Annotated in this window: 43 protein-coding genes and 1 riboswitch (1 of these 44 running past the window's edge); of the genes, 29 read left to right on the top strand and 14 right to left on the bottom strand. The window is 34.3% G+C overall.

The features are described from left to right. Positions 1 to 334: 334 nt before the first annotated feature. Entirely contained in the window at positions 335 to 1,339 is a 1,005-nt protein-coding gene (gene bioB, locus GJV76_RS05445) for a biotin synthase BioB (protein WP_155091628.1), read from the top strand. 796 nt (positions 1,340 to 2,135) lie between these two features. Next, positions 2,136 to 2,570: a lipocalin family protein gene (locus tag GJV76_RS05450; RefSeq protein ID WP_155091629.1), complete on the top strand. Its 435-nt coding sequence runs from the start codon at positions 2,136 to 2,138 to the stop codon at positions 2,568 to 2,570. A gap of 174 nt (positions 2,571 to 2,744) precedes the next feature. On the opposite strand, the gene GJV76_RS05455 is transcribed toward GJV76_RS05450, so the two are convergent. Then, positions 2,745 to 3,956 (bottom strand): MFS transporter, encoded by a 1,212-nt coding sequence (locus GJV76_RS05455; RefSeq protein WP_155091630.1) that lies wholly within the window; start codon positions 3,954 to 3,956, stop codon positions 2,745 to 2,747. Between the two features lie 90 nt (positions 3,957 to 4,046). Between GJV76_RS05455 and GJV76_RS05460 the strand changes: the two genes are divergently transcribed. The 5 genes from GJV76_RS05460 to GJV76_RS05480 all read left to right on the top strand — a co-directional run bounded on the left by GJV76_RS05460 (position 4,047) and on the right by GJV76_RS05480 (position 8,825). Continuing rightward, on the top strand, positions 4,047 to 4,940 hold the full coding sequence (locus tag GJV76_RS05460; RefSeq protein ID WP_155091631.1) for a LysR substrate-binding domain-containing protein: 894 nt from the start codon (positions 4,047 to 4,049) through the stop codon (positions 4,938 to 4,940). Between the two features lie 279 nt (positions 4,941 to 5,219). After that, on the top strand, positions 5,220 to 6,170 hold the full coding sequence (locus GJV76_RS05465; protein WP_155091632.1) for an ABC transporter permease: 951 nt from the start codon (positions 5,220 to 5,222) through the stop codon (positions 6,168 to 6,170). Then, a complete protein-coding gene (locus GJV76_RS05470; protein WP_155091633.1) occupies positions 6,163 to 7,110 on the top strand; it encodes an iron chelate uptake ABC transporter family permease subunit in 948 nt (315 codons plus the stop codon). Before GJV76_RS05465 ends, GJV76_RS05470 begins: the two co-directional genes overlap by 8 nt. Then, complete coding sequence (locus GJV76_RS05475) at positions 7,107 to 7,865, top strand: iron ABC transporter ATP-binding protein (RefSeq protein WP_155091634.1); 759 nt, start codon at positions 7,107 to 7,109, stop codon at positions 7,863 to 7,865. The genes GJV76_RS05470 and GJV76_RS05475 overlap by 4 nt, the downstream gene beginning before the upstream one ends. Positions 7,866 to 7,889: 24 nt before the next feature. Beyond that, on the top strand, positions 7,890 to 8,825 hold the full coding sequence (locus GJV76_RS05480) for a siderophore ABC transporter substrate-binding protein (protein ID WP_155091635.1): 936 nt from the start codon (positions 7,890 to 7,892) through the stop codon (positions 8,823 to 8,825). 370 nt (positions 8,826 to 9,195) lie between these two features. Here GJV76_RS05480 and GJV76_RS05485 read toward each other — a convergent pair whose 3' ends face one another. Continuing rightward, the gene (locus tag GJV76_RS05485) at positions 9,196 to 9,621 is read right to left on the bottom strand and encodes an acyl-CoA thioesterase (protein ID WP_155091636.1); all 426 of its coding nucleotides are present in this window, start codon (positions 9,619 to 9,621) and stop codon (positions 9,196 to 9,198) included. Between the two features lie 168 nt (positions 9,622 to 9,789). After that, a riboswitch (adenosylcobalamin-variant (AdoCbl-variant) riboswitch) is annotated at positions 9,790 to 9,885 on the bottom strand. Positions 9,886 to 10,281: 396 nt separating this feature from the next. Between GJV76_RS05485 and GJV76_RS05490 the strand changes: the two genes are divergently transcribed. The 3 genes from GJV76_RS05490 (at position 10,282) to GJV76_RS05500 (ending at position 13,618) form a co-directional block, all read left to right on the top strand. Then, a complete protein-coding gene (locus tag GJV76_RS05490) occupies positions 10,282 to 10,644 on the top strand; it encodes a BlaI/MecI/CopY family transcriptional regulator (RefSeq protein ID WP_155091637.1) in 363 nt (120 codons plus the stop codon). A gap of 18 nt (positions 10,645 to 10,662) precedes the next feature. Next, on the top strand, positions 10,663 to 12,681 hold the full coding sequence (locus GJV76_RS05495; protein ID WP_155091638.1) for a M56 family metallopeptidase: 2,019 nt from the start codon (positions 10,663 to 10,665) through the stop codon (positions 12,679 to 12,681). A gap of 691 nt (positions 12,682 to 13,372) precedes the next feature. Then, entirely contained in the window at positions 13,373 to 13,618 is a 246-nt protein-coding gene (locus GJV76_RS05500; protein ID WP_155091639.1) for a hypothetical protein, read from the top strand. A gap of 405 nt (positions 13,619 to 14,023) precedes the next feature. Here the strand turns inward: GJV76_RS05500 and GJV76_RS05505 are convergent, their stop codons facing one another. Both GJV76_RS05505 and GJV76_RS05510 read right to left on the bottom strand, forming a co-directional pair. Continuing rightward, positions 14,024 to 15,013, bottom strand: a complete 990-nt coding sequence (locus tag GJV76_RS05505) for an ornithine cyclodeaminase family protein (protein ID WP_155091640.1) — start codon at positions 15,011 to 15,013, stop codon at positions 14,024 to 14,026. A gap of 432 nt (positions 15,014 to 15,445) precedes the next feature. After that, on the bottom strand, positions 15,446 to 16,462 hold the full coding sequence (locus tag GJV76_RS05510; protein ID WP_155091641.1) for a PTS transporter subunit IIC: 1,017 nt from the start codon (positions 16,460 to 16,462) through the stop codon (positions 15,446 to 15,448). 281 nt (positions 16,463 to 16,743) lie between these two features. On the opposite strand from GJV76_RS05510, the gene GJV76_RS05515 reads away from it, so the two are divergent. From GJV76_RS05515 to GJV76_RS05535, 5 genes are all read left to right on the top strand, one after another. Next, on the top strand, positions 16,744 to 18,729 hold the full coding sequence (locus GJV76_RS05515) for an alpha-ketoacid dehydrogenase subunit alpha/beta (protein ID WP_155091642.1): 1,986 nt from the start codon (positions 16,744 to 16,746) through the stop codon (positions 18,727 to 18,729). A 27-nt stretch (positions 18,730 to 18,756) separates the two neighbouring features. Continuing rightward, a complete protein-coding gene (locus GJV76_RS05520; RefSeq protein WP_155091643.1) occupies positions 18,757 to 19,707 on the top strand; it encodes a phosphoribosylaminoimidazolesuccinocarboxamide synthase in 951 nt (316 codons plus the stop codon). Positions 19,708 to 19,724: 17 nt separating this feature from the next. Further along, positions 19,725 to 20,357, top strand: coding sequence for a nitroreductase family protein (locus GJV76_RS05525; RefSeq protein WP_155091644.1), 633 nt, complete (start codon positions 19,725 to 19,727; stop codon positions 20,355 to 20,357). 227 nt (positions 20,358 to 20,584) lie between these two features. Then, positions 20,585 to 22,990: an alpha-ketoacid dehydrogenase subunit alpha/beta gene (locus tag GJV76_RS05530; protein WP_155091645.1), complete on the top strand. Its 2,406-nt coding sequence runs from the start codon at positions 20,585 to 20,587 to the stop codon at positions 22,988 to 22,990. Between the two features lie 236 nt (positions 22,991 to 23,226). Then, positions 23,227 to 24,486: an aminotransferase class I/II-fold pyridoxal phosphate-dependent enzyme gene (locus tag GJV76_RS05535; RefSeq protein ID WP_155091646.1), complete on the top strand. Its 1,260-nt coding sequence runs from the start codon at positions 23,227 to 23,229 to the stop codon at positions 24,484 to 24,486. Between the two features lie 160 nt (positions 24,487 to 24,646). On the opposite strand, the gene punC is transcribed toward GJV76_RS05535, so the two are convergent. The 4 genes from punC to GJV76_RS05555 form a co-directional block, all read right to left on the bottom strand. Beyond that, positions 24,647 to 25,822, bottom strand: a complete 1,176-nt coding sequence (gene punC / locus GJV76_RS05540; protein ID WP_155091647.1) for a purine nucleoside transporter PunC — start codon at positions 25,820 to 25,822, stop codon at positions 24,647 to 24,649. A gap of 161 nt (positions 25,823 to 25,983) precedes the next feature. Then, positions 25,984 to 26,208, bottom strand: a complete 225-nt coding sequence (locus GJV76_RS05545) for a Sec-independent protein translocase subunit TatA/TatB (RefSeq protein WP_155091648.1) — start codon at positions 26,206 to 26,208, stop codon at positions 25,984 to 25,986. A gap of 247 nt (positions 26,209 to 26,455) precedes the next feature. Then, the gene (locus tag GJV76_RS05550) at positions 26,456 to 27,526 is read right to left on the bottom strand and encodes an alanine racemase (RefSeq protein WP_155091649.1); all 1,071 of its coding nucleotides are present in this window, start codon (positions 27,524 to 27,526) and stop codon (positions 26,456 to 26,458) included. Positions 27,527 to 27,528: 2 nt separating this feature from the next. Continuing rightward, a complete protein-coding gene (locus tag GJV76_RS05555; RefSeq protein ID WP_155091650.1) occupies positions 27,529 to 27,972 on the bottom strand; it encodes a GNAT family N-acetyltransferase in 444 nt (147 codons plus the stop codon). Between the two features lie 380 nt (positions 27,973 to 28,352). Here GJV76_RS05555 and GJV76_RS05560 point away from each other — a divergent pair, with 380 nt between their 5' ends. The 7 genes from GJV76_RS05560 to GJV76_RS05590 all read left to right on the top strand — a co-directional run bounded on the left by GJV76_RS05560 (position 28,353) and on the right by GJV76_RS05590 (position 39,734). Continuing rightward, on the top strand, positions 28,353 to 28,823 hold the full coding sequence (locus GJV76_RS05560; RefSeq protein WP_155091651.1) for an META domain-containing protein: 471 nt from the start codon (positions 28,353 to 28,355) through the stop codon (positions 28,821 to 28,823). 819 nt (positions 28,824 to 29,642) lie between these two features. Beyond that, positions 29,643 to 30,827, top strand: a complete 1,185-nt coding sequence (locus GJV76_RS05565) for a DUF4876 domain-containing protein (protein WP_155091652.1) — start codon at positions 29,643 to 29,645, stop codon at positions 30,825 to 30,827. Between the two features lie 118 nt (positions 30,828 to 30,945). Next, positions 30,946 to 33,669: a TonB-dependent receptor gene (locus tag GJV76_RS05570; protein WP_196216216.1), complete on the top strand. Its 2,724-nt coding sequence runs from the start codon at positions 30,946 to 30,948 to the stop codon at positions 33,667 to 33,669. A gap of 9 nt (positions 33,670 to 33,678) precedes the next feature. Further along, positions 33,679 to 35,349: a DUF6850 family outer membrane beta-barrel protein gene (locus tag GJV76_RS05575; RefSeq protein ID WP_155091654.1), complete on the top strand. Its 1,671-nt coding sequence runs from the start codon at positions 33,679 to 33,681 to the stop codon at positions 35,347 to 35,349. Between the two features lie 24 nt (positions 35,350 to 35,373). Beyond that, positions 35,374 to 38,208, top strand: a complete 2,835-nt coding sequence (locus GJV76_RS05580) for a S8 family serine peptidase (protein WP_155091655.1) — start codon at positions 35,374 to 35,376, stop codon at positions 38,206 to 38,208. Positions 38,209 to 38,219: 11 nt separating this feature from the next. Beyond that, on the top strand, positions 38,220 to 39,158 hold the full coding sequence (locus tag GJV76_RS05585; RefSeq protein ID WP_155091656.1) for a PorV/PorQ family protein: 939 nt from the start codon (positions 38,220 to 38,222) through the stop codon (positions 39,156 to 39,158). 51 nt (positions 39,159 to 39,209) lie between these two features. After that, positions 39,210 to 39,734, top strand: a complete 525-nt coding sequence (locus GJV76_RS05590) for a DUF4920 domain-containing protein (RefSeq protein ID WP_155091657.1) — start codon at positions 39,210 to 39,212, stop codon at positions 39,732 to 39,734. Between the two features lie 79 nt (positions 39,735 to 39,813). Here the strand turns inward: GJV76_RS05590 and GJV76_RS05595 are convergent, their stop codons facing one another. The 4 genes from GJV76_RS05595 to tsaD are packed head-to-tail and all read right to left on the bottom strand — an operon-like array spanning position 39,814 to position 43,851. Beyond that, positions 39,814 to 41,010, bottom strand: coding sequence for a THUMP-like domain-containing protein (locus tag GJV76_RS05595; protein WP_155091658.1), 1,197 nt, complete (start codon positions 41,008 to 41,010; stop codon positions 39,814 to 39,816). Further along, positions 41,011 to 42,102, bottom strand: coding sequence for an AI-2E family transporter (locus GJV76_RS05600; RefSeq protein WP_155091659.1), 1,092 nt, complete (start codon positions 42,100 to 42,102; stop codon positions 41,011 to 41,013). Positions 42,103 to 42,109: 7 nt separating this feature from the next. After that, positions 42,110 to 42,817 (bottom strand): 16S rRNA (uracil(1498)-N(3))-methyltransferase, encoded by a 708-nt coding sequence (locus tag GJV76_RS05605; protein WP_155091660.1) that lies wholly within the window; start codon positions 42,815 to 42,817, stop codon positions 42,110 to 42,112. Between the two features lie 11 nt (positions 42,818 to 42,828). Beyond that, positions 42,829 to 43,851: a tRNA (adenosine(37)-N6)-threonylcarbamoyltransferase complex transferase subunit TsaD gene (gene tsaD / locus GJV76_RS05610; protein ID WP_155091661.1), complete on the bottom strand. Its 1,023-nt coding sequence runs from the start codon at positions 43,849 to 43,851 to the stop codon at positions 42,829 to 42,831. 234 nt (positions 43,852 to 44,085) lie between these two features. On the opposite strand from tsaD, the gene GJV76_RS05615 reads away from it, so the two are divergent. The 6 genes from GJV76_RS05615 to GJV76_RS05640 all read left to right on the top strand — a co-directional run bounded on the left by GJV76_RS05615 (position 44,086) and on the right by GJV76_RS05640 (position 53,943). After that, positions 44,086 to 48,474 (top strand): translocation/assembly module TamB domain-containing protein, encoded by a 4,389-nt coding sequence (locus GJV76_RS05615; RefSeq protein ID WP_317162597.1) that lies wholly within the window; start codon positions 44,086 to 44,088, stop codon positions 48,472 to 48,474. A gap of 110 nt (positions 48,475 to 48,584) precedes the next feature. Further along, positions 48,585 to 49,571: a 6-phosphofructokinase gene (gene pfkA, locus GJV76_RS05620; protein WP_155091663.1), complete on the top strand. Its 987-nt coding sequence runs from the start codon at positions 48,585 to 48,587 to the stop codon at positions 49,569 to 49,571. 27 nt (positions 49,572 to 49,598) lie between these two features. Then, the gene (gap, locus tag GJV76_RS05625) at positions 49,599 to 50,600 is read left to right on the top strand and encodes a type I glyceraldehyde-3-phosphate dehydrogenase (protein ID WP_155091664.1); all 1,002 of its coding nucleotides are present in this window, start codon (positions 49,599 to 49,601) and stop codon (positions 50,598 to 50,600) included. Positions 50,601 to 50,609: 9 nt separating this feature from the next. Further along, complete coding sequence (locus GJV76_RS05630; protein ID WP_155091665.1) at positions 50,610 to 51,455, top strand: BadF/BadG/BcrA/BcrD ATPase family protein; 846 nt, start codon at positions 50,610 to 50,612, stop codon at positions 51,453 to 51,455. Positions 51,456 to 51,462: 7 nt separating this feature from the next. After that, a complete protein-coding gene (locus GJV76_RS05635) occupies positions 51,463 to 51,840 on the top strand; it encodes a methylglyoxal synthase (protein WP_155091666.1) in 378 nt (125 codons plus the stop codon). A gap of 159 nt (positions 51,841 to 51,999) precedes the next feature. Then, positions 52,000 to 53,943, top strand: coding sequence for a DUF3857 domain-containing protein (locus GJV76_RS05640; RefSeq protein WP_155091667.1), 1,944 nt, complete (start codon positions 52,000 to 52,002; stop codon positions 53,941 to 53,943). An 86-nt stretch (positions 53,944 to 54,029) separates the two neighbouring features. On the opposite strand, the gene GJV76_RS05645 is transcribed toward GJV76_RS05640, so the two are convergent. Continuing rightward, positions 54,030 to 54,410, bottom strand: a complete 381-nt coding sequence (locus GJV76_RS05645; RefSeq protein WP_155091668.1) for a Rid family detoxifying hydrolase — start codon at positions 54,408 to 54,410, stop codon at positions 54,030 to 54,032. Positions 54,411 to 54,434: 24 nt separating this feature from the next. After that, entirely contained in the window at positions 54,435 to 57,161 is a 2,727-nt protein-coding gene (locus GJV76_RS05650) for a putative LPS assembly protein LptD (protein WP_155091669.1), read from the bottom strand. 124 nt (positions 57,162 to 57,285) lie between these two features. Between GJV76_RS05650 and GJV76_RS05655 the strand changes: the two genes are divergently transcribed. Beyond that, positions 57,286 to 57,671, top strand: partial view of an N-acetylmuramoyl-L-alanine amidase family protein gene (locus tag GJV76_RS05655; RefSeq protein WP_155091670.1) — the beginning only. The gene runs 742 nt beyond the window's last position; 386 of the gene's 1,128 nt are visible here — the first part of the coding sequence; it begins with the start codon at positions 57,286 to 57,288; its stop codon lies off the right edge, out of view.

Here is a 57,671-nt window from a genome sequence, read left to right on the forward strand (position 1 = left end):
GTAGTTTTTAATTCACACACAACTTTTGAGATTGATCCGATTTAGTGGCTGTTACTGTGTTTTCTTTTTTGTAATCAGCTTTATTCAATAAGTTGTAATAACTGTCTTTTTTTGGCAGCTTGTTGTATCTGTATAGTGTTTTCCAAATTTTTAAAAATGTTAGAGTGCTTATAAAAATGGGATAGAGGTCTTGTTATAGATGCTATCCCATTTTGTTTATATATCTATTATTCAAAGCCCACAGGCTTACCCGGACTATGTGTTTTTTTGAAAGTGGACTATTTGTTGTTGTGCTGCTATCTTTAGTTTTGACCCATAACGAAATAAACTTATTATGAATGCTATATTAGAAACGGTAAAGGTGCGCCATGATTGGACAAAACAACAAATTGAACAGATATACAATATGCCGCTACTTGAACTTGTTTATACTGCGGCAAGTGTACACCGAGCGTACCATCCCAAAAATGAAGTACAGATAAGTACACTTTTGTCAATTAAAACAGGAGGGTGTCCTGAGGATTGTTCTTATTGTGGTCAAGCGGCTCGTTACCATACTGATATTAAAGTTCAAAGACTCTTGCCTACTGAAACTGTTTTAGCCCATGCTAAAAAAGCAAAACAAGCAGGATCTTCTCGTTTTTGTATGGCGGCAGCTTGGAGAGAAGTAAGGGATAACAAAGATTTTGATAGGGTAATTGATATGGTTAAAGGGGTAAACGAATTAGGCTTGGAGGTTTGCTGTACTTTAGGGATGTTGACAGAATCACAAGCTTTGCGACTTCAACAAGCTGGGTTGTATGCATATAATCACAACCTTGATACTTCAGAGGAATTCTACGACGAGATTATTTCTACAAGGAAGTTTGACAACCGTATCAATACAATTAATAATGTGCGAAAAGCCGGAATTACTGTTTGTTCGGGGGGAATTATTGGCCTTGGAGAATCAACAAGTGACAGAGTCTCGATGTTACTTACATTGGCAACGATGGACAAGCATCCAGAATCTGTGCCAATTAATGCTTTGGCTCGTATAAAGGGAACTCCTCTTGAGGATTTACCTAAAGTAGAGGTATGGGATATGGTGCGTATGATTGCCACAGCGCGTATTGTTTTGCCAGAGACAATGGTACGCTTAAGTGCAGGAAGAATTGAGATGAGCGAAGTAGAACAAGCTTGGTGTTTTATGGCAGGGGCAAACTCTATTTTTGCAGGTGAGAACCAAACGCTTTTAGTAACTGCTAACCCAGCGTTGAATAAAGATATGGTCATGTTGGAGAACTTAGGTTTAAAACCTATGATTAAACAAAACCAAGAATCATTTTGTCAATCTTAGATAGAGGTTTAGTTAAATTGTAATTATATATTATTCACTTTGCAATTGATTAGTTGTAAGTATTTCATTAAAACTAAATAGAGCCAATTTCTATTTAGTTTTTTTTATATGAACCTCTTTAAGACTGTGCGCTTTAAGGAAGTTTTTAAAGGCTATTTGATTATAATTAAGGGATTTGAAATGATTTATCTAATTTTTTACAAAGTCTGTGGTCCATGCTTAGTTGTATGACTATTGTTTTGATAATTAGTTATATAGGTTGATGTCTTGTTATTGGTGATATTCACTGGAGTTAGTGTGTTTTTAAAAATAGTATTTTATGAAAAAGCATGATGTTTTTTAAGGTTATATTTTTAACTTTTTTTTAACCTTTAACAACTTATTTTAAATTAGTCAAAAAAAATGTAGCAAAGGGATTGATAGTCAAATTATTGGTTAGTTGTTAAATATTCAAAGGTGTGTTAAGTAGTGTTGTGAGGCTAAAATCACTGATAAATATCAGTTGTGAGATAACTTTCTTGGTGTAATTTCGTCTTGTCAAAGGAAATAAAAAGTAATAATGACAAGATTATACAGTTTTTGATAATATATTTATGTATTAACTGTTTTGTTTTTGAATATATGTTAATTCTTTCTGTGTTTCAGAAAATACTTTAAAAAATTAACCTAATATTTAAGTATTCAAATATTTTTTGTTAACTTTAGAATAACAAAGTAAGTACTTAGATTGTTAGAATAAATCCCTTAATGTTTTGTTAAGAAGGGTAGTTGTGGAAATTTTTTAAATTTTATTAGTATGGGACGTTTTATAAATATATTCGCAAGTGTTTGTTTGGTTTTAGTAGGAATGACTCTTCAAAGTTGTTCAGCAGAGGATAACAATATGGTAGATACAAACCCTGCCAAGGAAGTTAAAAGTGTAAATATTGAGAAGAAATGGATTGCAGCACACTTTAATTTTACACCAGAGTGTGATAGAGTATCAAAAGAAGCATATCAAAAATCATCTATTGAAATTAGTTTGAAAAATGGTACTTTTACTGCAGTGGATCAATATAGTTTAAAGCAATCAAAAGGGGTATATGTCTTAGAAGGAAATAGATTGACTATGAAATCTGATAGAGGAAATACATTCATATATAAAATAGTGGAATTAAATCAAAGAGATGCCGTTGTAGAGGCAATCGACGATAAAAATATTCTCTCGATAGAGCTTGTATCTTTTGAGTAGGTGGTCGAAATATATAGAGTTAGGGTAAAAAAGGATGTCTGGCTTAAGATATCCTTTTTTCATTTATATTTATTTGTGTTGGGTCAGTTTATTAATCTGCTCTTATTTGTTCTACAGTCTTGTAGATACTTGGAGAATCATTGTCTATATTACGGGGTGTTCGCAATTCTGCCTTTAAGCTCTTTTGGTTGTGAAATAGGTTGTTAGAAGTGCAAATATTCCTAAGATTGTCAAACATCCAAAAAAGCCAATCCAATTGTTTTGATTGACAAATACGCCCGTTGAACTTCCAATAATACTCGAACCTAAGTAATAGAAAAACCAGTATAATGCTGTAGCTGAAGTTTTTGCATCTTTAGCTAAGGTTGTTACTACTCGACTTGCTATGGTGTGGCCACTGAAGAAGGCCATGGTGAATATAACCAAACCTATTAGTATTAAAAAAAGACTATTTAGATACATCATTATTGTTCCTAGTATAAGTAAGATTAATGCCGTGAGTAGAATCTTACGAGGAGAGAATCGATCAGAGAGTGCTCCTGAGATCATATTACTGAATATGCCAAAGGCGTACATTAGGAATATCATGGCTATGATGTAATGCGGAAGATTATAAGGAGCAGCTTCAAGTTTGAAGCCAAGGAAGTTATACACACTGACAAAGCTCCCCATCAAGCAGATAGCCACTACATACATCGCCAGTATTTTCTTGTTTTTGAAAATACTTTTCATTTGCAGTAGTTTGTCATGTAAATTTAGTTTTTCAGGCTGAAAAAAGTTTGAGGCGGGAAAGTAAAAGTAAACAATGATGCTAATAATTAATGCGATAATACCTATTGATAATACTGCTGTTTGCCATCCGAACCAACCGCTAATTAAAGCAGCTACAATTCTTCCAAACATACCACCAAATGTGTTTCCTGCCAAGTAAAAGCTTATCGCTAATCCAATATTTTTGTGGTCAATTTCTTCTGCTAAATAAGCCAGGGTAACTGCTGATACTCCTGAAATACACATTCCTTTGATGAAGTTTATATTGATGAGCACCGCAAAATTATTCAGCCATACAGAAGCGAGTGTTAGTACACTTGAGGTAATAAGGGCAAATAACATAACATCCTTCCTGTGAAAGCGGTCGGCAATAAAGGCAAATAGCAAAAGTCCTACAGCCATACCAAAAGTAGAAGCCGATACCAAATAGCTACTCTCGGCAGGTGTGATGTGAAAATATGAGGTAATTTCCGATAGCAGTGGTTGGTAATTATACAACTGTGCAAATACAGATACTCCTACTAAAAAGATTCCCCATTTTATCTTCTTGTAACGGGAACTACCCCTGATTGCTTTTTCACTTTCTCTTATTTCTGTATAGGTAGTTGTAGCCATTGCCTTCTTTTTTTGGTAAAGTTAAAGCTATGTTCTAAATTAGTAAAACGTTATTTTTCTATCATATCAATCGATAAAACCGATTTACAAATGGAGTTAAGACAATTAAAGTATTTTTTAAAGGCAAAGGAGTTACTCAACTTTACAGAAGCAGCCAAGCATTTATATATTACTCAAAGTACCTTGTCACAGCAGATTAAGCAATTGGAAGAAGAACTCGGGCAGCCCTTGTTTGATCGAATAGGCAAGCGAATCAGTCTAACAGAAGCCGGGGAGCGCTTTGCTGTTTATGCAAGAAAAAGTCTGGACGCAGCTTTAGATGGGGAGTTAATGCTCAAGGATCTTAATGAACTTAAGACGGGAGTTCTAAAAATAGGGTTAACCTGGGGATTAAAGTCACTTGTCTTAACTTCTTTAAAAGAGTTTACCACTGCGTATCCCAATGTAAAGATTGAGATTACCTTTGGGACAACCAATGAGCTTATTGATGCTTTAAATTATCAATTGATTGACTTTGCTTTGACTTTTTTTGAAGGAGAACACCAAGAGAACTTATTGTACCAACCGCTATTGACTTCTGAAATGGCGTTAATAGTATCTACTGATTCCTCTTTGTCTAATCGCAAGGCCATAAGCTTTGCCGAAATCGCAAGTTTAAAGTTAGCCTTACCTGTTAAGGGATTTAGTACTCGCAATTTCCTGGATAGGCAATTTGAAATGCACAATATTTCTGCTAATATTGCTGTAGAGGTCAACCATACTTCTACAGTTATTGACCTGGTGAGAGTCAATGCCTTTAAGACTATTTTGACTTTTGCTACCGTGCATGGTGAAACCAACATCTGCGCAATCCCCATTACGGATTGTGATATGAGTAGAGAGGCTGTTATTATCACACTCAAGGAGAGTTATCAAAAGCGGTCTGTCAAACTTTTTGTCGATTTACTTTTAACAGAGGATAAGCAACCTTACAAGCAGTTGTAATCTTGTATTTTCTTGTAAAAAAATAGTCATTTCTTGCTTTTTAACGTTTTAGAGTCGAATTATTATTCCTTTATATTATCCGTTATTATTTTTAAATAAATTAAATAATCAAATAATTGTATTGGTTAAGTCTAAATAAAGTGCCCTTGATTTTAGGTTTATAATAATTGTAATCCTTGCTAATTCTAAGATTGCTTGAATTTTTGTTTTTCTTAGCGGGCTTACTTTTATATATTTGCTTTTATTTAAACGGATTCTAAATAAATATTAAGTAAATATATGATAAGAATTATTTTAGTTCTTATACTCATAATAGTATCATTTATTTCCCTTTTTATAGGAGTAAAAGATATTTCAATATTGGATTTACATCGCTTAGACAATGATGAATTACTAGTTATGGTCGTAAGTAGATTACCAAGAATGATATCGGTGTTGATTGCTGGAATTGGTATGAGTATTTCGGGACTTATTGTGCAACAGATTTCTTTAAACAAGTTTGTATCTCCTACAACAATGGGGACATTAGACGCTTGTAAGATGGGAATTTTATTTAGTATGATTTTGTTCCCAAGTGGAGGGATGATGTACAAGATGGTATTATCGTTTACCATTGCATTATTAGCGAGTGTGATTTTCTTGAAAATATCAAGTAAGATAAAAATGCGTAGCATTATTTTCATACCGTTAGTAGGGATTGTTTTTGGAAATATATTAAATGCGATATCTACGTTCTTTGCTTACAAGTATAATTTAGTGCAGAATATGGAAGGTTGGCTAATTGGAGATTTTTCTTCTATTATCCAAGGGAATTACGAAGTACTGTATTTGGGTATACCTGTTGTGATTCTTTCTTATTTATATGCAAATAAATTCACTATAGTTGGACTTGGAGAGGAAACTGCCACAAGTCTTGGGTTAGATCACAAAAAGATCACCTACCTTGGACTTACTTTTGTAGCTATAACCTCTACTGTTGTTGTGCTTACAGCAGGAGTAATTCCTTTTTTAGGGCTTATTATCCCGAATATAGTGAGTTTAATGTTTGGAGATAATTTAAAGAAGACTATCAGCTATACGGCTTTAATAGGTGCGATATTCTTGTTGATTTGCGATATTATTAGTCGAATGCTTATTGCGCCATATGAAATTCCGATTGGCCTTACAGTGAGTATTATTGGAGGAGTGATCTTTTTAGTATTAATTTTAAAGAGAGCTAAGAATGTTTAAAAATAAAGTTATTTCTATCTTGTTAGTAGCTTTGTTGTTATGCATCGCTATCTATATGTTCACCTTCACAGGTACTAAACTCGATTATGTATTGCCACGTAGAGGCTATAAGATTATAGCAATGGTTCTTGTTTCCTTTGCTATTGCCTACTCGTCGATTGTTTTTCAAACGATATCTGCCAATCGTATTTTAACGCCGTCTATCATGGGGTTTGATTCTTTCTTTTTATTGATTCAATCCACTTTGGTGTTTATCTATGGAGACAAGACTTTTCAAGTTTTGAATGCAGAATCAAATTTTGCAATATCAGTAGGACTGATGCTTTTGTTTTCTATCGCGATGTACTATTTGGTATTTAGACGAGAGAGTAAGAGTATGTATTTATTATTGCTTGTAGGGCTTTTGATGGGGACGCTTTTTAGGAGTTTTTCATCTTTTATAGTCATGCTTATTGATCCCAATGAGTTTATGATTGTTCAAGCGGCAATGTTTGCCTCTTTTGACAAGATAAATCTGAATCTCTTAGGTATTTCTTCTATCATATTAATTGTTAGTATGATTTGGGGAGCAAGATATTTTAGACAGTTAGATGTAATGAGTTTGGGTAGAGAGAATGCAATAAGCTTAGGGGTTGATTATCACAAGGTGATTAAAGTGAACTTGATGATTATCTCAGTGATGGTTGCTATATCAACAGCTCTTGTAGGGCCTATTACCTTTTTGGGAATATTGGTAGCAAACCTAACTTATGAGTTGGTTAAATCAAGCAAACATATCTATATGGTAACAGCTTGTTGTTTATTGACAGCTGTAACAGTAATTGGCGGACAATACCTTGTTGAACATTTATTTAATATGTCAACAACAATAAGTATTATCATTAATTTTGTAGGAGGTATATATTTCATTTATTTATTATTAAGAAGTAACAGAGGATGATTGAGGTAAAAAATGTAACCAAGAAATATGGGGAAAAGAGCATACTTGACAACGTTTCAGTTAGTTTCCCAAAAGGTAAAATTACTTGTTTAGTTGGAGGTAATGGGACTGGAAAGAGTACGCTATTGTCTATCATCAGTAGACTTGTGGCGCGCGATTCAGGAGAGATTAACTTAGTTAATCAAGAAATTGTCAATTTTACCAATAGAGATTTTGCTAAGCGTTTATCTATTTTAAAACAGGCAAATCATCCTAATGTACGATTAACTGTGAAGGAATTAGTGTCTTTCGGGCGCTTTCCACATTCGCAAGGAAGATTAAATCACCTTGACCATGAGAAGATAGATGAGAGTCTTGATTTTATGGGCTTGATTGATATTCAAGATCAATATATTGATGAACTTAGTGGAGGACAGAGACAGCGCACATTCTTAGCGATGGTTCTGGCACAAGATACAGATTATATTTTGCTGGACGAACCACTAAATAATTTAGATATGAAACACTCTGTTGAGATTATGAAGATTCTTCGTGTCTTAGCAGATGATTACGGGAAGACAATCATTATTGTAGTGCACGACATTAATTATGCGTCTTCTTATGCAGATTATATTGCCGCGGTTAAAGATCACAAGATTATCCATTTTGGACCAACAGATGATATTATTCGCGAAGATATCATGAAGGAAGTGTTCGACATAGATATGACTATAGTCGATAACTGTAACAATAAAGTCTGTATTTATTTTAAGTAGATTATTAAATTGTTAACTAAAATTATGAGTAAATTATTTATAAGCTGTTTAGCTGCTTCAGCTATGCTTTTTGTTTCGTGCAAGGACACGAAAAAACAAGAGGAGAATACAGAAAGAGAAAAAGTAACTGTAGAGCATATCTCTGGAACAACTGAGGTTTTAAAGAACCCTAAAAATGTTGTTGTGATTGCATATGGTGCTTTAGATTCTTTTGATGAGCTTGGTATTCCTGTAAAAGGAGCGCCTAAAACAAATCTTCCATCTTACTTAGACAAGTATGCAAAAGACGAGTCTATTGTTGATATTGGGGGTATTAAGGAGCCAAACTTAGAAAAAGTGAATGCTGCTGATCCTGAATTAATTGTGATTGGAGCGCGTACTGCTGCTATGGTAGACGAGTTTAACAAAATTGCACCTGCTGTAAATTTAGATGTAGATGCAAAAGATTATATGACTTCTTTTAAAAACAATCAAATCGCTATCGGTAAGATGTTTGGCAAAGAGGAGCAAGTAGAAAAAGAGTTAAAAGATATTGATGCACGTATCGCTAAGATTAACGAAGCTGCAGCGAAGTCCGACAAGAAAGCTTTAATTGTATTGACAAATGAAGGTCGTATGAGTGCTTATGGACCAGGTTCTCGTTTTGGTATCATTCACGATGTGTTTGGTGTAAAACCAGCAGATAACAAGATTGAAGTTGCTACCCATGGACAATCTATTTCTAATGAGTTTATCAAGGAAATGAACCCTGACTATATCTTTGTTATTGACCGTGGTGCTGCTATTAAAAGAGCGACAATGACTAAAGAGGCATTTGCTAATGCTTTAATTCAACAGACAAATGCTTATAAAAACGATAAAATTGTATTCTTAAACCCTGAAGTATGGTATTTATCAGGAGGTGGATTAAAATCTATCAAAATGATGATCACAGAGGTCGAAAATGCAATCGCTGAGTAAATTTAATTTTAAATGAATAAAAGGGTTATACGCAAGTATAGCCCTTTTGTTTTTATATAGTACTCGGTTTTTAAGTTTGGATTGACCAAATATTATCCTAAGTGTTAGTAGAGTAGGGGAAAACTACAAGATGAAGATGTAGAATATTTTATCTTTTAGCCATGACACTTATGCGTTTTTTAGTAGCTCTTAGCTAATTGTGATTAGATTGGCATAATGCGTATAGAAAAAATAAAGATATAGGCCAAAACACGGATGTATTAAACTTTTATATTAAGTGCTAAAACACTTGAGCTTAATTCCTATTTCGTGTATGGATAACAAAAAAAAGCTCTCTATTACAGAGAGCTTTTGTTATTTAAGGTGAATCTTATTCATCTATTTCATCCAGAACAGGTACTGGTCTTTTGCTTTCGTTAATAGCAACAAGGGTAAAAGATCCTGTGATTGCCTTTTCACGTCCATCTCTATACATGCTCTCTACAAATACATCTACACGTACATCCAAACTTGTGCGTCCTACACGAGTAACAGTTCCAATTAGTTCTACTAATGTTCCAGCGGGAATTGGGTGATTAAAGTCAACTTTATCACTCGATACAGTTACAATAGGTTTACGACAAAAACGCGTAGCTGTCATAAAGGCAATTTCATCCATAATGTATAATACTGCCCCACCAAACATTGTATTGTGGTGATTTGTTTGCCCAGGGAATACTGTTCTGAATACGTGAGTTTCGGAATCTTTAATTTTCTTTTGGATACGTAATTCTCTGTTTGTTAATTGACCTTCCATATTGATGTAATGATTGTTATTACTTAGTTTACTTTTTACCTTTTAAATTGGTATAGCTTATGGTTTGGTTTAATCATTGTAGAGCATTTCAAAATGTCATAAGGGAAATAGCTCTAATTTCGACTAAGCTTCAAATCGCGAAAGCATGGTTTATGGTTCGTATAGCTGAGTAAGTGTGGTAATCTGACTTATAATCAGCTCGGCTGATTATTTACAGTTGCGCGACAGCTCGTGAATTTCACACGATTCCCCACTTGTCTTAGTACTAAGAACAAACTTACACTTTTGTGTTCTATACAAGGGCAAATATACGAAGTATAAATGGTTTATAAGTGGCCTTTGTGAAATAATAGTCTATGACTCTTAGCTTCTCATAGTGTTTTAGATTGATAGTAGGAGCAATTGATTTGTCTTGTCAATTGGTGTTTCTATATGTTATTATTGACAAAGTATTTTATAAACTCTTTGTTTTCTCAAGTTTTACTTTTTGCTATGAAATCATATAATAATATAAGAGTTTATTAATTGTTAGCGAGAGAAAAAAGTTTTTTTATTATAGTGTATTTCATTGTTAATTAAGTTTTTATGTCGATAACTAAAGAATTAGTTGTATAACTAAAAAGTTAGTTGTATGTTTGATTAACTAATAAAAATTAGACAATGGAGAAGCTTACAAACAAAGAGGAGGAGATCATGCGCATTTTGTGGAAAATTGAAAAGGGATTTATAAATGATATTTTGCAACAGATGGATGAACCAAAACCACATTACAATACACTTTCGACTTTGGTGCGAATATTAGAGGACAAAGGAGTGGTAGCACATCATACTTTTGGGAAGTCGCATCAATATTATCCCTTAGTTGATATTTCATCTTATAAGAAACAGTTTATGGAAGATACCATGCAGAAGTACTTTGATAATTCTTTTGCAAATCTGGTAAACTTCTTTGTCAAGGACAAGAATATAAGCAAAGAAGAACTCGATGAAATTAGCGCATTAATTGAGAAGAATAGAAAGTAAGAACCAATCGACTGACTTATGACGACCATTTTTATTTATTTTCTAAAAGTCAACTTGTTGTTGAGTTTTACCTTTGCATTTTACTACGTGTTTTTGCGAAGAGAAACTTTTGTACGCACAATAAGGTGGTACTTTCTATTGGCTATCGCAGGTAGTTTTATTCTGCCAAGTGTTTTTTGGACAAGGGAAATAATTCTTGAGGACACTCCTATTTTACTTGATCAGTGGTTAGTTGATAGTAAGCAAGTAGATCTACCAACAGATCATACAATGCAAGTAATAGAAACTACCGTGAATTGGCAGGACTATGCAATATCCCTTTATGCGGGAATAGGCGCTTTGTTTTTACTTTCACTCTTAGTGCAATATCTGCGTGTCTTGTATCGTATCGGCTCATTGCACAGTTGTGAGATTGCAGGTAATGTCCTTGTAGATCATCGTACTAAAGATGCTTATTCTTTCTGGAACAGTATTGTTCTACCTGCAAATTATAAGCAGATAGAGCGAATAGATCTTGTTTTATTACACGAGAGTATTCACATCAAGCAAAAACACTCTGTTGACCTATTGATTATAGGAGTGACAAAAGCAGTATGTTGGATAAATCCCTTTGTGTACTTACTGCAACGAGCGATTAATTTGAATTTAGAATTCCTTGTAGATCAGCAAGTAAGTCGCGATATTAATACGTTTGATTATCAAAAAGCTTTATTGGAGTACCAATATGCAAGATTAGAACATACATCTATTGTTAATTCTTTCAAGTCTTCGGATTTCAAACGCAGAATCATAATGCTTAACACTCAAAAATCACCAATCATGAAAAAAATGAAATTGTTGTTACTTATGCCATTTTTACTGGCTTTTTTTGGCTTTTTTCAAGTACAAGTAAAAGCGAAGATAAACAATAGTAAGCCAGATAGTGAAAGTTTATCAAACTTTGTAGATCAATTGCAAAGTCAGTCATTACCTGTGATATTATCCGATTTTGATCAGAAGCAACTTGCTCCCATACTCGCGCAAGATACTCTTGGCCTAGTGAGTGAAATTAGTAAAGACCAATCAGTTAAATCTACTGACTCTACTGTGCAAGTATATAGGGTGGAGCGTGGTAAAAAGCAGACAAAGAAGTCAGAACAACTGAAAGGTCGTGGATTGGACAAATTGGCGGAAATAGGTAAACATTCTCCTATGTATATCGTGGATGGAGAGAATGCTGATTCACAACAAGTCAAAGCTATTTTACCAGAAGATATTGAGTCTGTCTATGTCTTTGAAACTAAGCAAGGAATTGAAAAATATGGAGAGGAAGGTAAAAATGGTGTGGTCTTTATTTTGACAATAGACAATAATGACCAAGAGAAAAACTTGCGAAAAATTGAATTGCGAAAGGAACTACAAAAAAGAAAAGTAGAACTTAAAAAGGAACGTCAGGCAAGGAAATTAGAAGTGGCAGTAAGTAAAGAGATGCGTGATGATGCTGTTAAAGAGCGAATCGAAAAACGAAAAGCTGAAATAGCTGCCCGCCAAGAACTTCACCAAATGAATAAAACGCAAGTACAAGACCAGAAAAATAAGACCAGTAGAATCCGAGATACCAAAAAGTTGAACGAAACAACAGTTCACGTTGTAGATGGAAAATTTTATACCTTCGATGAGGTTGTTGCTTTTCTTGAAACAACTAATGGGACAAAAAACATGAAGATTTACAATGCAGAAGATGCAAAAAAAGTATTTAATTATACCGGAAATAAAAAAGTATTTGAGTATTCCTTGAAAACTGATGAGGATGTTGAAAATGAAAAACAGATACGTCAAATCACAAGAGAGTACAAAGAGAAGATGCGCAAAAACAAACTTCGTGAGTCCTCTTTTGTAGGTCTTTATGTTTTAGATGGAACTCCTGTTAGTTATGAGCAAATGATGCAAGTAAAACCAGTTGATATTAAATCTGTTTCGATATTGAAAAAACAAGAGGCAGTAGAGAAGTATGGGGTAGAAGGAGAAAATGGCGCAATGGAGATTAAAGTAAAATAATTGCTGCTTTACCATTAGGTGTACTTCCAGAGAAAAAAAGGGGGGAGATTGATGTGAACAAAGTGTCAATCTATCTTCTAAAAAGGCTATTTATAGACCTATGAGGATGAAGTAAATAAAAAAGAGGATTAGGTAGTTTTTAGATTATCTAATCTTTTTTTTGTTTGATTAATCTCATTGTTTATCATAAATAGCTTAAATACTTCATTTTACAATGAAAGTAGATTGATGTATTGACAAGAGTTTATACCTAAACATAGGTGATTAAATATGTGAAGTCTTTCTACTTAATCCTAATAGGATAGTTTTCTACATCATTCTCTTGCATTTGGTAGGAGGATTTTTGGGGTATGCTTGCATCTTTGTTCGAGAAAAGGCCTCTCTAGGGCAGTAAACTGTGAGAATACCCCTAAGAATCAGCAAAGGAAACTAGCAAACAGAGTGGACCAAGCGTTAAGAAAATGTATGGTGGACATTTTTAGCCAAGGGGCTAGCGAGGGAGAACCGAAAACCGAAAACAGAAGGTGTGCTGGCAAATACTGTTTAGCTTATCAAGACTTGTTGTCGATGAGCATTTTTGTAATTATCTTTATCAAGGTCGGAAGTTAGGTGAGCAAATACTTGCATCATTAAAAATTTTAAGAATCAGTATAATAAGTGACTAGAAATAAACAATATAAGTTGGCATAACATGAGATTAACACAGGAAGAAGCCATTCAAATAGCAAAACAGTATCAACAGCGATATCCTTCGCTTATAAATACCATTGTTCGGGCACAATTTAATCCAAAGTTTAATGTCGTTGGAGAAAAAGCATGGATTGCAATTGGTGTATTTGAACTATTTGGGGATATGCATGAGTTTTTTTATGTGATTTCAGATGAAACCGGGGAGGTTGAATATACCTTTAATGAACATGGCTGTATAAATCCATAGCAATAAGCTTCTTATTTTGGGCTTACCATACACATATTCATTGTCTATTTGTTATTAGCAGGGGATGTATATGCGATCCTAAGCTCACTGAATTTATCAATAATCTTTGTAGATTGTATTTTTCCATTTCTATACACGATAATTTCCTACTAATGGCCATTCAACACTTTATCAACAGTGCCTTCCCAAGATTGGGATTGTTCGTTATAGCGCAAAAAATCCAAGAAAATTTTCATGAAAAACATAGAAAGGTTATTAAACTAATGTAAAAGAGAAAAAGTAATGAAACTAGTAAAAAAAAGACGTCAATATTGAGAGACGTCTTTTAATTTAAGCACGGGTTGATAATCTATTAAAGTATAAAAACGAAGTGCTTTTGTGATTATATAATCCAAACGCTATTTTTTACATTCTTATCGAAGTACCTAAGTTTTCTCTACAAGCCTTGTCATAGGCATATTTAGCAGTAATTAGATCTTGGATTGCGATACCAACATTTTTAAAGACCGTTATCTCAGTGTCATTTGTTCTTCCCTTAATTTTACCCAGGATAAGATCTCCAATTTCTCCTTTATAATTCTCCTGAGGTAACAATTCTTTTTCAAGGGGAACAAGAATATCTGCAGTTGATGAAAAACAAGAGTCTTTGTGATCTACAAACAAAGAACTATTCATAAAAATATCTTCAGGCAGCTCATGCATAGTTGGGCTATAGGACCCAGCTGCGTTGATATGTACTCCTTTTTTGAGATGGGACGTTTTAAATAAAGGCGTTGCAGAAGGAGTAACTGTACAAATAATATCTACATGAGCAAGTACCTCTGGGTCATCTGCAGCTATAATCTCTACATCAGATTTGTCTTTGTAGTATTCAATGAATGTTTCAACGGACTTACTTGTCTTAGAGCTACCAAATAGATAGGCTTTTTTAATAGGTCTTTCTGCACATACAGCTTCAAATTGTGTGTAAGCTTGTGCTCCAGCTCCAAATAGAGCCATTATAGATGAGTCTTTTCTGGCTAAATAACGCGTTGCTACCCCAGAGGCGCCCCCTGTTCTTAAGGCAGTAAGATGGGAACCATCAATTATCGCTTGAGTAAGATTATTTTCTGAGTCTATTAGTATCACCAGCCCTTGTATAGCAGGATGGCCGTTCACACCACCTTGTTTGCGTATACTTAAGAGTTTAACACCTGCGGTATTAATATTAGCAATTAATGACGGCTTAAAAAAGATATCAAGATAGTCTTTACCAAGACCAGTTATTACTCGATCAGGCATTTCAGCTGTATTATTGGATAGTTCAACATAGGCATCTACAACAGTTTCTATTGCTTCTTCAATAGAAACTAATTGCTTTATGTCTTCAGAGTTTAAGACTTTTATGGTATTCATACTTTATGTTTTATGTATTAAAAAAATAGGTTATAAAGATTCTGCTCTTATTAAAAAGCACTTTATAAGTGAGTTTGTATTTTATACAATACAGAAGATTTTCTGTGTTTGATTGAGGTTTCAATTTAGAAAAACAATAAAGCATAACCAAATTTATTTTCTCGACTACTTTCTGTAAGGTTTATCAAATCAAGCATTCCCTATTTTTTTACACCTGTTTACAGCTTACTATTATATTATTAAACTGAATTTAAAAGAGATTTTATTTTACTCCGATTTATCTGCTATGAATCAAAGTGTGTACTATATAAGTTGATTAGTATTTGTATGTAGTAAAAAAGCTACTGCTGTAGAATTGTTTTTTATATTAACTGATTGCTTGAATAATAGTTTGTGTCTTTGATAAAGCGAGAGTTACTTGTCATTGTACTGTTAGAACAGTTTCATATCTCCTTCTTTAATCCACTGTTTCTTTTTCATGATAAAGTAAATTAAGTAAGACAATATCATAGGTAAAAGTACCTGTAAGCACAGAATACTCAAAAGTATATAAGAGGTAGTATGCGTGCCTTTCATGGCGTTAAAGGTTCCTATTTGACCAACTAAACCACAACTACCCATTCCAGATTCTAAAGCGGTATTTTGCATATCAAAAAACAAAATGGCTATCGGCCCTATAATAGCAGCAGAAAGAGTAGGTGGGATCCATATCTTCCAGTTTTTATAAATGTTTGGTACTTGTAACATACTTGTGCCGATTCCCTGAGCCAACACTCCTTTAAAGCCATTATCTTTAAAGCTAATTGTAGCAAAGCCAATCATCTGTGCACAGCATCCGATTGTAGCTGCACCTGCGGCTAAACCATCTAATTGCAACATTAAGCACAAAGCTGCTGAAGAAATAGGCAGTGTTAAAACCATTCCTACTACCACAGCTATAACCATTCCCATGATTAAAGGATTAGATTCTGTCGAGAGTATAATGATTTGTCCGATCCACTGCATGAGTTGGTTGACAGTAGGACCTGTGAATTGGGCAAAACCAACACCTGTTAAAACGGTAACAATTGGAGTGATAACTATATCAATTCTTGTTTCACCAGCAATTGCCTTCCCAATTTCCACAGCAATGATAGTAGCTATAAAAACCCCGAGTGGGCCACCAAGTTGATAAGCAGCTACTCCAACTACTGCAGAGGAGAATAAAACTAATTGTGGAGCTCTTAAGCTATAAGCAATAGCCAATGCAATTACAGGACCTGTAGCTTGATTGGCAAAAGGCCAAACCACTTGCTTTAAGAAGCTAATGTGAAGTTCCTCACCAATGGTTTTTAGTATTGTCCCTACAAGTAAAGTTGCAAATAACCCGTAAGCCATTGCTCCCATGGCATCTACAAAGTAGCGTTTGCCTGAAATTTGGATATCTTTTTTGTGTAGAAACTGTTTCATTGTGTGCTGGGGAATTAAAGACAAAGGGCGTATTGCCTGGGTTGATTAAACTCCAGCGAAAGTATTAATAATTATGCAACTATTGAAGTAGAATTATGTGTTATTCTACTTCGTTATTCTAAGGGTTAATCTTCCCAAGTAGTACTTTAGCTATTGTTACAGGCCGAAATAGCAACACCAAGGGAAACGCAAAAGTAGGATGTTTTTTTCTTTGATAGATGCGAATAATAAATTTGTTTACTAAAGGCAATTGCTTATTTTTAGAGTCTATTAAACCAATTATGAAACAATTACATTACGACCGTAAAAACTTATCAGATCAAGTGTTACTTGAACTTTATAAAAGACTGCTCAAACCAAGAATGGTAGAGGAAAAAATGCTGATTTTAATCCGACAAGGCAAAGTGTCTAAATGGTTCTCTGGTATTGGGCAAGAAGCTATTTCTGTGGGAATTGTCTCTGCTTTACAACCCGATGAATACGTTTTACCGATGCATCGCAATTTAGCAGTGTTTACCTCCAGAGATATTCCACTACATCGCTTATTTTCTCAGTGGCAAGGTAAAGCAAATGGTTTTACCAAAGGGCGTGAGCGCTCTTTTCACTTTGGAACTCAAGAATATCATATTGTGGGCATGATTTCTCATTTAGGACCACAAATGGGAGTGGCTGATGGAATAGCTTTGGCACATAAACTGCGTCAGGAAAAGAAAATCACTGCTGTATTTACAGGTGAGGGAGGAACTTCAGAGGGCGATTTTCACGAAGCATTAAATATTGCTTCAGTATGGGAGCTTCCCGTTTTATTTGTGATAGAGAATAACGGATATGGGTTATCTACACCTACCAATGAACAATATCGCTGTGAGCATTTAGCCGATAGAGCTAAGGGATATGGTATGGAAAGTCACATTATCGATGGAAATAATATCTTGGATGTTTACACGCAAGTTCAGGCTATTGCTCAATCAATGCGTGAGAATCCAAGACCAGTATTGATAGAGTTTTTAACTTTCAGAATGCGAGGACATGAAGAAGCCAGTGGGACCAAGTATGTACCACAAGAGCTCATGGATATGTGGGAAAAGAAAGATCCATTGGAGAATTACAGATTGTATCTAAAACAAATAGGGGTCTTATCAGAAGCAATGGACCAGCAGTTGAGAGAGGAGTTTAAAAAAGAGATTGATAAAGATTGGCAAGTAGTACAGCAAGAGCCTGAAATTGTGGCAGATTTAACCACAGAGTTAGCTGATATGTATGCGCCTTACCAGTATGAAGAAGTAAAACCAGGGGGAGAGGTAGCTAATATTCGATTAATAGATGCTATTTCGCAGGGATTGATGCAATCATTTGAGCGTCATGATAATTTAATTATCATGGGCCAAGATATAGCAGAGTATGGAGGGGCTTTTAAAGTAACTGACGGATTTGTCGATAAGTTTGGCAAAGCGCGTATTCGAAACACTCCAATTTGCGAGAGTGCTGTAGTGTCAGCGGCGATGGGATATTCTATCAATGGAGGTAAAGCAATTATGGAGATGCAATTTGGAGATTTTGTGTCAACAGGCTTTAATCCGATTGTCAATTATTTGGCTAAAATACACTATAGATGGAATGAGAAGGCAGATGTGGTAGTGCGTATGCCTTGTGGTGGTGGAACACAAGCAGGACCATTTCACTCTCAGACCAATGAGGCTTGGTTTACCAAAACACCAGGGCTAAAGGTTGTATATCCCGCTTTTCCTTTTGATGCGAAAGGATTGATGAATACAGCTATTAACGATCCGAATCCCGTTATATTCTTTGAACACAAGCTCTTGTATAGAAGTATATATCAAGATGTACCAAAAGATTATTATACCCTTGCTTTTGGAAAGGCATCATTATTGCGAGAAGGAGAGCAGGTGAGCATTGTTACTTTCGGGGCAGGTGTTCATTGGGCTTTAGAAATATTAGATGCAAATCCGCAAATAAAAGCAGATTTAATAGATTTGCGTACTTTGCAGCCTTTGGATACAGAAACTGTATTTAATTCTGTCAAGAAAACGAATAAAGTTATAATTTTGCAAGAAGATTCCATGTTTGGAGGTATTGCAAGTGATCTATCGGCAATGATAATGGAAAACTGTTTTGAGTACTTAGATGCTCCAGTTAAACGAGTAGCCAGTATTGAAACAGCCATTCCATTTGTGAAAGCTTTAGAAGAACAATATCTGCCTAAAGGTAGATTTGAACAAGCGCTAAAAGATTTATTGGCGTACTAAACAAAAGAACTACACAACTAAATTTATATGAATAATACAATCACAAAAACAAACTTTGAGTTTCCAAATCAAAAGTCTGTTTATCGCGGAAAAGTAAGAGAGGTTTACAATATCAATGATGACCTATTGGTTATGATAGCTACAGATAGACTTTCTGCTTTTGATGTGATTATGCCTAAGGGTATTCCTTACAAAGGACAAATTTTGAATCAAATTGCCACTAAATTTATGCAGATGACAAGGGATATCGTTCCCAATTGGTTGGTGGCTACCCCAGATCCCAATGTTGCGGTGGGGCATGTGTGTGAACCTTTTAAAGTAGAAATGGTTATCCGCGGATACTTAGCAGGACATGCAGCTCGTGAGTACAAGCAAGGAAAAAGAGTTTTATGTGGTGTAACTTTACCAGAAGGCTTAAAGGAAAACGACAAATTGCCACAGCCAATTATTACACCTTCAACAAAAGAGGAGTTAGGGTTGCACGATGTGGATATCTCCAGAGAAGATATCATCTCAAAGGGAATTGTGTCGGAACAAGATTATTTAGTTTTAGAACAATATACCCGTGCTTTGTATGCAAGAGGAAGTGAAATAGCTGAGCAACGAGGGTTAATCTTAGTAGATACAAAATATGAATTTGGCAAGACAAAGCAAGGTGAGATTGTATTAATTGATGAGATTCACACACCAGATTCTTCGCGTTATTTTTATGCTGAGGGCTATGAAGAGCGCCAAGAAAAACAAGAGCCTCAAAAACAACTTTCTAAGGAGTTTGTAAGACAGTGGTTGATAGCTAATGACTTTCAAGGTAAACAAGGGCAGGTAGTTCCTGATATGACTCAGGAATATGTCAATTCAGTTTCTGAGCGTTATATTGAGCTCTATGAGCAAATTATCGGTGAGCCTTTTGTAAAAGCAGATGTCACTGATATCCACACGCGAATTGAAAAAAATGTATTAGCTTTTTTAGCTAAGTAGTAGTTAATAGTTAGATTATGAATTTATTAGAAAACTTAAAGTGGCGTTATGCTACTAAGCGTTACAATAATCAAGTCAAATTGGCTGATGAGAAAGTGATGCAAATTGTAGAAGCAGCTCGATTAGCTCCTACTTCAAGCGGTTTACAGCCAGTTGAAATGATTTTAATTAAAAATCAAGAGTTAAAAGAAAAGTTAGTGCCTATTGCTATGAATCAACCACAAGTAAAGGAGTGTTCTCATTTATTGGTTTTTGCAGCATGGGATTCTTATACTGATCAGCGCATGGATAATGTGTTTAAAAATATGGAGCTTGTTCGCGAGATGAAGTCAGGGGAGATGAACCAGTATAGAGATGGGCTAAAGGCTCACTTTGGAAGTTTGACAAAGCAACAGCAATTCGAGCATGCGGCAAGACAAGCTTATATTGCATTGGGTATAGCTATTGCGGCAGCTGCGGAGTTAAAGATTGATTCTTCGCCTATGGAAGGTTTTTTCAACGATCAATTAGATGAGATTTTGGGACTTGACAAGCGAGGTCTAAAGAGTGTTACTATATTAGCATTAGGCGAGCGAGATCATCAAAATGATTGGTTAGCTCCAATGAAAAAAGTAAGATTTGATTTAGAATCAGTATTGACTATAATTTAATAGTAAAAGCACCCTACTCAGGGTGCTTTTTTGTTTTAAGGTATTGTTAAATATTTAATGAGATGCTTTAATTTAAGACAGATTTTTGGTATGTATAATTTTTTGTGCTTTTTTTTGTCAATAGTTTAATGTATGTGCGTATTAATTTGTGATAAAGAGGTATTCTAAATTAGCTTTTTTCTTGATAAAATTTTATATTCGTAACCAGTAAATTAGTGTTTTTTACAATGAGTCAAAACGGAAAAAATAAAGCTCTTTCTTTTGAAGATTTCAAGAAAGAGGTAATTCAAGATTATACAATTGCCAAAATCAGTAGAGAATGTAGTTTGCTTGGTAGACGTGAAGTGCTAACAGGTAAAGCGAAGTTCGGAATCTTTGGTGATGGAAAAGAAGTGCCACAATTAGCGCTAGCTAAAGCATTTCAAAATGGAGACTTTAGATCTGGATACTACCGCGATCAGACTTTTATGATGGCAATAGGTCAGTTGACGATAGAACAGTTTTTCGCAGGATTGTTTGGTCATGCAGATATAGAGCACGATCCTATGTCAGGAGGTCGTCAAATGGGGGGGCACTTTGCAACTCACAGTATTGATGAGAATGGCAACTGGAATAAATTGACACAACAAAAGAATTCAAGTGCTGACATATCTCCTACAGCCGGGCAGATGCCTCGTTTATTAGGATTAGCACAGGCTTCAAAATACTATAGAGAATTTCCACAAGCAGATGAGTCAAATACTTTTTCAGTAAATGGAAATGAAGTGGCGTGGGGTACTATTGGAAATGCATCAAGTTCGGAAGGGTTGTTCTTTGAAACAATTAACGCCGCTGGGGTATTACAAGTACCAATGGTGATGAGTGTGTGGGATGATCAATATGGTATTTCAGTTCACGCAAAGTATCAAACTACAAAAGAGAACATATCAGAAATCTTAAAAGGATTTCAAAGAGATGAGAAAGCAAACGGGTATGAGATTATTCGCGTATTGGGGTGGGATTATCCTGCACTGATTGAAGCTTATGCCAAGGCGTCTAAGATTGCGCGTGAGGAACACGTTCCTGTGCTTATTCACGTTCAAGAATTGACTCAGCCACAAGGGCACTCTACTTCTGGTTCGCATGAGCGTTACAAAAGTAAAGAACGCCTTGCTTGGGAAGCAGAAAAAGACTGTGTGTTGCAAATGAGAAATTGGATGATTGAATCTAATATTGCAACAACAGAAGAATTAGATCTATTGGATAAAGACTTGAAGAAACAAGTATTGGATGGTAAGAAAGCAGCGTGGAAAGCTTATTTGGATCCAATTGTAGCTGAGCGAAATGAGTTAGTGGCTGTTTTGAATACAGTTGCCGAATCAAGTTCAAATAAAGTTTTCTTGCAAAAGTATGCCAATGATCTGGCAGGTATAAAAGAGCCGATTCGCAAAGATATTATCACAGTTGCTCGAAAAGCAATGCGCATGGTGATTTCAGAGCCAATCAAAGCAACTTTGATTGCGTTTATTGAAAATTATTATGCAAAGATACAGCCCAAGTACAGCTCACATTTGATGAGTGAATCTGGATTGAAGGCAGATGCTATTGCTGAGGTAAAACCAACTTATGATGAGACAGCTGAGGAGGTAGATGCTCGTATTATTGTTAGAGATAATTTTGATCAGTTGTTAACCCGTTATAAAAACGTCATGGTTTTTGGTGAGGATTCTGGTAATATTGGTGATGTTAACCAAGGGTTAGAAGGACTTCAGGAAAAACATGGCATCAACAGAGTTTCGGATACGGGGATTCGCGAGGCAACTATCTTAGGTCAAGGAATCGGTATGGCTATGAGAGGACTTAGGCCAATTGCTGAAATTCAATACCTGGATTATTTGCTATATGCTATTCAAATCATGAGTGATGATTTAGCAACGTTGCAATACCGAACAGTGGGCCGTCAAAAAGCGCCATTGATTGTTAGAACACGTGGACATCGCTTAGAGGGTATTTGGCATTCTGGCTCACCTATGGGGATGATTATAAACGCAATTCGCGGGATGCACGTGTTGGTACCGAGAAACATGACTAAAGCAGCTGGATTCTACAATACTTTAATGCAGTCAGATGAGCCAGCTTTGCTTATTGAGTGTCTTAACGGATACCGCCTGAAAGAGAAAATGCCGACAAACTTAGCTGATATACGCACTCCTATTGGAGTAGTGGAGACAATAGCTAAGGGTAAAGATATTACTATTGTATCCTATGGTTCTACTTTGCGTATTGTAGAACAAGCAGCAAAAGAGTTGTTAGAAGTAGGGATAGAAGTTGAGATTATCGATGCGCAGTCATTGTTGCCATTCGATATCCAGCACGATATCGTTAAGAGTCTTGCTAAGACAAATAGATTGTTGGTAGTAGATGAAGATGTACCAGGTGGAGCATCAGCTTATATATTGCAAAAAGTATTAGAAGAACAAGGAGGATATCGCCACTTAGATAGTGAGCCACAAACTTTGACTTCTCATGCACATCGTCCAGCTTATGGTACTGATGGGGACTACTTTAGTAAACCTCAAGTGGAAGATGTATTTGAAAAAGTTTATCAAATCATGCATGAAGCAAATCCAGGTTTATATCCAAGTTTGTATTAAAATAGTATATTAAAACCTTTCTTACGCGAAAGGTTTTATTTTTTTATTTAGATTTGTTGCATTAAAGAGATAGAAAGTATGCTTTAAGTCGCAAAACACGATTGTGTTAATATACTTAAAAAGAATTTATTAACAGCGATTTGCCTATTGAATTGAATTAATTTGTCGGCAATTTATTATGAAAGCATACAAAATATCATTAATTTTGCATTTGTTTTTTAAAACATAGTTATATTATGGTAAACGATTTATTTGACAGAATACAGAAAAATAAGGGACCTTTAGGAAAATGGGCATCACAAGCAGAAGGATATTATGTTTTTCCTAAATTAGAAGGACCTTTGTCAAATCGTATGATGTTTCATGGAAAAGAGGTTATTAACTGGAGTATAAATGACTATTTAGGGTTATCAAATCATCCAGAAGTAAGAAAAGTTGACGCTGAAGCAGCAGCAGAATATGGAGCAGCTTACCCTATGGGGGCACGTATGATGTCAGGACATACTTCAGTACACGAGCAATTACAAAATGAGTTAGCTTCATTTGTGAAGAAAGAGGCAGCTTATTTATTGAATTTTGGTTACCAAGGAATGGTGTCTATCATTGACGCATTAGTAACTAAAAATGACGTAATTGTTTATGATGTTGATTCTCATGCTTGTATTATCGATGGTGTACGTCTTCACATGGGAAAACGTTTTACTTACCAACATAATGATATTGATAGCTTAGTTAAAAACTTAGAGCGCGCTACTAAAATGGCTGAAACAACAGGTGGAGGTATTTTAGTGATCACTGAAGGTGTTTTCGGTATGCGTGGTCAACAAGGTAAATTGAAAGAAATCGTTGCTTTGAAAGAGCAATTTAATTTCCGTTTATTAGTAGATGATGCTCACGGATTTGGTACTTTAGGAGAAACTGGAGCTGGAGCTGGAGAAGAGCAAGGATGTCAAGATGGAATTGATGTTTACTTCTCTACATTTGCAAAGTCAATGGCTTCAATAGGTGCTTTCGTTGCAGCTGATCAAGATGTAATTGATTATTTAAAATATAACTTGCGTTCTCAAATGTTTGCAAAATCACTTCCAATGATTTTCACTAAAGGAGCATTGAAACGTTTAGAGCTTTTAAGAACTAACCCTTCATTAAAAGCTAAATTGTGGGAGAATGTAAACCTGCTTCAAAATGGACTGAAAGAAAGAGGATTTAACATTGGTGATACTAACACTTGTGTAACTCCTGTTTACTTAGAAGGAAGTATTCCTGAGGCAATGGTAATGGTAAATGACTTAAGAGAAAATTACAGTATTTTCTTGTCAATTGTAGTTTACCCAGTGATTCCAAAAGGTATCATTTTATTGAGAATGATTCCTACTGCTACTCATACACAAGAAGATATTGATGAGACATTAGCAGCTTATGAAGCAATCCGTGAGAAATTAGAAAACGGAACTTATAAGAAAATTGCTGAAGCTACAACAGTAGATGTATCTTAACTGGAGTATAGATAAAATGGGTAAAAAGGATGGCTTTTAAAGCTGTCCTTTTTTTTTGAGTATATTGGTGTGATATTAGAATTTTGCTCTGTAGCTTAATAATTAAAAAACAAAAAAGGCTTCCTAGAGGAAGCCTTTTTAATTGATATAATGTAGGATGTTATTTGCTTTTTAAAGATAGCTTATACCCAATAAATACGAATACAATGGTACTGGCCATTACAATTGTGGTTGCTAATAATGCTTTGTGAGAGAATAGTGATACAGCTGCGCTGGTAAGAAAACATACCCCCAGTTGAAGCGTGTTTTGTAAAGCTGCAGCCTTACCTGAATTAGCAGCAAATGGTTTTAAAGCTTCGGCAACTACTATGGGATAGCACGCTCCATTAACTAAAGCCATTAAGCAAAATGGGATCAATAATATAACTAAGGTTGGTGTGGTGAATACTGCTAATAACAGTAGAGCAACAACACAAAGTGTAAAGGTGATCATTAATCCTGGTATTAGTTTTCTTCCGTCCATTTTGCTGGATAATACTCTGTAACCATAACCTCCAATTAAAAAGGCAATAGTCTGAGGAACGAAACTAAAGCCAATTTGACTTTCATTATATCCTAATTCTTTTAAAAAGAAAGGAGATCCAGTTAGCCATGCAAAGAAAGCACCTGAACAGAAAGCATAAATCATGACATTACCCAAGTATTTCTGTGATTTTAATATACTAAGGTAACTCACGGGCTCTTGTTCTGTAGCGTCGTCTGTATTGGCTTGTTTTTTGGGTGATTTTAGCCTTAAGGTGTATAGCATTAACAGCGCTGCTATAATGGCCAAAGAAATGAATATTGATCTCCAACCAAAGTGTTGTAATAAGTAGACCCCAAGTAGTGGAGCAAGGGCAGGAGATAGAGCTACTAAAGGCATAATGCTTGCGAATACTTTGTTGGTCTGATCGCTTGGATAGCGTTCAATCACTAAAGCTTGCCAGCATACAGCTGCAGCGCATACTCCAATGGCTTGTACTAATCTTAAGGCCAATAATACATTTACATTAGAAGTAAAGTATATAAACAAAGAGGATATCGCAAAAATACTTAGACCTGTTAGTATGGCTTTGGGTTTTCCATATTTATCTGCTATTGGCCCCCAAAGCAATTGTGCGATAGAATATCCTCCCAAAAAAAGCGTTAAACTCGCACCAATAGTACTCTTAGATGTATTCAAATCTTGCTTCATTGTGTCAAATGCAGGTAAATACATATCTGTGGCTAAAAAGCCGATGATACTAAGCCCTGCTAAATAGACAAGAAACAGAAAGTTGTTTTTCTGTGTAGACATATTTGTTTTTTTTATTGCCTTACAAAAATAAGCCTTTATCTGCTGCGAAACAGTAGTTGTGATAGTAAAAGTTTATAGTGTATTATAAGTGTTTTATTCAGAGGGATTTATTAAGATATCTTATTTTATAAAACAAAAGGTTGCCTTATTAGGCAGCCTTTTTAGTCTTGTTTTGCTTTCTGCTCTTGATTTGAATCACTGTGTTGATTCTGTGCAGTAGTAGCATTTGATTCGCGAGTAGCTTGTTTAAACTCTTTAATTCCTGTTCCAAGTCCTTTCATTAATTCGGGGATTTTCTTTCCGCCAAACAAAAGCAAAGCGATTGCAACAACAACTATAAGCTCAGAAGGCGCTACTCCTCCTAAAGGGATAATTGTTTGAATCATTGTAAAAAATTTTTTTGATTGAGGTTAACAAAAGTAAAAGACATTGGGCTTTGCTTGATTTTTTTTAACCTAAGTTTTAGATAGTTGTTCCTTTTGGTACCTAATTAATACTCTTGTAAGTAGTGCAAATTCTTTATGGGGGAATTGTGCTTATTTACAGATTGCTTGTTAAGGTCTTTACTGATTTTAGTGCATAAAAAAAGCTCACACCAATAATTTATTCGTGTGAGCTGTAAAAGAAGGTATATTAAATTATTTCTTTTTCTACGTAGTCAGAATTCATGATTCTTAGAATTCCCATGTAATCCATGTGAAAGGGAATGGTATCTCCAACTTTTAATTTCTTTGGATTTTGTCCCAAATCAATGACAATCATATCTGAACTTGCCCCGACAATCTCGATATCAGGCCATAGAGGAGTGATGTGTTCAATGTCGATGTCAAGTAGTCCTAAATCGATAATAGCTCTGTAATTGGTGCTATCTTCCCATTCGGGATTAAAACTAACTTTCTCGCCAGTCATATTTAGACCTACTTCTCCTTCAGGCATCATTGGTTTTTCATGTAGTTCAATGATTTCCGTGTGAAGCTTAAAGACGTTCTGCTTTAAGTTCTCATAGCAAGACCCGTCATAAGCATTGGTTCCCATAAATAGACTCTCTCCGATTCTAAAATGGTTAATAGCCTTTGGGATACTGCTATTCATAATCAGAGGAATTGTCACAGAGGCTCCTCCAGAGATATAGGGAATTGTCTTGTTAAATCGCAGCTCAAGCACTTCCTTGTAGAGGGTGAGTTGAATGAGTTTGTCATTATTGGGTAATATTCCATACATACAAGTAAGATTTGCACCTAATCCAATGATTTGGATATTTGGCAAGTTGAATACTTGCTGGTAAAAATCGATGAGATCTTCCCTTAAAACACCTTCCCTTAACTCACCGAGTTCAACCATAATTACCACTTTGTGGTGTTTGTTCTGTTTAACTGCTTCTTGAGAGAGAAGTTTAATAGTTTCAAGTTCTGTGTTAAAGCTTATGTCGGCAAACTCAACAATTTCATCAATGCTGCCATTTGGAGCGGGCTTGATGTAAATGGTTTCTACCTGATCATTGATAGCTTTGATTGCCTTTAAATTTGATACTCTTGAGTCGCAAATTTGCTTTATATCTAAAGAGAGAACCTCTCTTAAAAAGATTTCGTTTCCACAAAGTAATTTTCCAACAACAGCCCATTGGATATTATTATTATCAAAAAGTTGGTCAAGTTGTTTAAAATTGTGCTTTAACTTGTTTTTGTCTAAAGTTATAAAAGCCATGATTACTTTGTTAAGCGCATTTCAATGTATTTTTTTTCAAATCCTTGTCTTTCATACAAGTTTTGTGCTGGATTATCAGCATCAACATGCAATGCAATAGATCCTTTGGCCTCTTGTTTTATGCGTTGGATCAATTGGGAGCCTATTCCTTGGCCTCTTTCCTTGGAGTCAGTTGCAATATAAACTAATATATGTTCGGGTATAAAACCTTCCATTAGCGTATTTAAAACAACAGTAATACCGACAATTTTGTCTTGTTGATTGGTAGCTACCAATAAGAATCCTCCAGGTTTGTTATCTTTTTCAAGAGCGTAGTCTATAGCCTTTAAAATGTCTTGCTTTTTGTCGCCATATTGCTCTAAATGCAGATTTAGAAAATCAGCATACAGGTTAATTTCGTCATTGTTAATCTTGTTTTGTTTGTCAATTTTTTTAATGCTTAGCATATAAATTATTTTTTGCTTACTCCATACACCTTAAGCTGCAAAATATGTTTGATTATTCAATGTATTTTGTAGTTGTAAGCCGGTTATTAAAACAGTGTATTTCTACAAATTTAATAAAAAATGCCTTTTGATTCAAATTTTTAGCTTTTTAAGTGGATTTGTTGCATAAAATGACGTTAAAAATTAAGTTTTGATACACTATGATTAACCTCTGTATTTTTACAAGTAATTGTTCGATTTTTTACAGTATTAATTTGGATAAAAAAAGGGGGTAACCTTTTAATAATCAGAAACAAAGTGACTGTTTGTTTTGTTTTTTATATCTTTAACCAAGAGTGATATTACACTTGATTTGAAAACAAAATAAATCTTGGCTTGATATGGGAGGAAAATTTAGTTTATTTTTTGCAGTATTTTTGTGTACATTAGGGTTAATGGCTTGTAAAGGTCAATTGCCAATGCAGAGTGATAACAAGATAAAAGAGAATATGTCGAATAAATTAACTACCTCGTCTTGGACACTGGAGTCCGTTGTTGATGGGGAAGGGGGACAATTAATATCCTCTAAAACTTTTGGAGATGAAATACCAGTAATAACTTTTAATTTAGAAGATTTAAAAGTGCAGGGTTTCGATGGATGTAATACGTTTTCTGGTAGCTTCTCTATCCAGAGAGATAGTCAAATAGAGATAGATAAGCGATTAAAGTCTACGCGTATGTTTTGTGAAGCAGTGCCCTCTGGTGCTTTTCTAAAGGCATTATTTCACGCGACACAATACGAGTTAAATGCGAATAAATTAGTTCTTAAAAGCGATACTCAGCAGTTGATGGTCCTGGTGAAACAACTGTAGATATGGTGTTTAGTTATTGTTATCAATGTAATATATTATTACTTCTATAAGACTTACAAGTGGATTAATTTGCATTATGTGAATTTATTCAATGCACTGATAACATTAAATGTTATTTTTTAGAAAATTTGATCAATCTTTAATTTAATCTTGAAATAGCATATCATTTCATATTAATAAGCTGTTTAACTATAGACAACATGTGGTTTGAACTGTTTATAGTGTTTTTTAAGCATAAATTGTTATATGAGGTGATTTTATTATTGTACGACTTTTTAAACCTAAAAACAGGGGATACTATATGAAATTAGTCATTTTCAGAGCTGATAATTGTCTTATTATCGTTATATAAAAAAGCTATTATTAGCTTTTTTTTGTTTTATTAACAATGATTTGAGCTGACACTCCTTCTACTTTTAGCCTAAAAATACTTTTTTCAGCTCTTAAAAATGAAGTAAAAAGCTATTTTTTAATCTATTTTATCATTTTACTTCAAGTTCTTTTTTAGGTTTATTTTTGATGTAAAATATTTTATATGTCTATAATTATAGATTTTTTATTGTTATAGTTTGTGAAATAATTGAAGTTAATTTAATTGTGTTTTTATTGTATATATAATATTTTATTTAAACTTATTATAAATAAATAGCTTGTCTTAAGGTAAACTGAGTATATTTGCCTATAATTTAAAGTTGGTCTAAATAAATCTAATTAAGCAGTAATTCCATACCAAGTATGGAAAGAACAGTGCGGTAACTATTGGCCATTTTAGATATATAACAATCTTATTAAAACAATTAATTTAAAAACACAGTTAAAATGAAAAAAATTATTAGCTTTTTATTGTTGTCTATTATCTTATTTACCTCTTGTAACTCTGATGATAATAGTTCAACTTCTTTAAGCGAGTTGACAATTCAAATTACTAGTAAACAAAACCTAGAAGATTACAGTAACTTTCAAGTAACACTTACTGAATTGCAATCTGGACAAACCTCCACTGGTAAAGCCAATAAAGAAGGGAGAGCTATTTTTAAAGTACCTAATGGAACTTTTAAGGTAGTAACAGAGGATCTTGTAGATAATGCTGTAACTATGAGTGGAGAGGTGTTAAACTTCATTGTTAGTGAGCAAAAAACAACCATAGAATTACCAGTTGAATTAGTAGTGAGCCCTAATAATACAAGTTTTGTAATAGATGAACTTTACTTTAATGGGGCTAAGAATCAGTATGCTTATACTTATTATGAACAGTATTTTACAATTAGAAATATTACAGATAAAGCTATATATGCCGATGGACTTTCTTTTGGTGTCGCAGGAGATTTTAATAGCTTAAATGTAGGAGATGAAATGGCTAAATTTTTACCTGATGATATTATCATTAGTCAGTTTTACACAATACCTGGAGATGGTAAAACCTTTAGAGTAGAGCCTAACGCTAGCCTAGTAATAGCTTTTTCAGCAATTAACCATAATGAATCTGGAAATCAACCAAATAGCTTAGATCTTTCGGGTGCTGATTTGGAGATTTATGTAGAAGGGGGTATGACAGTAGATAATCCGGAGGTTCCTAATGTGATAGTTAATCATTCAATTTTTGAAGCTTTCCACTGGCAGTATTCAGGAGCTACACCAATGATCTTATTCCGTTTGCCAGAAGATGCTGATACATTTTTAGCTAAAAATAAAATTAAATTGGCTAACCCTTTATCTATGGGAAGTATGATTCAAGACTATGTAAAGTTGCCTAGTGATTATGTAGTAGATGCTGTTGAGACAGGATTAAAACAAGAGTTTTACCACAAAGTTTTACCTAATTCAATTGATCGCGGTTCTATTCTTGTTGCTGGATCTACTTATGAAGGATTTTTAGAACAGTTTGTTCAAAGAAAAACTGTGATTGATAAAGATGGAAAGCAAACTATCCAGGATACCAATAACAGTACAGAAGACTTTATATTAAATGTTGGTGGGCAAAAGAGTTATCCTAAGAAAAAATAATAGAATTCTAAAAGAAAATTATAAACAATTGTAAATATAGAGATGCCCTCGTGTATCTCTATATTATTTTGTGTGTTTTATGAGGACAATATTATTTTTAAAATTCATGATAATTTCTATGCTAATAGCAGTAGGAAGTAGCATTGATTCTTATGGACAAGATAGAGTAAAACTAGACTGTTACAGAACAATACACGGTAGTCTAGTAGATGCTCAATCAGGAAGTCCTATTCCCTTTGCAAGCATTTTTTATATAGACTTTGACAAAGCTTATTTGACAGACATACAGGGGAAGTTTTCCTTTAAAATACACTGTAATGAAGCTATAGAGTTAGAGTTTAGTAGTCTAGGTTATGCTAGTAAAAAAATAACCTTAGAAAAGCAGCAGTCCAATGTTGTTGTTGCTTTAGATTTACAGAGTATTGGTTTAAATGAATTTGTTATTTCGGCTAAGTATAATGATGAATTAGGTAGCGATGCAAGAATTGATCAACAAGCCTTAGAGCATATCAACCCTATTTCTATTCAGGACATATTTGTTCTGTTACCCGGTGGTAAAGTAGGAGCTAATAATATACATTCTAGAAGCTTAATTTCATCTAGGCAAGCTGGTAGTGATCAGAGTACTTCTTTTGGAATGGGAGTTATGGTAGATGGGATTCCTATCAATAATGATGGTTATCGTTTGCAAATGGAAGGATATACTGGATCACAGGGTAATCTACAGGTTAATTCAGGAGTGGATCTTAGAACAATTTCCACAGATCACATCGAGAGTATTACTGTTACTAAGGGAATTAGTTCTGTAAAGGAAGGAAACCTTAGTAGCGGAGCAATTAAAATAGTATCTAAAAAGGGAAAAACACCACTTCGCTCTCGTATAAAATTTGACCCTTTAAACAAGTTAGTTTATTTAGGTAAAGGGATTTTACTTTCAGAGAAACTCGGTACTTTGCACGCAGGGATTGATTATATAGAGTCTAGTAATGACCTTAGAAATGTGAAGTCAGCTTATAAGAGAATCACTTCTCAATTAAACTATGATAATCAGTTTGATTTTCTTGACAGACAACTAGACTTTAATGTTAGAGGGAGTTATGTGACTTCACTTAACGATAGAAAGAATGACGAGGTTATTCGATTAAAACAAGAGCTGTATAAAACAACTTACTCGCGTTATACACTAGCCTCTAAATTTGTTTGGCATACCAATGCAAAACTCATTGATCATCTAGAACTTGCTACTTCGTTAGACTACACCCAAGATTTATTACAACACAAGAAAAAAGTAGAAAATGTCTCTGTTCAAATTAGTCAGTCTTCTACTGTTGAGGGTGAGAGCGAAGGAATTTATTTGCCTCAGCAATATTACTCATTCTACCAGATAGAAAATAAGCCTTTAAATTTCTATAGTAATCTAAGTGCTACAAAGACAATGCAATTAGATGATAAAATTAGACTCACAGGTTTAATTGGTAGTAGTATAAGTTATACTAAAAATTTTGGACATGGAGTAAAGGTTGATCCAGATAAACCTCCTTTTCCATCAAATAGTTTTATTCGCCCCCGTGCAAATTCTGATATACCTGCTTTGGTAAATAATGCTTCTTATTTCGAGGCAAAGCTAAAATACAAAGATGATATTAATGAGGTAAATCTCGCAGCAGGAGTAAGAACAACTAAAATGTTAAATCTACCTAAGTCTTATTACCTAAATAATAAGTTACTTATAGAGCCTCGTTTGCAATTAGGCTACACCCACTCAAAAGAGACAAATAATTTTGGAGTATTAAGTAATAGTTTGCGTATAGGATATGGAGAAGAAAATAAATTACCATCTGTAGATTATCTATATCCGGATAAAATTTATAAGGATTTTGTGGCTTTTAATGGATATTTTACAGATCCAAATAAGCGTTTTGTTTTAGTTAATACCAAGATTCTAGATCCACTAAATACGCAAATAAGAGAAAATAAAAATAAAAAGATAGAGTTAGGTTGGGATTTTAAATATAATAAACTCTCTATTTCTCTAACTGCTTTTAAAGAGACTATGAAAGGGGGGATAGAGTATTATAACGAGTTCTTACCACAATCTTATACAGCTTATAACTTAAAGAACACAACTATTAGTACTAGACCAACAAGGGAAGATTTAGAACCTTATTTAAAACGGGATTTTATCACAAATAGTACTCCTAGAAATAGTGCTAAAGTGGTAAAAAAGGGGATAGAATATCGAATTGCTTTAGCTAAGATTGATGATATTTATTCCGAGATAGAGCTCAATGGTGCGTATTATCATACTTTATACAGCAGTGGTATTCCTGTGATGTATAGGCCTTCAATTACCCATAACAATAAACCTTATTCTTATGTAGGATATTATAAGGGAATAGACGAGCAATATTTTGAAAGTTTTAATACCAATATTTGGATTAATACCCACCTACCTTTTTGGAAGTTGATAATTTCAAACTTTGTTCAAGTCTCATGGATAGAGACCTTTAAGTTAGGTAATAATACTCAAGTATATCCTTTTGAGATTCTAGATCTACAAGGTAATGTAACGCCTATAACGGCTCAAGAGATTTTAGAGCAATCTTCTTATAGCCCTTTGATAAGGGATTTTTCATCAGCTATTTATAATAAAGAGAGTAGACCTGTATCTATGCTTTGGAATCTAAAGGTGACTAAAGAGTTTAACAAACATATTAAACTGTCTTTTTTTGCAAATAATTTACTGCAAATAACACCTTCTTATGAGACTAGATTTATGAGGACACAAAGACAAACCTTGTCTGCATTTTTCGGAACTGAATTAACTATTAATCTTTTTTAATCCCCAGATATGATATTAAAAAAGTATTTGATAATCTTATTGGCGATTTTGCCGTATTGTGTAATAGCTCAGCACAGTAACGCTGTACAACTTGGTAAGTATAATAACGCTTTTGAAACAGATCATGCACAAAAAACTGTGCTAGAGACATCTTATCAAAATTGGTTTTTTTTGAGAAATAATCCAGCGTTTCGCCACTACTTTACAAAACACAAAAACAATACCTATGACTTTAAAGATATAGAGGATAAAAACATTGTCAGTGTGAATTCCTTGGGAGTAAAAACTAAAGGAGATTACCTTTTCTATCAAGGAGACCAAGCTCAGAAAAATGCTGTATTTGCAAGTGGAACGATGGATTTTGAAAAGGAAGGAACCCTATATGGTTCTGGTGGGTATAGTCTAGAGGATAAGAAAAATACATTGTTAAACTATGTTGTGAATCCAGAGTATTATTATCCTTATTTAGTTTCGGATACTTTAAGTAAATCAGATCAAAAGTATGAGGTTTACAATGTACAAGGAGGCTATAGTTTTGAGCATAAAGAGATGTATTATGGTATAGGTTTGAGCTATCAAGGAATAGCTATGTCTAAGCTGACAGATCCCCGATTATCGGTTTATGATTCGTGGTTTAAAGTTGACCTAGGTGTGGCTAGATCATTTAACAATCACTTGATTAGTTTTAAGATAAATTACTTGATAAACAGGCAGAATATTTCAGCTAGTAGTACACTATTTAGAGCACCTTCTGTTTTGCAATTTAATGGATTAGGTATGTGGAAAAACACAGAAGTAAAAGCTACTCAAGGCTACGAGAGAATGCTTGATATCAAGGGATATGGGTTTGACATTGCTTATAAGAAACTCAGAGAAAACTCTAAAGCCTTAGGTTATACTTTGGCATTAGCTTATCAAAATAAAATAATGAATACAGAGGATAATAGCCAATTGGGATTTGAGAGTAATTCTAAACTGAATTTGTTTGAGCTAAGTAGCCATGTTTTTACTCCTTTAGTTTGGGTTGAAAAGGATTTTTCGGGTTTTAATATGAGTTTTTTATTCTCTGGTGTTAACCAAGTGAAAAAGGGGAAAGAGTATATATATAAAAGTGAAAAAATATCTAATACACAAAATCTTTATAATTATGTAAAAGTTGCCTCAAATGCTTTTTATCACCAGTATAGTTTTGAGAACACTTTTTCTTTAAAGATGACTGTACCTTTTAGATCAACGCAGTCATATCACTTTTTAGCAGGAGTTACTCATAGTCTCTACAAGGAAGAATACCTTTATTCTAATCGAGTAATTAAAAATGATATTATCAGGCCATTTATGGAATTAGGGTATATGGGTATCTACAAGAAAAACACGATAGAATTTAGTTTTCTATATAAGTATAATAAAGCTTTAAAGAATTTATATTCAACTGGTAATTTGCTAAATAACATTAGTATAAATCAATCTTATATTCCTTATCTAATCCGTTCAGAATCTGGGTATGAATTACAGACTCAGGTGTTTTATGGCTATAATATATCGATGGGACAAAGCATAGGGATATCAGCCCGTTTAGCTTATCTACACCGAAATAACTATGATGATACATTAGGAAATTACTCTAAAATGGCTCCTCGAAGTCAGACAATGCTTGACTTTAAGCTATTTTATATATTCTAAACAAAACACACTAATTAATAAAACATGAAAATACATTTCTTATCTATACTTGTCTTAGTGCTACTACTGAGTAGTTGTAGTTACGATGATCAAGCAAAAAATATAAGTAATGACTCATCTTTAGATTATCAACCCAAAGGGATTGAGGGAATGATGAGCATTAAGTTACAACCAGAGATATTACTAGGTATAGACAATACAAAAAATGAAATACAACTACCCACAGGAGTTAAAGCTTTAGACGAATATTTAGAATCTATCGGAGCCTATAAGCTAAAGAGAGTTTTCCCTTTTGCTGGTAAACATGAGCAAATGCAGGTAAAAGAAAATCTCCATACTTGGTATACAGTTTGGTTAGATCAACAAAAGGTAACACCGAGTATAAGGTCTAACAAAGCAAATATAAGTAGCGATGTTGTTGCCTATTCAGAACCAGTATATGAGCCTAGATTAGAATCACATACAATAAAGCCTATTAATTCATTAAATGTTATTGAGGCTTCTAATTCTTTTTTTAATGACCCTTTGTTTTCTAAACAATGGAATTTATTAAACACAGGAACAGTGGGAAACTATCAAAATGGAGATCAGCATATTATTAGTTCAATTGCAGGAGCAGATATTAATGTTATTCCAGCTTGGGAACAAGAAACTGGTAGTTCAGATATTATTGTATCCATAGTGGATGGAGGAGTGGATATTTATCACGAGGATTTGATTGATAATTTATGGATTAATGAAGGGGAAATAGCAGGAAATGGAATAGATGATGATAATAATGGGTATATAGATGATATTTATGGTTTTAATTTTGTGGATGAAGTTGGGATTATAGAGCCTCATGACCATGGTACACATGTTGCAGGTGTGATAGCGGCAAGTAATAACAATGCAAAGGGAATCAGTAGTATTGCTGGCGGAAATGGCAAGCCTAAAAGTGGTGTGAGGATTATGAGTTCACAGATTTTTAAAAACAATCCCAATTATGATGCAAATGATCCGGATTCTAGACCTAATATTTCAGTAAAGTCTTCAAATCATAGTGCGGCAGCTATTGTCTATGGAGCGAACAATGGAGCAGTTATTAGCCAGAATTCTTGGGGATATGATGTAGGGGTAAAAACACCAAGAGTGGTTAAAGAAGCCATTGAGTATTTTAATAAGTATGCCGGAAACTCAGGGAAAACAAAGAAGGTGATCAATGGTGGGATTGTAATTTTTGCAGCTTCGAATGATAATACAGAGTTTAAAACTTATCCTGCTGCAGAGCCTGATGTAATCGCTGTAGCAGCTTATGCTCCAGATTTTTCAGCTACTTGGTATACCAACTATGGCAGTTGGGTTGATATAGCGGCTCCTGGGGGCTCTAGTAGAGTTGGGAAAAAGTATCCTCACATAGCCGGAGAAATGACTTCAGGTATTTTAAGTACGATTAGCTCTAGTAAAGGACAAAGTAGATATGGATATATGCAAGGGACATCAATGGCTGCTCCTCATGTAAGTGGTATTGCTAGTTTAATTATCTCTAAATATGGGAATGAAGCTTATACTAGGGAGGACTTAAAACAAAGGTTGTTAACTAGTGTAAAGGGTATTAATGCTAATAATTATAATACTTCTATGTATTATGATAAAATGGGAAAAGGATTTATAGATGCTAGTGTAGCCTTATCTGAGTTTGATCATAGTGTAAAACCAGCAGAGCCTTTCTTTGTCGATGAGCATATTAAACAAGGATATTCTTCAATTACATTAGCATGGAGTTCTATCCTGGCCAAAGAAGAGAAAAATACCAATATAGAAAGTTATGTGATTTATAAGTCAAAGCGTGAGATAACAAATTCCAATTACGATGATAATCAAGTAGAAAAACTAGAAGTTCCTGCTAGTTATAGTAATGCTGAAGATGTTTTAAAAAGGACAATTACTGATCTAAAAAGTGGAACCACATATTATTTCGCAATTAAATCGTTTGCTCGTAATGGAAAGTCTTCAAATCTTATTATCTACCCAGGAGGTATTGCTACTTTGACAAATAAAGCACCTTTAATTTCTACTAATATAGACTTAAGTAAGCCTATAGAGATAGCTGGTAATGACCAACTAGAGGTTGTATTTACAGTAAAAGACCCAGAGGATCATACTTGGGATTATGTCTTGAGTAACAGTGCTCAAAATTATCATCATCGTACAGGTAATCAGGTTTATCTTAAAATATTTGCATCCAAATATTATAAAGGAGAACATAGTGTTACTCTATGGGTAAAGGATCAGTACGCAGCACAGAGCAGTATGACAATTCCCTTTAAGGTAATATTAAAGAGTCCGCCTAGATTAAAAGATCAAGACAAGTTAATTGGTGTTTCTTATAATCAACAAGAAAGCTTTGATCTACAAAAGATCATATTTGATGAGCATCCAGAGAAGTTATCATTTAAAATTAAATCAGTGGCTAATGATCATATTACAGCTTCTTTAAATAAAGGAGAATTAACCGTGATAGGTAAAAAACTTGGAAGTAGTGCTGTAACAGTTATTGCCATGGATAATCACGCTCAAGAGGTAGAGTTTACATTACCAGTATTTGTTTATAAAAACAAGGGAATTTATAGTTTGTACCCTACCATAGCAACTTCTAAAGTCTATGTAAAACTTGGCCAAGTAGTACATGGAGATGTAAGCTTAAAAATTAGAGATGTTACAGGAAGAATGGTGAAAAAAAGTAGTTTTAATACCAGTGTATTAGATCCGGTTAAGCGTACATACTTAGTTGATATTAACTCACTAAGTCCTGGCAAATATGAGCTAAGTATTATACATAACTCAAATACGTATAAAGAATATTTTGTAAAAGAATAAAATAAAAAGTCATGTTTATTAAAATACTTCAGTATATATCTATAACAGCATTATTTTCTCTGAGTTTCTCTGGCTTTGGTCAGCAGCGTGGACTACCTGTTTTAGAAACCCCTGGCTCGGCAGAGTCTTTAGCAAAAGGCTTAACTACAATGGCAAGAGCTTCTCAAGCTTTTATTTATAGTAATCCTGCTTCTATATTTAATACAAATACAAAGTTTAATACTAGTTATTCAGTGGGGTTATTACCTACACAGGATAAGAATATGAGTCTACATTCGATTGCTACTGCTTATCAAAGAGATCGTAGTGCCTTTTTTATGGGAGCTAGGTATTTTTCAATGGGAAGTATCACTGAGCAATGGGATAGTGAGATGAATCCCATTGATCAAGGTAAAAAGTTAGATTTCTATTCTTATACTCTTGATTTGGGTTATGCCTATAGAATAAGTAATTCATTTACAGGTTATACCAAGTTGGGGTTTGCCAATCAAAGGGTTATATCAAATTTTAAAGCCTATTATCTAACACTAGGGATCTTTTACTCTGGGAATATACACCAAGGAATCTACTCTCTAGGAGTTGAGGTTTCTAATTTAGGATTTGATAAGTATAAAGATAAAACCAAATCTTTGCCAAGTTTATTAAAGTTAGGAGGTTCTATATTATTGCCCACTTTTGAGAATCATCAAATAGAAATCGCTTCAAATTATGGATTGTATATGCCTGTTGATGATTATGTAGCTAAGTCACATTTTAATATGGGGGTTAATTATATTTTCTTAGATAAATATAGTATTTCAACAGGAGGACACATAGGAGAAAACAACGATTATTTAACTACAGGCTTAGGTTTAAAATACCAGTCATTTAGGTTTAATATAGCTTCTAAAATAGCCATGAGACAAGATCTAGAGAATATATACATGTTAGATATAGGATATAGTCTATAGAACATAAAATTTGATAAGGAATTTAAATTATAATTTTAAAACAGATAAAATATGAAAAAAGTGTTTTTTTTATTAATCACTACTACTATGGTTTTTACTGGTTGTAAAAAAGGCAGTGATATGACTGCTAACAAGGTAATATACAATCAAAATGATTATGAGTTTTTTGGAGAGAAATTCGAACTATTAGATCAAATAAAAGATAAAGAATATGTCACAAAACTATATCAAGAGTTAAGAGAAGGGGATACCCTAAAAGTTGCTTTTTCATCTAATATTCAACAGGTTTGTCAAAAGAAGGGATGTTGGATGAGTTTAGAGCTTTTAGATGATAAAAATAGCTTTGTTAAATTTAAAAACTATGGCTTTTTTGCTCCAATGAATGCCTCAGGACACAATGCTATTGTTAATGGAAAAGCATTTGTTTCTATTATTGAAATAGATGAATTAAAACACTATGCAAAAGACGCTGGCAAGTCGGAACAAGAAATAGCTGAGATTATAGAACCAAAAGTTATCTATAGTTTCTTAGCCGAGGGAATTGCAATTGAAAAACAACAACAAATAGTTCAATAATCTATTGGTTGATAAACAATGTTTTATTTCAAGATTCAGATCTAAGAAAACAGGGAGCGAGTTTATCGCTCCCATTTTGTTATATTTTAGTTTCTATTTTTGTTTTAAGACATTTGATAAAAACCTTTTCCTGATTGTTTAAGGTGGTGAAAAAAAGGTATTGCTCACCGCCATCTTTAATTTTCCATTTCTTGCGGAGTTCCTCTACCTTTATTGGAAAGTTACGCGTTGTTACATTGGCCTTGGTATTGGTTAGATACAATTTAGCGTTTGCTTTGTTGTAGGGGATGACTTCTTGGATTTCAAATGACCTACCAGCAAAGTTTTCAATTAAATTGTCACTTGTATATAGTTGAGAGTGTTGATGTAATTTCTCAATTTTATAGTAAGGACAAATACAGTCAAATTTTCCAGTTTTTAGTACAGCACTATTGGGCTCATATAAAAACTTTTTAGGTAAAGCGTAAACAGGCTCACAACTTTGGTCGAGTGTAGTCTTAAAAGTGCTAATTTGATTGTGGTGTATATTAACAGCGGTTAATTCAACGCTTGCAATACTTCCTTTTTTTAACACCCACAAGAGCTCCTTTACTTCATTGTTTAATGCAATGATGTGAATTGCGCTAACGTGCTTTAGTTCATTAAGCCCTGCGTGAATATCCAAAAGGGGAGAGGTCTTAATTAGCACATTATTTGTATGCGAAAATAGAAGTTCTAAATGTTCAGGTACGTTGGGCAAACAATCACTTAAAAAGAATACTTTCTCTTTGGATTGATTTCTTCGTGCGGGATCAACGTAAATCCAGTCCCATTGTTTTTTCTGCTCAGCTATATACACTAAGCTATCTCCACAGTGTGTGGTAATATTCTTGACACCTAATTGATTATAGTTATGAGCTACCATATGACTTAGGTAGGACTGCATCTCACAGTGTACAACTTGTTTTATATGCTTTGCAAAGTAAAGACAATCCACACCAAAGCCTCCAGTAAGGTCAATTAGACTCTCACCAAAAACTAAGTTCGCTTTGTACTTAGCACATACCTCAGATGAAGTTTGTTCAATAGAAAGCTTAGCAGGGTACAATATATTTGGACTGTTGTACCAAGTCGGAAGTTTGTCAATACACTTTTGCTTAGCTTCGATTTGCATGAGCAAATCACTCATTTCAATATGTTGAAAAGGAGATTTTTTAAAAGCTAAATCTTTATTGTTTTTATCAAGGTGATCATTAATGTACTCTTGAACTTCAAGAGCTAATAAAGGATTTTCCAATTATAACTTTTTGGTTAATATTTGAATAAAGCGAACATTTGGCAAGAACTCTTTAGCTATAACTTTTATACAAGTATAAATAGGGACAGCTGCAATCATTCCAAAAATTCCTGAGAACATTCCAGAGGCTAGAATAACAATGAATATCTCTAAAGGATGTGATTTAACGCTATTTGAAAAGATCAAAGGCTGGTTTACAACGTTGTCGATTAGTTGAATAAATAAAAAGCCAAACATAACTGTTAACGCCTTTGGTAGAGTAACTTCTGTTATGTTATCGCCTAAAAAGCTCAACATGGTAAACAAAACTGCAAGGACGTTTCCAATTAGTGGGCCTATATATGGAATGATGTTTAAGATAGCACATAAGAATGCGATCATTAAGGCACCATTTACTCCAACTATTGCTAAAAGGATAAAACTCAAAATAAAGATAACCGTAATTTGAGCTACTAGTCCAAGAAAGTATCTCGATAGTAGATTGTTAATTTTATCCAATGAAGTTAATACTTTGTTTTCGTGTTTACTTGGGAATATCTTCTTGAACTGGTATTCTAAGATAACTTGATCTTTTAAAAAGAAAAAAGTGATAAATAAAATAGCAAAAACTCCCATTCCAAACTCACTTAGAAAACCAAGTAATGTGTTGAATAAATTTGGAACAAAGTCTAGTTTGAGTTGAGATTTAAAATTCGCACTCTCTAAAAGGGTGTCTAAACTAAAGCCCTTGGTTGATAAATAAAGATCGAGTTTGTGAATTAACCCATTAAAATCCTCTTGCAAATGTGAGGTGTTTAAGACAGATAAGTTCTGTGCTTGTGTGGTAAATAAAGGGATAAACATAAATATAAAGCCGATAAAGAAAGCGATGTAAATAACAATAGTTATCACAACGGCTAAGGTGCGCTTTATACGTAGTTTTTTCTTAAAAAACTCTACTAAAGGTTTACCTATCAATGCTAAGACAAAAGCCAAGGCAGTATAGATAAAAAGAGAACTAATTTGCAATATTAACATTGCACCTAGGTATATTGCTACTAATATTAAAACAGCTCTTACAATACCTTTAGAAATCGTTTTTGAATCAACCATAAATATTTTATTCGTTTGTGAATATAAAACTGTGTACCGCAACTACCGCTGCAGTTTCAGTGCGTAACCTTGTGTGTCCAAGAGAAACAGGCTTATAACCTTTGTCAAGAGCTAATTGTATTTCACTTGGAGAGAAATCTCCTTCTGGACCTACTAAAAGTAAATAATTTTTGTGAGGTAATATACTGTCTTTTAACAAAATTTTTTCTTGGTCTTCCTCACAATGAGCAATGTATAATTCTCCTTGGTGATCTTGATTCAAAAATTCTTTTAGAGAAATAGGTTGATTGAGTTTCGGCAAGTACATTTGAAGGGATTGTTTCATTGCTGATTGAACAATTCTTTCAAATCGCTCGGTCTTAACTATCTTTCTTTCCGAATGTTCACAGATAATTGGCGTTATTTCGTGAATGCCTATTTCAGTGGCTTTTTCCAAGAACCACTCGTAGCGTTCATTCATTTTGGTAGGAGCCACGGCTAAGTGCAGTCGAAATGGGGTATGTGGGATTAATTTATGTTCGATAATTTGAGTCATACAAGCTTTGTCGGAATCTAAAGTAATCTCAGTGGTGAATAAATTCCCATTGCCATCCGTTACATGAAGTGTATCTCCAATTTTTCGTCTAAGGACTTTTATGATGTGTTTACTTTCGTCTTTGTCAAAAGTAAAAGTAGGGTTATCAGTACTGATATTTGGGGAATAAAATAATTGCATAAGTTTGGTTTTTAAAATTCTATACGAGCTTTTGATACGATGGAAGAATCGGCAAATATTGATTCGCAATATCTATAATAACCCACAATACCTATCATCGCAGCATTATCAGTTGTGTATTCAAACTTTGGAATAAAGGTTTTCCACTTGTATTTGTCTTCTGCTTGTTTGAGTGTTTGTCGAATACCTGAATTGGCAGAAACCCCACCACCTATAGCAATTTGCTTTATGCCAGTTTGTTTAACAGCTAATTTTAATTTATCCATTAAGATCTGGATAATCGTATATTGAATAGAAGCACAGATATCTGCTTTGTTTTCTTCTATAAAATTAGGATTCTCCTTCACACTTTTTTGTATAAAATATAAGATTTGTGTTTTTAAGCCACTGAAACTAAAGTTTAACCCATCTACTTTTGGCTTTGTAAATTGAAAAGCTTTAGGATTACCTTCTTTGGCATACTTGTCAATCAACGGGCCTCCAGGATAAGGGAATCCCAATATTTTTGCAGACTTGTCAAAAGCCTCACCAACAGCGTCGTCAGTTGTTTCTCCCAGAATCTCTAAACCAAAAAAACTGTTTACTTTAACTATTTGAGTATGACCTCCTGAGATAGTCAAAGCAAGAAAGGGAAACTCAGGCTTGTCATAGCCTTGTTCATCGATAAAGTGGCAAAGAATATGAGCGTGCATGTGATTCACAGCGACAAGGGGAATATTCAAGGCAAGAGACAGAGATTTTGCAAAGGATCCACCGACTAATAGTGATCCCATTAATCCTGGGCCTTGTGTAAAGGCAATTCCGTTTAATTCTTCTTTGGTTATTCCAGCTTTCTTTAAGGCGATATCCACAACTGGTACAATGTTTTGTTGGTGTGCACGAGAAGCTAATTCGGGCACTACACCACCATATTGTTCGTGTATTTCTTGTTTAGCTACTACATTTGACAATACTTTATTATTGTGCATTACCGCTGCTGATGTGTCATCACATGAGCTTTCTATAGCTAAAATATAAGTTGATTTAGAAGACATTCTCTATTTGAAATTTTTGTTTAAGAATAACTGTTTTAACTTGACAAAACATGGTATTCTATGTGGAAAAATACTTAAATTTGCTATTTGCTATTTTATTGTGAAATAAGCAAATAATTAGGCTGCAAATTTAAAACATAAAACGTTATCAAAAAATTTAAAAAAATAGTTTTTCGCCTTCTATTGGCGTTGGTGTGTCTGTTAGTTATCATAATAGCAACCTTGTCGTTACCTGTGGTTCAAAGTATCATGGCCAGCATTGCGGTAGAAAAAGTAAACGACAAGTTTGGTACTAAGTTCGACATTGACCGATTATACATTGATTTTTTTGGTAGAATTTCTCTAAGAGGGGTATCTGTAAGGGATAATCACGACTATAAGTTTATAGAAATTAAAAGTTTTAAAACGCGTATTACCGACTTTGACGCCTTAAAGAAGGGACAAATCTTTTTAGGAGATACTCATATCAGCAATCTATTTCTAAATATCCACAAGTACAAAGCAGAAGAAATGACTAATCTTGATGCTTTAATTGCTGTATTTGACAATGGAAAAGAAGGGGATGGTAAGTTTAGGTTAAAGTCGAAGAATATCTACATGAGTTCCTCTCATTTTAAAGTTTCTGACGATAACAATGAAACTGTCACAGCAGTTGACTTTAAAGAGTTAAATGGTGAGGTAAACAACTTTTTGATTAAAGGGCCAGAGATTTATGGTAATATCAAGAAGGCTTCTTTTAAAGATCACTGGGGGTTGAATGTAAATCGCCTTGCCGGAGATTTCTCTCATACAAAAACAACTATTGGTGTTAAGTCACTTGAACTAGTAACAGATCAATCTTCAATTGCAGGAGATTTACTCTTTAGTTTTGCTCAAGGAGATATGAAGTATTTTACCGATAAGGTAAACTGGGATTTTAAAATCAGTAAAGCTTCTTTGAATACTTCTGATTTAAATGTTTTTGCACCAGAGTTCTCCTCGAATAAACAGCTGTATTTTCAAGGAAGTATTGTTGGAGTGATGAACGATTTTCAATTGATTAATGCACGCTTACTCGACCAAAGTAATTCACAAGTAATAGGTCAATTTGCCTTTAGAAACGTCTTTGATAAAGATAAGCCGTTTTGGATGAAGACAAACTTGTCAAAGCTTTATATTTCTCGCTATAATTTAGTTAGTTTAATGCCTGATTTGCTGAAGTCAAAGTTACCTGAGTCTTTGGACAATATGGGAATGTTTGATATTCACGGTGAGTTAGAGATGACTAAGCGTACCTTGAAAACAGATATTGACGTTTTAACTAATATTGGTAAAGGTAGAGCTAAGTTAGAGATTAATCATTTAGACGAGCCTGATTTAGCACAATATAAAGGGAATATAGCCCTGGATAAGTTTGACTTGGGAAGTTTTATTGACAACAAGCAATTCGGAGTAACTTCTTTCGATTTGTATGTGGATGGAAAAGGCTTTAATCAAGAATCTTTAAATACTTCTATTAAGGGGGATGTCTTTTCACTGGTGTTTGCCAAATATAAGTACACGTCAATTGCCGTAGATGGTACATTAAAGATGCCGTATTTTAAAGGTCTTGTTCACACTGATGATCCCAATTTAAAATTGGACTTTAATGGAAAAGTTGACTTTAGCTCGAAAGTGAAAAATTATGACTTTGTTGCAGACGTTGATTATGCTGATTTACACGCTTTAAAGTTTGTTAATGATACCCTTGCGCAGTTTAAGGGAAGTTTTGAGTTTAAAGCTTCTGGAAATACAATAGAAGATTTAGAAGGGGTGTTTAAAGTAAACTCGTCTCAGTATAACAACACTAAAGATTTCTATGTTTTTGATGAGTTTTCTGTTACTTCGGCTTTTAATCAAGATGGCGAGCGTTCAATACAAATTAACTCAAAAGAAGCTATTAAAGGATATGTGATAGGAAAGTACAGGTTTAAGGATTTAAAGAGCTTGTTTACCAATGCTCTGGGAAGTCTATATACTAACTACAACCCTTATAAAATAGCTGAAGGTCAATATTTGGATTTTGATATCACAGTACACAATAGGTTGATAGAGGTATTTTTACCTCAGTTAACAGTCAGTGAGAGTACTCGTGTAGAAGGGTTGATTAACAATGATGAAAACGAGTTTAAGTTGCGCTTTGACTCACCGAGTATATCTTTAGATAAAATTGGGTTTCACAATATTGTTTTGTATGTAAATAACAATAACCCATTATATAATACCTATGTCTCAATTGATAGTGTAAGGACAGGTATGTATAAGATCTCAGACTTTAATTTACTGAACTTAACCCATAACGATACGCTATTTGTGCGTTCTGAGTTTAAGGGAGGGGATAATAATCGAGATGTCTTTAATTTAAACTTATATCACACCATTAATCAGGATAATATGTCTGTGGTTGGGTTTAAGAAATCAGATATCTTTTTCAAAGATTTTATTTGGAATGTCAATGAGAAAGAAGACAAAAGTAACAAAGTGATTTTCAATAAAAAGCTAACTGACTTTACCATTGATTCACTTGTGATGTCTCACAAAGCGCAAAGGGTAGCCCTTAGTGGTGTGATGCGAGATTCTACTTATAAGCACTTAGATTTGGACTTTTCTCAAGTTGAGCTAGCTAAGATTACACCTGATATTAATAACTTGAAGTTCTCAGGTATGATAGACGGAGATATTCACTTTTCTCAAGATAAAGATTTATTTCACCCAAGAGCCAATGTTGAGATAGATTCGCTTCATATTAATGATTATGATCTTGGAACTATGTTGTTTAAAGTAGATGGTAATGAAAAGTTAGATAACTTTAAAGTAGAATCGTCTATTTCAAAATTCGACAAGGAATCTTTTTACCTCAATGGAGATATCAATATAATCAATAAAAAGACCTATTTTAACTTAGAATCTGGGTTTAAAGAATTTAGCTTAAAACCGATAGGGCCACTTTTAAGTAGTGTGGCTTCCTCTATGCGAGGAACTGCATCAGGAAAGATTAGTATACTTGGAACACCGAGTGATCCAGAGGTCAATGGACGATTGTATCTAAGTAAAGCTGGATTTTTGTCTAAGTTTACAGGAGTGGACTATTTGTTTGAGGAGCATTCAGCTCTGGATATTACCCAAAAACAATTTATCCTTAGAAACGCAAGAATTATAGATTCAAAATATAAGACCGAAGGAGTAGTTGACGGTTATGTTTCTCATAAAATGTTTAATGATTGGGCATTGAATTTAAAGTTGTCATCGCCTAATTTATTGGCATTAGACACCAAGTTTACTGAAGGTAGTTTATACTATGGAACAGCTTTTATCAATGGTCAGGCGAATTTAACTGGGCCTGTAGAAATGCTAAATATTGATATCAATGCCACTTCTAACAAAGGTACAGCGATTAAGATTCCTTTGAAAGAAGCTCAAAATACAGGGGAGAATAATTATATCTATTTCTTGACTCGCAAGGAAAAAGAGCTTCGAAAGAAAAGTAAAGATAGCGACCCATATCGCTATAGAAATAGTGGAATAGAATTAGACTTTGAGTTTATTGTTACACCTGAGGCGGAAATAGAGATCATCTTAGATCGCGAATCTGGGCATGCCATGAAAGGTAAAGGAGCTGGTTTTATTACTATGGAAATTAATACTCTTGGAAAGTTTAATATGTGGGGGGATTTTCAAGCTTATGAAGGAGAGTATAACTTTAAATATGGAGGACTGATAGACAAGAGATTTGTAGTAAAAAAATATGGAACTATTCGCTGGGATGGTGATCCAATGAATGCTATACTTGACTTACAGGCAATTTATCACACAGAGGCAAACCCAAGAGTTATTGTTGATAATTCGATTATTAATAGAAAGGTACCAACAGACGTGGCTATTGTTTTAAACGGTAGTTTGAGTAGTCCAGAGGTAGATTTTGAAATTAACTTTCCAACGGTAAGTTCGGTTGTTAAATCTGAGTTGGACTACAAGTTAAGTGATAGAGATACCCGAGAAAGACAAGCTATGGCATTGTTAGCAACAGGGGCGTTTTTCTCATCAGATAATTCGTCTTCCGCTTTAGCTGGTAGTTTATTTGAAAGAGCCAGTAGCATTTTTGATGACTTATTTTCTGATGAGGATGACAAATTCAAAGTAGGCTTAAACTACGCTCAGGGAGAGCGAAATCCATACACGCAAACAGAAGGGCGTTTAGGGGTTACTTTCTCAACTAAAGTTAACGATCGCATTTCTGTCAATGGAAAACTGGGAGTACCTGTAGGAGGGGAAGAACAATCTGTGATCGTAGGGGATGTAGAGGTCTTGTTGCGCATTAATGAAGAGGGAACATTAAATGCTCGTTTTTTCAATAGGGAGAACGACATCAATTACTTAGGAGAAGGTATTGGTTATACACAAGGAGTAGGTTTGACTTATGAAGTGGACTTTGACACTTTTAAGGAGTTATTGTCTAAAATTTTGAATCAAGCAGACAAGCGCGCCAAGGAAAAGAAAGAGAAAGAAAAGAAGGAAAATAGTAGGACAGAAGAACTACCAGACTCTGATTTTAATCGCGATTTTATTAAATTTTATGAGGATCGTAGAAGAAATAATTCTAAATAGTTCAAATGTTAATTATTTAACAAAATTATAATACCAAAATAAGAATTAAACATCCAATAATCTTGTCCAAGTAACGATTATTTGCTAAATTTACTCAAAATGTTAATCATATGAGTAAGGCAATAAAAAGAATAGGTGTTTTAACTTCTGGAGGTGATGCTCCGGGTATGAATGCAGCCATTAGAGCTATTGTTCGTACTTGTTCATTCCATGGAGTAGAGTGTATAGGAGTATTTCGTGGTTTTCAAGGGCTTGTTGAGGGTGATTTTGAAGTATTAGGTCCAAGAGATGTAAACTACATTATTAATAAAGGGGGAACTATTTTAAAAACAGCAAGATGTGCTGCATTTAAGACTTCAGAAGGTAGACAGGCTGCATACGATAATTTGAAGAAAGCAGAGATAGATGCTTTAATCGTTATCGGTGGAGATGGAAGTTTTACTGGAGCAATGGTCTTGAGTAAAGAGTTTGACATTCCTGTAATGGGAATACCTGGTACGATTGACAATGATATTCATGGAACCAGTCATACCATTGGTTTTGACACAGCATTAAATACAGTAGTAGATGCGGTGGATAAGATTAGAGATACTGCGAGTTCACATAAGCGTCTATTCTTTGTAGAGGTTATGGGGCGTGATGCTGGGCATATTGCATTAAATGCAGGTATCGGAGCAGGAGCAGAGGAAATATTGATCCCAGAGGAAGATTTGGGATTAGAAAGGCTACTTGAGTCTTTGAAGAAAAGTAAAAAATCAGGAAAATCATCTAGTATAGTAATTGTAGCAGAAGGAGAAAGACTCGGTAAAAACGTATTTGAATTAGGGGAATACGTAGAAGAGAATTTACCTGAGTATGAAGTGCGTGTATCAGTATTAGGTCATATGCAAAGGGGTGGGGCGCCTTCTTGTTTTGATAGGGTACTTGCAAGTAGATTAAGTGTAAAAGCAGTAGAAACTTTACTAGAAGGTCAAAGTAACTTTATGGTGGGGCTTATCAACGATCAGGTTGCCTTAACTCCACTTGAACAAGCTGTGAAAGGGCATTCTCCAATAGATAAAGATCTGTTGAGAGTATCAGATATAATTACAATTTAAAAAAATAACTTAATAAAAAAAGATATTATGAAGACAAGAATAGGGATTAACGGTTTCGGACGTATTGGACGTTTAATGTTTAGAGAAGCAGTAAAAAGAAGTGATGTGGAAATTGTAGCTGTAAACGATTTAATGCAAGTTGAGCATTTAGCTTATTTGATTAAATACGATTCAGTACATGGACGTTTTGATGGAACAGTTGAAGTGAAAGATGGCAACTTGGTAATTAATGGAAAAACAGTTCGTGTAACTGCTGAAAAAGATCCATTAATGCTTAAATGGGATGAAGTAAAAGTAGATGTTGTTGCTGACTGTACAGGTATTTTTACAAACCTTGAAGGTGCGCAAAAACACATTGATGCAGGAGCTAAGAAAGTTTTGATTTCTGCACCTTCTGCTGATGCTCCAATGTTTGTAATGGGAGTGAATGAGAAAGAGTTAAAAGCAACAGATACAATTATCTCAAATGCATCTTGTACTACTAACTGTCTAGCTCCATTAGCTAAAGTTCTAAATGACAAGTTTGGAATTGTTGAAGGTTTAATGACTACAATTCACGCTACAACTGCAACTCAGTTTACTGTGGATGGTCCTTCTAAGAAAGACTACAGAGGTGGACGCTCGGCTTTATTAAATATTATTCCTGCTTCAACAGGTGCGGCTAAAGCTGTAGGTAAAGTTATTCCTGAATTGAAAGGTAAATTAACGGGTATGTCTATGCGTGTTCCAACAGCTGACGTATCTACTGTGGATTTAACTGTGAAATTAGGTAAAGAAACTTCTTACGAGGAAGTAATGGCTGTACTTAAAAAAGCAAGTGAAAACGAATTAAAAGGTGTTATGTTATATGTTGAAGATGACGTAGTTTCTCAAGACTTCGTATCTAATACACACACTTGTATCGTTGACTCTAAAGCTGGTATTGGATTAAACAGTACATTCTTTAAATTCGTAGCATGGTACGATAATGAGTATGGTTATTCTTCTAAAATGGTTGAAATGGCTATTCATTTAAACAGTGTAAAATAATTTAAAACAATGAAGATTATAGTCGATAGTGGTTCTACTAAGGCTGATTGGATCTTCTTTGACCAAAATAAGAATTTAATAACTTCGGTAACCAGTCTTGGACTTAATCCCGAAGTTATTACTTTAGATGAGTTCTTTACCCGCGTTAATACTATTCCTGATATTAGGAGAAATAAGAACGAGGTTAAAGAACTTTATTTTTATGGCTCAGGATGTGGATCAGATAGAACAAGAAGTATTGTAAAAAGGTTTTTTGAGGAGTATTTTGACAATTGCAAAAGTATTCACATTCACGAAGATACCTTTGCTGCTATATATGCAACTGTAAAAAAAGGCGAAAAAGGGATTGTCTGCATTAATGGGACGGGTTCTAATGTAACCTATTTTGATGGGGAAAAAGCTCACCAGAGGATACAGTCACTTGGGTATATGGCAATGGATGATTGTAGTGGAAGTGCATTTGGAAGAATTTTGATAAAGTCTTATTTCTTAAAGATGATGCCAGTTGATTTGGCAATAGCTTTTTCTGCTAAATATGATATTGATGCAGATGTTGTGAAATACAACTTTTACAAGAAGGAGAACCCCAATGCCTATATGGCTTCTTTTCTACCGTTTTTAATAGAGCATAAAGAACATGAGTACTTTAAGAAGTTGATTAGAGAACAGATTAAGTTCTTTGTAGATAATTATATTAAAAATTATCCTGAGTATTTGGAATGTCCTGTTAGTTTTGTTGGTTCTGTTGCGTACTTTCTTCAGGATGAACTTGTGGAAATATTACAGGAAGAAGGCATTGCTTTAGGTCGTATTATTCAGAAACCTTTAGATGGGTTAATAGATTATCATAAATAATAGAATTATGGAAATAGCTATAGTAGCACATGATGCTAAGAAAAAGGAGATGCTTGAGTTTATTAAAAAGAACAAAGCTATTCTCTCTAAAGAGGGAATTAGCCTGATAGCTACTGGTACAACTGGGAGTATGGCTCAAGATGTTGGTTTTGAAGTTAAACGCATGTTGTCAGGTCCTCTTGGAGGGGATGCTCAGATTGCAGGAAGAGTGGCAGAAGGTAAAACGGCAATGGTTTTATTCTTTAAAGATCCACTTGGCAAACATCCACACGAACCAGATATCAATATGTTATTGCGCGTATGCGATGTTCACAATGTGCCTTTGGCAACTAACGTAGCTACTGCACAAATGCTTTTACAGGCCATTGATAGTGAAGTGAAATAGCGTAAAACAAGATCAATAATAGCACCTTTAAAAGAAAGGTGCTTTTTTTATTGCTTATTTTAAAGGTAGGAAGGGTAATTATTCGATTCCTTACAGGCCTAAGAGTGCTTATTTTTGTAAATTTGGTTTTTACAGCTTATAAATAATTAAATCGTATATATGAAAAAGATACTATTGTTCGTTTTCTTATTGGGGTATAGTGCTGTTTTCTCTCAAGAGTTTGAGTTTGAAAAAGCCGACTTCACTGAAGTTTCTAAATCTGATATAGAGGCACTTTCCGATGAAGGTGGTTTATTGTTATATGACCAAAAAGTAGAGTTAAAAGTTGGTGGGTTGAATGATATGGTAACCAGCTTTAACTTAGTTCACTATCAACAATATGTGGCAAGTGACTCGAGTGCGGCAGCTTTTCAGAAGGTACTAGCGCGTGATCCAAAAGACGAGCATACGGTAAAGCAGAAATTGCGTATAATCAAACCTAATGGACAGGTAGTTAATTTTAGCAATGATAGCATTAAAGAATTTACCAATGAACAAGCGGGATTTGTCATTCACTACTTTGATGTAGAAGGCATGGAGAAGGGGAGTGTAGTTGAATATGTTGGCATTTGGTCGGAAGATGGTGTTATCGATGGTGTGGATGTTAAATTGCAAAGTGATGTACCGGTTATAAAGAGTAAGTTTGAACTGATCTATCCTGATAACATTATTATTAAGATGAAAGCCTATAATGGGCTTAATACTCCTGTGTATAATGAAGAAGCCTACAATGGAAAGTCTTCATATGTAGTTGAGCACAATAATCTTGAAGCAATGATATCAAATGATGAGTATACTAATCTTATAAAGAACATCAAATTTCTTCGTTATAAAGTAGATGGTATTTACGGTGGAGTAGAGAAAGATTTCTTTAACTACAAGTTTTTCGTTGATGATTTCTTAGCTAAACGCAATCGTCCACTTAGCAATCAAGAGTTAAGCGTAGCTAACGATTTTTATAAGAAAGTAAGGAAATCGGATAACCTTATGTTGAGCTTGAGAAATATTGAGTTTGCTATTAAATCGAGTGTGGTAATTTCTCCAGAGGAATTAAAAACTTTAGACAGGGTAATTTCGGAGCATACAGGGCATTTAACTGATGTTTTAAGGCTTTATGATGTGATGTTTAAGAATCTTGGGGTAAAGTATGAATTAGTTCTTACAACAAAGAAAAATCAACAAGTATATGATGCGAGTTTTCCAACGCGTTTAAACTTTACAGATGCTTTGTTTTACTTTCCAAGTTTAGATGCATATATGGATCCATTCTCTTACGAGTATTTTATCCCGCTTTCCAATACTGCTTATCACCATAATCAAGGTTTATTTGTTACAACAAGAGAGTTTGCTGGAATGGAAACGATAGCTTATGACAATAAACAATTAAGCTTGAATACTTTTGAAACAAAAGACGTTTTTAAGGCAGAAGTAGATTTGAGAAATTTGAATCAAGTTAGCGTAAAAACGCAACATAGTATATCAGGAGAAAGAGGTATTGATTTCCAAAAGTACTTTTTGTTACTCAATTCTAATACCATAGCTGATTTTAAAAATTTCCTTGCTAAAGCATATTCTAATGATGCGACTGATTTTAATATAGATGTAAAGAATACCTCTTTTGATGATTATGCTATAAAGCCATTTGTCTTTAATGTGAATTACAAAGCAGATCACTTGTTTGAGCAAACAGAAGGTGCTTATATTTTTAAAGTTGGGAAGTTAATTGGCGATCAAGTTAGGCTTGAAGCAGAAGAAGAACGACTGTGGCCAATTGAATTAACTACAGCTGTTGATTATAAACGCACAATTACAGTCCAACTACCAAAAGGGTATAAGGTTGAAAACTTAAAAGATTTGAATATTCACGAGAAATTGAAAGTTGATGGAAAGATTGTAGGGGAGTTTAAATCGAGTTATAAAGTAAAAGACGATATTTTGAGTATTGATTGTATAGAAATCTATGATTTTGTAGAGATTGATAAAAAGTACTGGCAAGAGTATCGTACTGTGATCAATGCTGCAGCTGTGTTTAACGATGTGAAATTAAAATTTACAGCGAAGTAAATTATATCGAAAAAGCTTCGGTTAACAACAATAAAAAAGCCAATGTGAATCACATTGGCTTTTTTTATATATTTTAAAATGTCAAATTACTTCGAAGCAATCATTGAGATTTCAACATTAACACCTCTTGGTAATTTTACCACTTGAATACATTCTCTTGCAGGAGCAGTAGCCGCAGTAAAGTAACTTCCATAAATTTCATTTACCTTAGAAAAATCATTCATATCAGTTAAAAAAATAGTTGCTTTTACCACATTTTCGAAAGTCATATTTGAAGCAGCTAAAATAGCTTCCAAATTGAATAAGACTTGCTTAGTTTCGTCCTCTATTCCCGTTGTAACCAGCGTTTCTGTAGCTTGGTTAAAAGGGATTTGACCAGAGATAAACAATAAATCACCAACCATTACAGAGTGATTGTATGGTCCAATAGGTGCAGGTGCTTTATCTGAGTTTATTATTTTTTTCATGAGTTTATCTTTTTTAATATCCAATTATCTATATCTCTTATCTGGAGCTTTTCGTTTCTCCCATTTCACGTCACTTAACATAGATGAGCGAATTCCGATAAAGAATCCCCAACTTGTGTAGCTTCCAATAGGAACCCAGCTAAAGTCCATACGCCAACTCAGTAGGTCTCTTTCGAATCGAAGTTGAGTGAAGGTAACTCCTTTTTGCACGAAGTCATAACCACTGGAGAATCCAACTTTCCACTTAGGTGTTAAATCAATATTTCCAGATACCATGACCGAGTTGTTGACAATTTCGTTCTGTCTTTGAGCATTGCTGTAGGTCAATGAGTAGGCAAAGGTTAAGTCCCATGGTAATTTTGCATTAAAGAAACCGGCAAAAGGATCGTCGCCTTTGTCATTGTCGTTGTTGAACATACTCTGTCTGTTGTCTCCTAACTCCATTGTGCGTCCAAACAAATCATCTCCACGTCCACCATTGTCAATAGAGTTTTGGTTTTTATTGTCTGCAGATCCTCCAAACCAAGGGTCGTTGCTTGACATCGACCAGTTTACAGTCATATTAGCACTTGTAAGTCTAAATAAACTACCTCCGTTATCAATATTGAATTTATCAATACGTCTGTTGTTGTTATCCAGAGCATACGGGTCTAAAGTGGCATTGAAGTTAATTTGCATTTTATCTTTAAAAATGGCAGTCCCAGCGCTCACGCGTACAGGTGACCATTTTAATGAATCTGCGGACATATTATAACTTGTAGAAAAATTCAAACTATTTAAAAGCATAACTTTTTTAGGCTCTCCTTTTTCGTTTTCGTCATCTCTCATTTTAGCCTCAAATGTGTTGCTCAAGTTGAAGTTTAACATATTTGAGTTCTGTCTACCAGGTGCGCCAAATAGCCCTCCTTGGAATCTGGTGTAGTCTTGCATGGTTTGACCAGTGGCATCGATGGCGTAAGTGTCGTAGTACTGCTCAAAACTCGGTGTGTATGAGTATCCAACACTTGGACGCATTACGTGTCTAATAGCTTGGATTCTTCCGTCTTTGTTAAAGTTGAAAGTACCGTAAATGGTTGTACCAATATTCGTGTTGAAGTTATAAGTTCTAAAGCTATCAAAGCCATTAACACGTACATCTTCTACTTTGTTTGTCTGAGGGTTATACTCTTTTTTTATCGTATTCATATACCACACCTCGTTGTAGGTTGCACCAGCTGTAACCGAGAAGTATTTGAATAATTTAAAGTTGGTAGAAATAGGAATACTGTGTTGAAATCCGGTATTTAAACTGTCAAACATTTCTTGTTTAAAGAAATTGTCCTCGTGAATTCTCACTCTGTTTTCCCCTCTAACGTTATATGAAAAGTTCAAGTTCTTGATAATTCCCTTTTTTGCACCGTATTTTGGAGCAAATGGGAAGACACGGTCTACACTAACGTTTAAGGTAGGTAGTGTCATATTAACTTGTTTTGTATTTGTTGATTGTGAGTGCGTTGCAGTCAAAGACATGTTAACTTGTGGGACACTCTCAAATGTTTTAGAATAACTAATAGATGAGCTCATTGTATTATTTAACGAAGCTCCAACGTTATAGGTGTTGTTTGTCTGTCTAAAATATTGACTACTACCCATGTTTACCGATGCAGAGAATCTCGAATTCGGATTAGCTTTTGCATCTTGAGTGTGATTCCACTGTATATTGTAAAGTTTAGACGACATATAATCAGGAAGTCCACGTTCACTAAAGATATTGTTTTCATAGCGAACTAAAACGCGTCCATTGTATTTGTATCTCTTGGCATATTGGCTATTACCTCTTAAACCCCAACTACCATTGGTATAGTAATCTCCTTGTAGGGTTAAGTCTAAATTGTCGCTAACAGCAAAATAGTATCCTCCATTTTGAAGGTAGTATCCTTGTTGATTGGTATCTCCCACACTTGGGATGATAAATCCAGATGCAGCTTTTTCACTCATAGGGAAAAAGGCAAAAGGAAGTCCCAGTGGAGTAGGTACATCAGCAATAACCATATTGGTAGGACCTGTAACTACTTTCTTACCTGGTACCAACTTAATTTTCTTACTCTTAAAGTAATATTCTGGATTGTCTAAGTCTTTTGCAGTTGTGAAGATAACATCAGCCATAAAGTAGGTAGAGTCATTCTCCTTCTTTGTCACTTCAGCTTTGATGTTAAATTCTCCTTGTGAAGTTCTGGATTGAAAAACTAAAGCTTTGTGTGTTTTTGTATTATAGCGGATAGAATCTGGCTCTACCACTTGTCCTGCTTGCGTAAAAACAGGATATTGTGAAAGAACACCTAAGCTATCTTTGATTCCTCCAGCATAGATTTCGCTTTTATCGTAGTTGAATACGATTTTACCTGCTTTTAGGTTAAAGTCTTGGTAATTTATCTCAGCCTCGTCATAAAGTGTGATTTCATGACTTCTTTGGTCAAGTTTCTCGTAACCTTTCGCTTTTCTATCAACGATGTTTTCTAAAAAAGATTTAGGTTTTTGTTCTGCCGTATTTTTACTGTTTGGCAAAGAATCTTTTGTAATTTGAGTTGAATCCTTCTCTATAGGTAATAGCTTAGGTACTATAGTATCTTTGTTCGAAGCTATAGTATCACTCAAATTGTTGTTTGGTAGTACAGTGCGTTTCTTTCCAAACTCTTGTGCAGTAACATGGTAAGATGAAAATGCACTGTATAGAAATAAAACTAAAACGATATTGAAAATATTTGTTCGCAAATCTATTATATATGCTATTTTTGTAAAAGCTTGATTCGTTAATTTTAGCGTGTCAAACTTACATATATTTTTTCTGAAAAATGTAATTTAATTCAAATTATAAGTAATAATAAAGAACTTTTTTATGAAATACAGTCACTCAAAACTGTTTACTTTACTGACCTTGTTATTTTTATCAGTGAGCGTGTTGGCGCAAAGCAATTCGAAATTCAGAGTTGTACTTGATCCGGGTCATGGAGGAAAGGACTCAGGAACAAATCACGGTAAGAATGTGGAAAAGGATATCGTATTAGCAGTTGCCTTAGAGGTGGGGAAGATACTTAAGAAGGAAAGTGATATCGAAGTTGTATATACTCGTGATTCGGATGTATTTGTCGCTGTGAAGGAGCGTTCGGTTATGGCAAATAATTCTAATGGTAATGTATTTGTCTCTATTCACTGTAATGGTGTGAATAGCAATGCAGCTTACGGTACTGAAACCTATGTAATGGGTTTGAGTAAGAATAAGTC

Origin of the sequence: Myroides albus, assembly GCF_009711045.1 — a bacterium.
Taxonomy (GTDB): domain Bacteria; phylum Bacteroidota; class Bacteroidia; order Flavobacteriales; family Flavobacteriaceae; genus Flavobacterium; species Flavobacterium album_A.

What these genes read in the sequence shown, in the direction of transcription:
- GJV76_RS05530 (WP_155091645.1), top strand. Translation starts at nt 20,585, where the DNA reads ATGAGTCAAAACGGAAAAAATAAAGCTCTTTCTTTTGAAGATTTCAAG.
- GJV76_RS05505 (WP_155091640.1), bottom strand. Translation starts at nt 15,013, where the DNA reads ATGAATACCATAAAAGTCTTAAACTCTGAAGACATAAAGCAATTAGTT.
- GJV76_RS05510 (WP_155091641.1), bottom strand. Translation starts at nt 16,462, where the DNA reads ATGAAACAGTTTCTACACAAAAAAGATATCCAAATTTCAGGCAAACGC.
- GJV76_RS05500 (WP_155091639.1), top strand. Translation starts at nt 13,373, where the DNA reads ATGAGATTAACACAGGAAGAAGCCATTCAAATAGCAAAACAGTATCAA.
- GJV76_RS05570 (WP_196216216.1), top strand. Translation starts at nt 30,946, where the DNA reads ATGCTAATAGCAGTAGGAAGTAGCATTGATTCTTATGGACAAGATAGA.
- punC (WP_155091647.1), bottom strand. Translation starts at nt 25,822, where the DNA reads ATGTCTACACAGAAAAACAACTTTCTGTTTCTTGTCTATTTAGCAGGG.
- GJV76_RS05565 (WP_155091652.1), top strand. Translation starts at nt 29,643, where the DNA reads ATGAAAAAAATTATTAGCTTTTTATTGTTGTCTATTATCTTATTTACC.
- GJV76_RS05475 (WP_155091634.1), top strand. Translation starts at nt 7,107, where the DNA reads ATGATTGAGGTAAAAAATGTAACCAAGAAATATGGGGAAAAGAGCATA.
- GJV76_RS05550 (WP_155091649.1), bottom strand. Translation starts at nt 27,526, where the DNA reads ATGGCTTTTATAACTTTAGACAAAAACAAGTTAAAGCACAATTTTAAA.
- bioB (WP_155091628.1), top strand. Translation starts at nt 335, where the DNA reads ATGAATGCTATATTAGAAACGGTAAAGGTGCGCCATGATTGGACAAAA.
- GJV76_RS05580 (WP_155091655.1), top strand. Translation starts at nt 35,374, where the DNA reads ATGAAAATACATTTCTTATCTATACTTGTCTTAGTGCTACTACTGAGT.
- GJV76_RS05630 (WP_155091665.1), top strand. Translation starts at nt 50,610, where the DNA reads ATGAAGATTATAGTCGATAGTGGTTCTACTAAGGCTGATTGGATCTTC.
- gap (WP_155091664.1), top strand. Translation starts at nt 49,599, where the DNA reads ATGAAGACAAGAATAGGGATTAACGGTTTCGGACGTATTGGACGTTTA.
- GJV76_RS05490 (WP_155091637.1), top strand. Translation starts at nt 10,282, where the DNA reads ATGGAGAAGCTTACAAACAAAGAGGAGGAGATCATGCGCATTTTGTGG.
- GJV76_RS05635 (WP_155091666.1), top strand. Translation starts at nt 51,463, where the DNA reads ATGGAAATAGCTATAGTAGCACATGATGCTAAGAAAAAGGAGATGCTT.
- GJV76_RS05560 (WP_155091651.1), top strand. Translation starts at nt 28,353, where the DNA reads ATGGGAGGAAAATTTAGTTTATTTTTTGCAGTATTTTTGTGTACATTA.
- GJV76_RS05450 (WP_155091629.1), top strand. Translation starts at nt 2,136, where the DNA reads ATGGGACGTTTTATAAATATATTCGCAAGTGTTTGTTTGGTTTTAGTA.
- GJV76_RS05600 (WP_155091659.1), bottom strand. Translation starts at nt 42,102, where the DNA reads ATGGTTGATTCAAAAACGATTTCTAAAGGTATTGTAAGAGCTGTTTTA.
- GJV76_RS05575 (WP_155091654.1), top strand. Translation starts at nt 33,679, where the DNA reads ATGATATTAAAAAAGTATTTGATAATCTTATTGGCGATTTTGCCGTAT.
- GJV76_RS05470 (WP_155091633.1), top strand. Translation starts at nt 6,163, where the DNA reads ATGTTTAAAAATAAAGTTATTTCTATCTTGTTAGTAGCTTTGTTGTTA.
- GJV76_RS05495 (WP_155091638.1), top strand. Translation starts at nt 10,663, where the DNA reads ATGACGACCATTTTTATTTATTTTCTAAAAGTCAACTTGTTGTTGAGT.
- GJV76_RS05590 (WP_155091657.1), top strand. Translation starts at nt 39,210, where the DNA reads ATGAAAAAAGTGTTTTTTTTATTAATCACTACTACTATGGTTTTTACT.
- GJV76_RS05485 (WP_155091636.1), bottom strand. Translation starts at nt 9,621, where the DNA reads ATGGAAGGTCAATTAACAAACAGAGAATTACGTATCCAAAAGAAAATT.
- GJV76_RS05525 (WP_155091644.1), top strand. Translation starts at nt 19,725, where the DNA reads ATGAATTTATTAGAAAACTTAAAGTGGCGTTATGCTACTAAGCGTTAC.
- GJV76_RS05545 (WP_155091648.1), bottom strand. Translation starts at nt 26,208, where the DNA reads ATGATTCAAACAATTATCCCTTTAGGAGGAGTAGCGCCTTCTGAGCTT.
- GJV76_RS05535 (WP_155091646.1), top strand. Translation starts at nt 23,227, where the DNA reads ATGGTAAACGATTTATTTGACAGAATACAGAAAAATAAGGGACCTTTA.
- GJV76_RS05520 (WP_155091643.1), top strand. Translation starts at nt 18,757, where the DNA reads ATGAATAATACAATCACAAAAACAAACTTTGAGTTTCCAAATCAAAAG.
- tsaD (WP_155091661.1), bottom strand. Translation starts at nt 43,851, where the DNA reads ATGTCTTCTAAATCAACTTATATTTTAGCTATAGAAAGCTCATGTGAT.
- GJV76_RS05645 (WP_155091668.1), bottom strand. Translation starts at nt 54,410, where the DNA reads ATGAAAAAAATAATAAACTCAGATAAAGCACCTGCACCTATTGGACCA.
- pfkA (WP_155091663.1), top strand. Translation starts at nt 48,585, where the DNA reads ATGAGTAAGGCAATAAAAAGAATAGGTGTTTTAACTTCTGGAGGTGAT.
- GJV76_RS05480 (WP_155091635.1), top strand. Translation starts at nt 7,890, where the DNA reads ATGAGTAAATTATTTATAAGCTGTTTAGCTGCTTCAGCTATGCTTTTT.
- GJV76_RS05515 (WP_155091642.1), top strand. Translation starts at nt 16,744, where the DNA reads ATGAAACAATTACATTACGACCGTAAAAACTTATCAGATCAAGTGTTA.
- GJV76_RS05455 (WP_155091630.1), bottom strand. Translation starts at nt 3,956, where the DNA reads ATGGCTACAACTACCTATACAGAAATAAGAGAAAGTGAAAAAGCAATC.
- GJV76_RS05585 (WP_155091656.1), top strand. Translation starts at nt 38,220, where the DNA reads ATGTTTATTAAAATACTTCAGTATATATCTATAACAGCATTATTTTCT.
- GJV76_RS05460 (WP_155091631.1), top strand. Translation starts at nt 4,047, where the DNA reads ATGGAGTTAAGACAATTAAAGTATTTTTTAAAGGCAAAGGAGTTACTC.
- GJV76_RS05605 (WP_155091660.1), bottom strand. Translation starts at nt 42,817, where the DNA reads ATGCAATTATTTTATTCCCCAAATATCAGTACTGATAACCCTACTTTT.
- GJV76_RS05640 (WP_155091667.1), top strand. Translation starts at nt 52,000, where the DNA reads ATGAAAAAGATACTATTGTTCGTTTTCTTATTGGGGTATAGTGCTGTT.
- GJV76_RS05555 (WP_155091650.1), bottom strand. Translation starts at nt 27,972, where the DNA reads ATGCTAAGCATTAAAAAAATTGACAAACAAAACAAGATTAACAATGAC.
- GJV76_RS05465 (WP_155091632.1), top strand. Translation starts at nt 5,220, where the DNA reads ATGATAAGAATTATTTTAGTTCTTATACTCATAATAGTATCATTTATT.